This window comes from Methanorbis rubei (assembly GCF_032714495.1).
In the GTDB taxonomy this organism is placed as follows: domain Archaea; phylum Halobacteriota; class Methanomicrobia; order Methanomicrobiales; family Methanocorpusculaceae; genus Methanocorpusculum; species Methanocorpusculum rubei.
This window is the reverse complement of the sequence record NZ_JAWDKB010000004.1, coordinates 113,863-170,202: the sequence shown is the minus strand read 5'-3', so window position 1 is coordinate 170,202 and position 56,340 is coordinate 113,863. Positions and strand designations below refer to the sequence as shown.

The following is a 56,340-nucleotide window of genomic DNA, read 5'->3' as shown; positions in this document are numbered from 1 at the left end:
GGCTTGCACGGCGGTACATCATCTACTCATTTCCCTATCATGGAAATATGTGCTACTACACCAGCAGACAGGAACCAGGCTCGGTTGAGTACTGCATATTTTCTCTGATTACAAGAGAGCGGTTATTTTTCTTTTTCCAGACACTGTATGATCATCCAAACGCTACGAGAAACGAGCTTGCAGTGTTGATGCAGGTGACAACAATGACGGTCCAGTGGTATCTCTCCTGGTTTTCTGATGATAGGATTCTTGCAGAAACCTTCGAAGAAAAATCCAAACGGTATGCCCTGACAAGTGAAGCCTGTTTAGTCTACGAACGAATCACTGCCGAACCGTAAACTCCAGCATCAACCTTATCCCCTTTCTTCACCAAATTATCTCACATGGTCAGACCGGTTTTGCAGGTCGCACTGGATCTCACGGAGCTTTCCCGCGCAGAAAAAATTGCCGAGGAAGCGGTTGCCGGAGGAGCCGACTGGATAGAGATAGGAACTCCGCTCATCAAAAGCGAGGGAATGGAAAGTGTCAGAAAACTTCGGAGCATATTTCCCCATAAAACCCTTGTCGCGGATCTGAAAACTTCAGATACCGGATCTCTTGAAGTGGAGATGGCGGCAAAAGCCGGAGCAAATGTTGTCTGCGTGCTTGCCGCAGCAGACAACGCCGTAATCTCAGACGCACTTCGCGGCGCAGCACTCTACGGCGTAGAAATAATGGCAGACATGATGAACGTGAAGGACCCGGGCGCCCGGGCCGAAGAGCTCGCAGGCCTTGGCGTTCAGATCATCAACGCTCACGTAGGAATTGATCAGCAGATGGAAGGAAAAGATCCGCTTGACCTTCTTGATGCCCTCGGAAAACTTCCGGTAAAAATTGCAGTCGCGGGCGGACTGAATGCAAAGACTGCGGCAGCCGCAGCAGCTCGCGGAGCAGACATTGTGATTGTTGGAGGAACGATCATCAAAGCTGCCGAAGTACAAGCCGCAGCTGCAGAAGTCCGAGCAGCGCTCGACAACCCGAACATCGAAGTTGCGGAGAAAAAATCCCTTGATGATCAGATTCGTGAACTGCTGAAGACGGTCTCTGCCCCAAACGTCACCGACGCTCTTTACCGGAAAGGTGCAATGATCGGACTTTCCGAGCGGCATGTTCCGCACAAAATGATCGGCAAGGCCGTAACCGTGCAGACATTTGGCGGCGACTGGTCAAAGCCGGTGCAGGCAATTGACTTCTGCGAGAGAGGAGATATTCTTGTCATCAACAATGACGGAAAAACCGACATCGCCCCCTGGGGAGAACTTGCCACGCGGTCGGCAATCAACCGCGGTGTCGGAGGCATCGTCATTGACGGCGCGGTTCGCGACTGGGATGATATCCTAACACTCGACATCCCGGTTTTCGCAACTGCGGTCCAGCCCAATGCAGGCGAGCCAAAAGGGTTCGGCGAGATCAATGCAGAGATCACCTGCTGCGGCCAGACCGTTCGGGCAGGCGACTGGCTGATCGGTGATCAGTCAGGCGTCGTAGTAATCCCAAGAGAGCGGGCTTATGAAGTTGCCAGACGTGCGGTTGAGGTGTTCAAAAACGAGGTCCGCGTCCGCGAAGAGATTCGCCGCGGCGGAACACTCGGCAGTCTCGCACAACTGCTGCGCTGGGAGAAAAAATAATGGCGAGGAAACCAACCGTCACAAACCCGACCGACCCGGTACTCTGGTGTAAAGAAGCGGTCGCAAGAATTGAACAAAAAGATCCGAAGGGAGCAATCTACTGCTATCAGGAGTCGCTGAAGATCAGGCCGACCGTTCCTGATGTCTGGTATAATCTCGGAGTTCTGCTCGAACAGACCGGAGAGCAGACGGCGGCGTTCGGTTGCTACACAAAGTCTGCCGAGATGTTTCCGCAGGACTACCGGTTCCCGGCCGAGCGTGCAAGACTTTTTGCTGCGGGCGGAAAATATCTGGACGCAGTGATTGCCGTGAGTGATGCTCTGGCGATCAATCCGCACTCTTCACAGCTGCATGCAAACAAAGCCGGATATCTCATTCCTGCGGGAGACGCCGCAGGAGCAATCATCGCAGCAGACGCGGCCCTTGTAATTGATCCGATCAATGCTGCGGCATTTGCCAACAAGGCAAATGCGCTGATCGTTCTCGGAAAAATTTCCGAGGCAGAGGTTGTTCTTCGCGAAGGAAGAACAGCACAACCGACGGATGAGCGGATTGCAAAACTGCTTGCAAATCTTTTGGTGAGATCAGAAAAGTTCGAGGAAGCACTCGCCCTCACGGATGCTGTGCTGGAAGTTTTGCCAAACGATGATGCGGTCTGGAGCATACGAGGGGCGGCATGTGCGTACCTCGGACGAAAGGATGACGCGGTTTCTGCATTTGAGCGGGCGATGAAGATCAATCCGAAAGAAAAATCCTATCGCAGTAATCGCGATGCGATCAAAAATTCCTGAAAAAATTATCAGACCTTGAGTTGTGTGGAAGGCACGAGCACAAGGCCTGACGCAAGAATTTTTTCAACAGCCGCGTCAAGAGAGATGTCAGTGTTGGAGATGTAGACGACAAGCGTCGGCGTCTCCGCACTCCGTGATGCATAGGCGTACTGAATGTTGAGGCCTGCGGCACCGAATTTGGACGCAACTTCATACAGCCCGCCCGGGACGTCAACCATTTTCACTGCAACGACGTCGGTGAACTTGAGCAGATAATTTTTCTTTTCAAACGCTTCGTATGCGGCGTCCGGCTTGTCCACAACCGCCCGCACCACACCGAAGTTGTTCGCCTCAGCAATGCAGAATGCGGAAATGTTCACGGAATTGTCCTGAAAAATTCTGGCAATTTCGGCAAGTGTTCCCGGAGTATTCGGAGCAAAGATGGAAAGCTGCTTGATAATATACTGGTTTTTCATCGGAGATCACTACTACGTATCTCCCACGAGAGAACGTATTAAACTTTGGATGGTTTCTTTATGATCTTCTGCCGCCCACGGAAAAGCGGAACACACAGAAATTTTACAGAAAAAAAAACATCACGGAGCAGACGTGAACATCACGGAATTTTAAAAAAATGTGACGCTGAAAAAATTAATTCATTTTCTTTTGAAAAAAAATCGTGAAGAAAAATTATCGTCACGAAATTTAAAAAAATGTGACGCCAATAAAAAATTAATTTTCTTTTGAAAATATTTTCAGAATAGGACTTACGCGGTATGAAATAACATAAGGAAAAGGGATTCTCTGTCCTTGGTTTTATTTGGGGCAACCACGGAACACACTGAACACACGGAATTCCACGGAAAAAAACACAGAATACCGCTTCGCTTACGGAAAACACGGAAAGACTAAGAGTACTGGTATGCGTATAGGTCTCCATTTTGAGATGCCGACTTCCTTAGGCTTTCCGTGTTTTTCGTAAGCGAAGCGGTATTCTGTGTTTTTTCCGTGGAATTCCGTGTGTTCAGTGTGTTCCGTGGTTACTCCAAGCGAGACCACTTACAGAAAAATCTCAAACGATGAAACTCATCACCGCGGAACTCCTATCAGAAAAAAATTGACGAAAAATTTCCGTGATGTTCACGTCTGCTCCGTGATGTTTTTTTCTGTAAAATTTCCGTGTGTTCCTGCGAAGCAGTGAGTACGACGGAACGGCGTGCGTCTTGTTTTTCCGTGGGAGACAGAACCTCGCGGACAAAGCCACTGCAAGAAAAAAAATTAAAAATTGTAATCCGTTGCCGGAACAAGTTCCAGTCCTGCGGCAAGAATTTTGTCCACAGCCTCTTCAGAGTTGGAGACCTTCACAATCAAAGTTCCAAACTCTCCGGTCCGGAATGCATATGCATACTCAATGTTGATGCCGATATTGCCAAGCGTGCTTGCAACCTCAAAGAGACCGCCTGGAACATCCGCCATCTTCACGCCTAAAACATCCGTGTACTGAAGAGCATAGTTTTCTTTTGAAAATGCCGCGAACGCAACATCCGGCTTGTCCACAATCGCCCGCACCACACCAAAACTGTTGGCCTCTGCGATGCTGAACGCATGGATATTCACCTGACTCTCGTGGAAAATCTTCGCGATTGCCGCAAGTTTTCCTGACTTGTTCTCCGAGAAAATGGAGAGCTGTTTGATGAAGTACTTACTGTTCGTCATGTTAGAACACCCGGGTGTCAATGACGCGTTTTGCTTTCCCCTCAAAACGCGGGAGGGAGTTCGGCGGGCAAAGTTCAACTTTCGCAGAAACATTCAGCGTATCGCGAAGAGTCCGCTCAACACGGGACTGCAGTCCGATCAGACCGTTGATACTGTCCGTCATTGCGTCAGGCTTCAGCTCCACTTTGACCAGCATGTCATCAAGCGGGCCGTTGCGGAAAACTTCAAGCATAAAGTGGCTTGTGAGTTCCGGAACACGGAGGAGAGCATGCTCAACAGCGGACGGGAACACATTGATGCCCCGGATAACCAGCATGTCGTCCACTCTTCCCTGAAGACGGTCGATACGCGGAGATGTTCTGCCGCACGGGCAGTCGCCCGGGAAGATGGAAGTGATGTCACCGATGCGGTAGCGAATCATAGGGATTGCTTCCTTGGTGAGGATGGTCATCGTGAGTTCGCCCTTCTCGCCTGCCGGAAGAGACTCGCCGGTTTCCGGATCAATGATCTCGGTGTAGGCGATGTCGCCTGAGATGTGCATGCCGTTCAGTTCCTGACAGTCAGTAAACATCGGTCCGGAAATTTCAGAAGTTCCAAAGATGTTGTGGGCGGTTACGCCTGACTGTTCATGAATGTAGCGGCGCATCGACTCAGACCATGGCTCAGCACCAAGAATTGCTGTCCGAAGCTTCGTGTCTTTTGCAATATCCACACCGATTTTTTTTGCGACATCAATTAAGTGAACAAAGTAGGAAGGAGTGCATGCAATTGCTGTCGTCTGAAGATCCTGAATCAGTTCAATCTGCCGCTCGGAGTTTCCGGTCGATGCAGGAATCACCGTTGCGCCAAGTTTTTCTCCGCCATAATGCAGACCGAGTCCTCCCGTGAAGAGACCGTAACCGTAAGCAACCTGTAAAACATCACCGCGGCCAAGACCACAGGAAACTAAAGATCGTGCGACGGCTTCAGACCATGTATCCAGATCATTTTTCGTGTAGGCGACAACTGTTGGCTTGCCGGTTGTTCCTGACGAAACATGGTATCTGACCAGATCCTCTTTGGAGCAGCAGACAAGTTTGTCAGGATAGTTGTCACGAAGATCAGTCTTTCGCATGAACGGCAGCTTCGTGATGTCAGAGATCGACTTGATGTCTGAAGGAAGAACGCCTGCGGCCTTCATCCTGTCATGATAGAACGCAGAGTTTGCGTAAAGCCGGTCGACGAGAACTTTCAATTCCTGATACTGAAGTTTTTCCAACTCAAGTTTCGGAAGCGTTTCAATTTTTTCATTATAGTATGCCATAATCAGATAACCCTCCGGTCAACCACACGTTTTGCCTTCCCTTCAAATCTGGGAAGTGATCCCGGCTCGACCAGACGAATGGTTGCGCGAAGCGTCAGCGTCTCGTGCAGGGCCTTGCCAATCTTGCTCTGAAGTCTTGTGAGATCGCTGAGTTCGCCAGAGAAGATGTTCTTGTTGATCTCAACATCGATCGTCATCTCGTCGAGATGGTTGACGCGGTCGATGTAGACCATAAACTGGTCGCCGACCTCAGGAATATTCTTGAGAACATGCTCAATCTGGGAGGGAAACACATTGATGCCGCGAACGGTCAGCATGTCATCGCTCCTTCCGAGCAGGCGGGCAATCTTCTGACCGCGTCCGCAGGGACAGTCATCCTCCATCAGCATGGTGATGTCTCCGGTCCGGTATCTGAGAAGCGGCATTGCTTCTTTGACGAGCGGGGTTACAACCATCTCGCCTTTTTCGCCTGGGCCAAGAGTTTCCTCGGTGACCGGGTCGATGATCTCGACAATATAACAGTCATGCCAGATATGCAGACCGTTTTGTTCCTGACACTCGAACGCAACTCCCGGGCCGAACAGTTCGCTCATGCCGTAACTGTCGTATGCTTTGATGTTGAGTCGTGTTTCGAGGTCCCGGCGCATATTTTCTGACCATGACTCAGCACCGAACACACCAATCTTCAGCGAGTCATGGTTTGCCTGCATCTCCTCGGCAACTTCGGTCAGATGCATGGCGTAACTTGGTGTGCAGTGAATTGCGTTGACGCCGAAGTCAGAAATCATTTCGATCTGGCGTTTGGTGTTGCCGACACCTGCCGGAACCACAGCGCATCCGATTTTTTCTGCGCCGTAATGGAAGCCGAGTCCTCCGGTAAAGAGCGAGTAGTTGGAAGCGTTCTGGAACATGTCTCCTTCGCGAAGGCCGACCATGGTGAGGTTTCGTGCGATTAACTCAGACCAGTAGTTGAGATCGTTTTTCGTGTAGGCGACAACAGTTGGTTTGCCGGTTGTTCCGGATGTGGTGTGAATCCGGTTGACTTTATTCATTGGAACAGCAAGAAATCCGAACGGGTACCCGGACCTGAGATCAGCTTTTCTGGTGAACGGAATCTTTGACAGATCGTCAAGAGACGTAATATCCTCAGGACGAAGACCTGCCTCAGCAAACATTTTCTTATAGAAACCGATATTTTGCGTCCTGGCTACAGTTTCTTTCAGCCGTTTCAGCTGAAGTTCCTGCAGCTCTTTTCCCCGCAGGGTTTCCATTTTCTCATTCCAAAACATAAACGGCAATCCTCGTTCGGTGCCCGGCATGATACTCTGATACAGTGTATCATGCTAGGACTTAGCATCCTACTTGGTATGTTTTCTGCAATGATAAGGGTTATCATCAGAGTTCCGTTTCGTCCCTGAAAAGTAAAATTATTAGGGTTTGCGGATAATATGCATGTATGGATAAAACAGGCCTTGCAACGTTACTTGTTGGTATCGTGCTTTTAATTGTGGGAATTATTCTGATGTGGTACTGGCTGCCTGAGGTTATTGCAGTAGTTCTCGGTGCTATTGGTATCATTCTTGCACTCGCCGGAGTTGCCGGAATTGTGCTCGGCTACCTGATGATAAAGGAATAATTTTCTTTTTTATGCAGACATTTTCTCTCGACGACATCAAATTCAATCTTGATTTAACGGTCTCCTGCGGTCAGGCGTTTCGCTGGAGAGATCAGAATGGTACCTGGTGTGCCCCGTCTCCATACGGAGAGGACGAGGTCTGGAAAGTTCAGCAGAAAGGGGATGTGATCTTTTTTGACGGGATGGAGGAAAAAGATCTGATTCACTATTTTTCTCTGGATCATGATCTCGATACGATTCTCGAAAACATCGACTGCGACCCCGTAATTCATGATGCGATCGAAAGATGTCAGGGCCTTCGGATTCTACGGCAGGACCCTTGGGAGTGTTTGATCTCGTACATTTGTTCGAGTTGTGCAAACATTCCCGGCATTCAGATGCGGATAGAAAATCTTGCAGAAAAATATGGTGATGAAATTTTTTGTGATGGAGAAAAATATTATTCGTTCCCGTCTCCTGAAAAAATTGCAGAAGCAGAGGTCTGTGATATTCGTTCCTGCAAAGTTGGCTATCGTGATGCATACATCTGCGGGGCTGCTGAAATGGTGATCGCTAACCCTGACTGGTCAGAAAAAATTCAGTCACTTCCCTACATGGACGCACAGAAAAAACTTCGCGAGCTGAACGGTGTCGGGCCAAAAGTTGCGGACTGCGTGCTGTTGTTTGCCTTTGAAAAGTTTGAGGCGGTTCCAATTGATGTATGGATTGAGAGAATTCTCCGCACAAAATATGTGGGCGGAGAAAAAAAGCTGGACTACATCAAAGCAGGTGACTATGCAAGAGATCACTTCGGCCCTTATGCCGGATACGCCCAGGAGTATCTTTTTGCGTCCCGGGAAATCATCAGCAGAAAAGGCGAATGAAAAGAGAGATGTAACCATTAAAACAAAACAGATGAGTATGGCATGGATGCCGGTCCCGCGTGAATCATTTGTTTCAGGCAATCAGACGAGTCAGGAAGAGAATTTGGAAACAAAATCAACAGGTCAGAAAGTTTCAGACTTCATCCATCAGGAACATGTTCCGAAAAAAACTACATGGAAAGAGTTCCTGATTCTGACCCTCATCGTCCTTGGCATCTGTTGGGGAACAGCACTGCTTTGGCATCTTTTTTGAATAGGAGTTACGCGGTGTGGTTCTGTGACGTATGGTTTTGCCTGAAATAACCACGGAATGTACGGAAAGATTTCCGAGATAATTTATTCTCTTAAAATATGAAAAATATATTCCGTGCATTCCGGCGCCGCAGGCGTTCTCCGTGCATTTTTGCGAAGCTGCGAAACAGTGAGCAAGACGGAACTGCGTGCGAAGCAATGAGCAGGCCAAAGGTATGTGACTCATTTTTCCGTGAAGCTCTGTGTGGTCTGTGCATTCCGTGGTTACTCTAAGTGAGGTCAAGGACGAAAAAATCTCAAACGATGAAGCTCATCACCGCGTAACTCCTATTGAATATTTTTCATGTGAAGAACTGCCTGAACCAAAACGAAAAAAGTCGGCTGCGATTTCAGCAGGCCTGCCCAAGTATAATGTGATAACGGATCAATTGATCTCAATCAGCAGACAAGCCAGCGTGACTCCCCGTCACGACTCATCAAAGGAAGTATTGCCATCTTCGTTTGGGCAGACTTAGTTCTGTCACAGTACAAACTGCGTATTTTCAGATTTCTCTCTGGCAGGCAATTATTCAGCGTAAATTTGCAATAGAGAAAATGTCAAACGACAGTTCTTTGACTATGCAAATCATAATCTATTGACTATCCATATACTTATACCTATCCATCAGGATATTTGTACTCCAATGGAGAGCACAACCCGGAAAAAAGATCTGCCTGATCAAATGAATATCCGTCTTGGCTCCAACTATATCGCCAAGTTCAATGAATATATGAAAAACCGCGACGGAAAGAAAATAGATTTTATTCGGGACGCCTTAGACTACTGGATGCAGGTTGACGGAGACGCCGAAAACATCCTGAACAAATTAGATCAGGCGCAGCAAACTATCAGTATGCTGGAGGAAAGGGTCAGTGATCTGCAGAGTTCGCGGGATAAGCAGGTTGAAGTTTATGAAAAACTTCTTGCAGAAAAAGATAAACGAATTTCTCTTCTTACATCTCAACTCAATCAATCGCAGGACCCACACTATATTCGTTCGGTTCGGGAGTCAGTGATCAGTGTCGGCGAGTCAAAACCAAAATATCAAAAAGAGAAAGGGAAAAAATAATTCTGATTTTTTTAATCACATCGGCCCCATACCGCCGAAGTCCCCGCCGCCCTTACTCATCTGCTTCATCATCTTGTTCATTGCCATCCGGTTGCCGCGGAATCCTTTCAGAGTTTTTTGCATCATCTTGTAGTATTTGATCAACTCGCGGACTTCGTCGATGGTTGCGCCCGCTCCTTTTGCAACACGGGTCATGCGGGAAGTGTTGATGAGAGAAGGATCGTCCAGCTCCTCGGGCGTCATTGAGTCCATGATGATCCGGAACTTTTTCATCCGGTCAGCAGTCCCGTCAAGCGCCTCGGAAGGAACATTCATTCCGCCGAGCGGCAGCATGGACAGGACCTGCTTTAACGGACCCATCTTCTGCACTGCTTCAAGCTGCTTATACATATCATTCAGCGTGAACTTGCCGCGAAGCATCGCGTTGACATCCACATCCTCAGGCTTGATCGCTTCTTCGGCTTTCTCGACAAGTGCCTTCAGATCTCCCATGCCAAGCAGGCGGGAGATGAAACCATTCGCATCAAATCTTTCCAGATCCTCAATCGTTTCACCGTTACCGATAAAAACAATGCCCGAACCCGTCTCAGCGACCGCAGACATTGCGCCTCCGCCTTTTGCCGTACCATCCATCTTGGTGACGATCACGCCGTCGATCCCAATCGCTTCATGGAATCGTTTTGCCTGATCGCGTGCAGCCTGACCAAGAGCCGCGTCGATAACCAGCCAGCGATGATCTGGTTGCAGGAGTTCATTGATCTGCGAAATCTCTTCGATCAGATCATCCTCAAGAGCGTGGCGGCCAGCCGTGTCGACGATGATGACTTCAACATCCTTCAGCGCCGCAAGGCCGTCACGGGTGATCTTTACGGCATCCTTTTCTTTCGGATCTCCGTAACAGGGCACATTGATCTTTTTACACAGCGTCTCAAGCTGGGCATACGCTCCGGGCCGGAAGTTGTCAGCACCAATTGCTCCAACCTTCAGACCTTTGCGTTGGAAGTATCGGCAGAGTTTACCGGTCGTTGTCGTCTTACCGGAACCTTGGAGACCTGCCATCAGAATTTTCTGCGGGCGAAGAGACAGCTCGGCCTCTTTGCCGACAAGGTTGACCAGTTCCTGATACACAATCCGCAGAACATGCTCGCGGACGTTGATGCCTTTCGGAAGATCCTCGTCCAGTGCCCGGGCCTTAATCGACTGGGACAGCTGCATGACCAGCTTCACGTTCACATCCGCGGAAAGCAGGGCACGCTGCAAGTCGCGGACAAGTTCATCCACTGCCGCACGGTCGATGACCGTTTTTCCGGCAAGTTTTTTCATTGCATCCTTTAAGGAGTTGGAAAGATTGTCAAGTCCCATTACTTCTCATCTCCAAAAATTTCATCGATAATCAACGAGGGGGTGAACGGTTTCATGTCAGAGTACTCCTGACCGACACCAAGAAACACGAGTGGCTTGCCGATAGTGTATGCGATTGATATTGCGGCACCGCCTTTTGGATCCATATCCACTTTGGTCAGGATCACACCGTTCGTGGAAACGGTTTTTTCAAACTCTTCAGCGCGAACCACAGCATCATTTCCTGCAACAGCCTCGTCAACATAGAAGACAAGGTCAGGCTTCATCACGCGTTTGATCTTCTCGAGCTGATTCATCAGATTCACGCGATTGTGGAAACGACCCGCAGAGTCGGCAAGAACCACATCAATATTGTGGGCTTTTGCATATTCCACTGTATCATAGAGAACTGCTGAAGGGTCAGCTCCTTCCTGATGAGAAATAAGTTTGATGCCAAGCCGGTCGCAGTGTACGCGGATTTGTTCTATTGCGCCTGCACGGAATGTGTCGCCTGCCCCGACAACCACAGAGAGTCCCTGGCTTCTGAGATAGTAGGCAATTTTTGCGACTGACGTGGTCTTGCCGGTACCGTTTACTCCGGTGAAAAGAATCTTCACCGGTTTATCGTGGGCCTTAATGTAGGCAACCAGATCAAATCCTTCGCCAAGAACATCCTCGATCGCATGCCTGAGAGCGTTCGTCACCACTTCTTCAGGGGACTCACGAATTTTTCGATGCGTTCCAACCAGTTCCTTTTTCATGTGGTCGGTGATTGCTTCAGCGACCGGAAAGGCAACGTCAGACTCAAGAAGAACCATCTGCAGTTCAAACAGCGTCTCGTCAATATCCTTTTCCGAGAGAACGAACTCGCGTTCAACGACAAGTGTCTTCAGCTTGCCGAAAAATCCGGGCTTTTTGGATTCATCCTCATGAACCGGCACGGATTTTGTGACGGCAGGCGTGGGTGATGACGGCTGAGCTGCCGCAGCATCAGGAGTGCTGACTTTCTTCTCCGGAGCCACAGGAGTACTGGGTAGAGCAGGAGCTTCAAGTGCAGGCAGTTCAGCCTCAACCTCGGTGGTCACCGAGGCGGCCTCAACGCTGCTGCCCAGTTTCTGGGTAATCCCGCCGAGTTTTTTCTTCAGCCCTTCAAACATTATCTATTCATTCCCCTTAAGAGTATAAATTGCCTCTGTTATCAGATTCATCGCAGGATAACTTTCGTATTTTGTGCTGAATTGTAAAAATGCGAGAAAACAAATCAGAAAAATTTCACCGGAAAAAATCCGGATACAAATATATAGAAAAACAAAAAAAAAATACCAATATAATGAGCTCCCAAAATTTCTCCAAACTTCATCTGCTGTGCGGTCTTTTGCTAATACTTTGTTCAGCAGCAGTGCCGGCAGCCGCAGCAGCAGATGAAAATTATCTGGTGATGTATGTGGTTGGATCTGATCTGGAGTCAGAAGGGGATCAGGCAACAGATAATCTCATAGATCTGGTAAACAGCTGGGATCCTTCAATGGGAGATGTACTCATCATCTATGGCGGAGCAAAAAAAGCCGGATGGGATGACGGTGTCACAATAACCAATCTGGATCTCCTTACAAAAGATCTCGAAGACGGCGTTATTGGTGTGGATACAGACAACGATGGAAATCCGACAGTACATGTACTCGATCGATTCCCAGACGTTGACATCTCGGATGCCAGTACACTGGCGAATTCTCTTTCTTATGCAGAAGAGTACCGGAAAAACTCGGGACTGTCCGGTGCCAGAAACTATCTGCTGTTCTGGAACCACGGCGGCGGATATACAGGATTTGGGCAAAACGAGATATCCAAAGAAATCTTGTCTCTTGGTGAACTGCAGACCGGGTTGTCCGGGGCAGGAACACGCTATGATCTCATCGCTTTTGATGCCTGTTTGATGGGATCTCTTGAGGTGGCGGACGCTCTCAGCCCGTACGGCTTCTACCTTCTTGCCTCCGAAGAAAATGTTCCCGGATGCGGATATGATTATCGAGCGTTCTCGGCACTTTCCTCAACGCCCAATATGAGTCCTGAAAAACTTGGTACCACCATCATCGAGTACTATATGGCCCAACCTGATCAGTCGAAGACGTTGTCTCTTGTGCGAATGTCTGAAGCACCAAAAGTAGTCGCAGCGCTGAACGCCTTCGGAGAAGATCTTCAGGAGATTTTGAGTGACGAGGAGTCACTCAATGTACTTGGATCCATTTACATCAATACTCAGGGCTACGGAGCAGACTCCGGCTCCACCAATACTATGTCCATGGACCTCTACGACTTCACGTACAAAATTTACGAACAAACCAGTGAGGACTCAGAGCTTCATGCTTCAGCGGAAAATCTTCTCAATGTGCTGAATGATTTTGTTGTCGTTTGCAGTGATGACGGACATTTCACTGCGGCGAACGGTGTATCTGTCGCTGCACCTACAAGTGATCTGACTGAAGGCATTCCTAATGCAGCGGCATTTGGAAGGAGCGGCTGGTACAATTATCTGTCCACCTATCTGAATCAGGCAGGTGCCTCTGCACAGCCGCACGCAGCATACGAAGACAACATAGGTACTCGTTCCACAATTGTTGTCAACGACACAACAGGAACGGCAAAAGTTCTTGCCAACTACCTCTACGTCAATGAAGCGGGACAGTATGTCATTATCGGCGAAGTTCCACTCAAGGAAAAAACGAGACCGGTAAACAACAGTGTCTGGACAACTGTTCCGACCGGACTCTACGAGGAACCTGACTGGGATGGAAGCTGGTATGTTTTCCAGAATGCTGACGGAACTCTTGTGCCTGCCACACTCACCTTCAAGAACCCTGCGGTGATTGATAACCGCCCTCATGTCATCTATACAATTGAAGGAAACCTTACCCGGGTGGTGAACACAACTTCGGTCACGCGTCCGTCAATCATTACCGTAGTCATCGATGATGATGCGAACAGTGTATCAGATATCTATGTCACCGAAAAATCTGATGACATCTGGGGCAGCAGATCAAATGCATGGGGAAACACCACCATTCTTTCCGGTGATGTGTTCGTACCGAATCTGGAAATTTACGATCCTGAGAGCGATGAAATATCCGTGATTGCTTCATCGCAGAAGATCATCTTCGGCGACAATCCTCAGAAGAATCTGATCTATACTGAACTGAATCCTGACAACTGTTACTGGATGGTTGAGCTAGATGACTTCATCGATGATGACGCATTCTATCTCGAAGGACCGGGGATGGCTTCATCATCTCCGACTCAGACACAAACTCCGTTATGCATTGCAGGAGTTTTCACAGGACTTCTACTTGCCGGAATTATTTGCAGAAGAACATAAATTCTTTTTTTTAAATTCAGAAGAAAAGAGAAAGGAAAAATCAGCGGATCTGCTGCTGTGCAGAAGCATAAATCTCCTGCATGCGCTGCTCAACCGCTGACATCTGACTCTCCAGTTTTCCCAGAGATTCGGAAAGCCGTTTGCCGGATGCATCCATCTCGGTAATCCGGTCACGCAGGAAGGAAAGTGCTTCCTCGGTTGACTTCTCAACCGTAACTCCTGCGCCAATCCCAACAAGCATCTTCTTCGTGTCCGTAACAGTTGCACGAACCGACACGCCGCCGCCAAGACTGAGAAGTGTAGAAACTTCACCATCTGCTGCGGCAAGAGCCTCAAGTGCCTCAACTGACGCAAGAGCCTCAGCACGTGCCGTCTCGATGAAACGCAGCTGCTGGGAAAGAAGATCAAACTGCTGGGAATACTCTGCGGCATAGGAACGGAGGGCTTGTACCTCCTGTTCCAGATTTGCCTGATTTACATTACTCGCCATTGATAGCCTTTACAGAATCAACAGTAATATATTTTCGCTCGAGTCGGTGCTTGCTGCCAATCGTTGCAAGAGTGAACTCTCCTGCAAGACGCTCGCTTGGTGCATCGACTGTCTTAGTGTAGGGCTTCATCTGTCCATCGTTTCTGAACGTACCCTTAACCTCAAATTTCGGCATATTTTTTCACCTCACAGAAATCCAAATACATCTTCAATTCTACCGAGTTCAAAACCCGTGGTAGCGTTTCCTGCCAGATAACCCTTGCTGTTCACGAGCAAACCAGTTCCGATCAGATTGGATCCCATATTTACGGAACCCGTTCCAACCGAAATGTCCGCTGTCGGAAGACTGCTCTCAAGATGTTCCAGCTCTGATGGTGCGCTTCGGGCCGGCAGCAGCACACCTGCATTCGTGCAGGCGCCTACCATACCAACCGTTCCGACACCGCCAAAAGACATGGGAACAGTCTCAACTTTCAGGAACTCACCGACCATCTTGCGCATCGCTGACGACATGTCAGGATGCACAACTGCGAATGAATCATTGGTAAGAATTACGTTCCCTGCCGCATTCATCTCTTCGCCGAGGAGTAAGACATCGCCGTACTCCTGCAGAAGTTCAAGTTCTGAATCGTGAATGAGACCGGAAACAACAAATCCGCGGGAATTGCCGGTGAGAAGAAGACCGATAACAGAAGACCCTTGAATAAAGGTTGGAATAACCTCAACATCAAGAGCTTCCGCTATTTTTGATCCGAACTCCTCAGGGGAGTCAACGGGAACAAACGCAATGTCTTCAAAGACACGGGCAAAGACGCCGATGTTCGGGTCGCCATTCAGTGACAGGGTGCGGTCCATTTATTCCTCAGCAAGTTCTGCCTGGACCTGTCCGTCTTCGAACTTCATAGCACGAACACGAATGCGTCTTGGCGGTTTCTGGGATCCGCGTGCCCAGACTGCTTCGTTAATGCTCTTGTCGAGCTTAACGTCATCACTTTTCATGTGATGCTCAAGGTAGCCGCGGATGTCTTTGATTGCTGCGTTTGCACGCTTGTAGCATGGCACGCGCTTGACATCACGGAGCGGAATTACATATACCTGTTCCTTTTGTGCTTCTACCATTTTTTTACACCTTCAGAGTGCTGCGTCTCCAGTTGCGTCTGCACGGGTGCGACACAACGTTGCGCTTGGTTTTGATCATGACCCATGCAGGAACACGGCGGTTCTGCTGGGTTGCCTTTGCAAGACGAATCTTACGGCTTTTGGTAAGTTTGCTCATGGTTAATCACCAGTCTTTTTTCGAATTATCAGAGACTGTTCATGGTTTTTCGGGAAGAGCGGCACAAAGTCAATCTCTCTCCGAGCCATTTCTGCTCTGATCTCACTTTCGAAATCTCCGTTTTGAATTGATCCTGTTTCGCCATAGACGACGTCAAAGGATTTCTCACACAATCGGATGATCTCTTTTTTTCCTATGCCAAGCAGAGGCCGCATGTAGCTGACCCCGTACTTCATCTCAAGACTCTGCACTTCGGACTGTGTCCGCATCGGGACACGGTCATCACGACGGGTTCCGTCGGCGACCACCTCATATTCCTGCGCAATTGCACAGAGGGACCGTCGGTGGATTTCGTTGATGGCATTTGCAGGATGCCCGTCATCAACAATCATGTTGATAACTTCGTCAAGGAAACCTGGCGCAAAGACACATTTTTTCCAGGGAAATCCTGTTGCCTTTGCCGCCGCCTCTATGGATGGAACAGCATGGGAGGAATCAAACACGAATGTTATCAGCTCTACATCATAGTCCCGCGCAAGCAGAACCGCGGCAAGAGTGCTGTCTTTGCCGCCGCTGTAGAGCACACCCGTTTTCATCCGACCCTGCGGATATTGAATTCCTTTTTCTGCGGAACGATCTGCGTGAGCAGCTGCTTGAGTTGTGCATCGGTTATTTTCTGACGCAGGCGGCCTGACTGGGCGAGAGCGACGATCTGCTGCTCGATTGAAGCGGCAAACTCGGGTTTGGCGAGTCTGATTGTGTTGAGCCGTTCGCGGGCTTCAGGTTCCATTGCCTGCATGAGAACATTCTGAATCTGCGCCTGCATTGCCTGCTGACGCTGTACTTGTTCCTGTTCTGCCATCTGCTGCTGCTGGAGCTGCATCATGCGCTGCCGGCGGATATCTGCGAGTTCATCGTCTCCCATTTCTGGTCACCATTATGTTTGTCAGATGTTCGTTAGTACTTCTCAAGGCCGGGTGCTACCTTGACTGCGTCTTCCTTTAAGGAGTGGGCGATGTTGTCAAGGAACTTGCGACCTTTTGCGGAAACGTTGCGGCCGCCGGTAACTTTCTCAATGAAACCTGCAGTCTCAAGCTGCTGCATTACTTTGCGTGCAATGCTGCCGCTTCCCTTTCTGAAGTGGGACGGTTTGGAACCATTGTCCTGCATACCACCGTAGACGGAGCGCATGCGTTCAACACCAATCGGGCCGTCAACATAGATACGACGCAGCACAGCTGCGGAACGGATATACCACCAGTCCGGGTTTTCCGGCGGCATCTGTTTGTGTACTCCCGTCTTTACGTACTCGGACCACTCGGGTGCCTTGATTGCGGACTCGTTCTTGAGTTCGTCGGCGACCTTTGCAATGAGATCGTTGGCCGGGATATCAAATACTGTAGTCATAGACTTTTCCTCACTGTAAGCCCATGCCTTTCGGCATGATTTGGTTGCGAGAGTTCCTCTCTGCAACACATGACATTAACAGTCTGTATCAATTAGAGTTGGAACAATAAATATGTTCGTGAAAAAAGAAAAAAATTATTTTTTCTCAAGATAGAAGGATTTGATTCTGTCGCGGGCTGACTGCTTTTTCGCAGGTTTCTTTCCTCTTGCAGGAGTTACGATCGGAAGTCTACCGCGATTTTTTGCTCCGAGCACCACCATGCGGCCGCGAGAGTCTAAGACTTCCGCAGAAGTTCTCGCAGCAAGTTCAAGAATTTCCGCTTCATCCAGATCGCAGCTCTGAAGCCATTTGATCTTGATAACTTTGCGCGCATCAAGCTGGCGGCGGGTCTCTTCGACGAGATCGTCAGTACAGCCGTTTTTGCCGACCCAGATGGTGGGTTTTAATGTTTGAATATAGGATTCGGTATCTGATGGATTGGGCACGTGTAGTATTCCCTCGTGCCGTATATATTAGTGAGATGTGGGGATAAGAGTTACCCTCGAAAGATAATTTTCTGCATTCGGTTCCGACAGATCATTTGCTGCTTTTTCAAGACTATGAAGGCAGATCATTTCAGATAACAGAACAGAGGATTGATCGGAAAAAAACTATTTCAAACACATAAAAAATACAGGACCACATCGCGATAAAAAAAATATTTTCGAATAAAAAAATTAGGATGGCACGATCGAATGCATATCCAAAGCGATCGTTCCCGCGATCAACCATTCGTCATCGACCGGTTCAACGTAAGCGAGAGATATCAAAAAATCATTGACATCCGAATTAGCGTCTCGCGCCTCCACATACCCAAATCCTCCTCCCTGTTTTGCGATCAGAACAAGATCGCGGATAACAGATGTACCATGAGGATCAGTGAGTGAAAACAGATCATCTCCAATTGAATACGGGTATGAGAAGTCGGAGGAAAGATATTTTCCATCATAACTGATCGCAACGAGCCGAACATCAGGAGTGTGTAGTCCCGAGGAAGGATCGGTCAGTGCTGCCAGTGTTTCTTCTTTTCCATGGACGGCAACATACTCCTGTACAGGCTGAATTGCCCGGATCAACTTCGACCGGACCTCCACCCGATTAAAGGAATGGGGAGGGTCAAGCACTGATTCCCGAGATCCGACAAACCAAGTTTCATCCACCGGAAGCACATATGCGAGACCAAAGATCGTCTGATTTTCCGAGTAAGGCAAATTTAAATAGTAATGCAAATATCCTCCGCCTTGACTGGCACGGTTGATCATTGTAGCTATTTGACGTATACCGTAAGCATCCTGGAAATTGATCCGATCCAATCCCACAATCTTGTCTTTCGACGGCATGGCGAGAATAATACCATCAGTTGAGATGGCAAAAATCTCGATATCTGTATTTGAAAACGGACCGGAAGGATCATTCATCGCTGCAAGAGTAGCCCCTTTACCGTACTTTTTCGCATACAGGAAGAGAGTCTGAGTAATGTCAGTCACTACTGTCGGATCGATGGCGTCAGGAAACGACACTTCTGTTGCTTCATAGGGAGAGTCCACCAGTACCAGACGCAGGTCCTGACCGCCGAACGACAGGGTTTTCCAGATACACACCTTTTCAACAATATCAGAGTTGCTTATATCATAATACTGATATCCGGTAGTTCCTTCGCCGGTTTCAATGATTGGGCGAATGCCGGTGAAGGCCTTTCCAGGTCCACGATAAAACGCGTTCGTGTAGTAATTATATCCGATAGTTGATATGTCAGGATGACAGAATATCGTGCCTTCAGAGTTGGAAATCCATAGTTCATATTTGGTGTTTTTGTAGTATGGCGTGTCCGGTGTCTCGTTTAGTAACGTAATCGGCAAATGGGCAAAACAGAGATATCCATTGTAACTGCCGTCAGCTGCATAGACCGGAACGACAAAGCACACGACCATGCCGTAGGCATTTGACATGACAGGATCGATTAAGATAACATCGCGTCCAGCAAACGACTCTTCCGTAATATTTCGAAGTTCAGGAGAGTTCAGAACGCTCGCCATGCTGTATATGGGAACACTGACTACGGTATTATCAGCAGATACCCATGCAATTCCGGCAGGGTCCAGATAATCGTTAAATAGATCGCGCAGAATTATCTCGGTTTCCTTGTCGCCTGGAGTAAGCGTGGACAGCTCCTTTGCAGTGTCATGCATCGCGGTGGCAATATCATCGGTTATCGCATCGATGCTTTGATAGAACTCCTCAGACATCTGTATCATGTCATCAGAAACAGAAACATTTGTCGGTTCAGGCGAAGAAGTCGAGGCTATCGAAACCATCACTATAGCACCCACACACACCACAGCAATAAGAGCGACGAGAGAGAGAGAGAAGAAGCTGGCGATTCATCGAATATATCGTCTTATTAATTGCAGTTTTGAGATTATTAAGATTGTGAACATGCATCAGAATGGAGGAAATAGAGAATATCGGCAACTCTGCCTCGATAAAAAAAATAAATGAAAATTAGGAGAGTACGATCGGATGTGAACTCAACTCGATCGAACCTGCAATAAACCATTCGTCATCTACCGACTCGACATACGTGAGAGATAGCATGAAGTTATCGGCATCCCTTGTCTCCACATACTCAAATCCTCCTCCCTGTTTTGCGATCAGAACAAGATCGCGGGTAATGGATGTCCCGTGAGGACCAACAAGGGAAAACACATCGTCCCCGATCATATCAGGTTTGGAGGCATCGGCAAGAAGTTTCCCATCATAACTTATCGCAACGAATGAAATATCAGGATTTATCAGTTCCCCGGAAGGATCATTCAGCGCTGCCAGTGTCTGTTCTTTGCCATGAACATTGACATACTCCTGCAGAGGCTGCACTGCCCGAACCAGTTTCGATCGCATATCGGGATTAAAGGAGACAGTGTGGTTCAGTACTGATTTCTCGGATCCGACAAACCAGGTTTCATCAACCGGAAGCACATATGCAAGACCTAAGATTGTCTGATTTTTCGAGGAAAGCGGATCAGAATAGTAATGCACGTATCCTCCGCCCTGACTAACGCGGTTGATCATCGTAGCTACCTGACGTATGCCGTACGCATCCTGATAGTTGATCCGGTTCAATCCCACAATCTTGTCTTTCGACGGCATGGAAAGAACAACACCATCAGTTGAGATCGCAAAAATTTTGGTCCCAGTGTTTGAAAACGGACCGGAAGGATCATTCATCGCTGCAAGAGTAGCCCCTTTGCCGTATTTTTTCGCATACAGATAGAGAGCCTGAGTGACGTCAGTTATCTCTGCCAGATTGACGGTGTCCGGGAGCGACACCTCCGGTACCTTGTAGGGATAGTTCAGTAGTACCAGACGCAGGTCCTGACCACCGAACGACAGGGTTTTCCAGATAGATACCTTCTCAACAACATCAGTGTTGCTTAGATCATAGAACTCATAACTGGTGGTTCCCTCATTGTTTTCAATAATAGCACGTATGCCGGAGAAAGACTTTCCTGGCCCACGGTAAAACGCGTTCGTATAGTAATTATATCCAATCGTTGAAAGATCAGGATGGCAGAACACCGTACCGTCAGAATTGGCAATCCATAACTCATATTTGGTGTCTTTGTAGTACGGCGTATCCGGCGTCTCGTTCAGCAACGTAATCGGCAGATGAGCAAAGCAGAGATATCCGTTGTAGCTGCCGTCAGCTGCATAGACTGGAACGATAAAACATACGACCATACCGTAGACATTTGACATAACAGGATCGGTTAAGATCACATCACGTCCGGTAAATGACTTTTCCGTAATGTCTGTAAATCCACGGGAGGTCAGAACATGATCCATGCTGTATACAGGAACACTGATTATGGTATTGTCAGCAGATACCCAGGCAATTCCGGCAGAGTTCGGATACTTGTCAAACAGATCGCGCAGAATCTCTTTGGCTTCCGGGTCGTCAGGCGTACATGTGGACAGTTCCTCTGCAACATCATGCATCGCGTCAGCAATTTCGTCGGTTATCACGTCGATGCTTTGATAGAACTCCTCAGACATCTGCACCATATCATCAGAAACAGAAACATGTGTCGGTTCAGGCGAAGGGGCCGAAGCTATCGAAATAAGTACTATGGCACCCGCACACACCACGACAACAATAATGACAAGAGAGAGAAGGAGTTGGCGATTCATCGAATATATCGTCTTATTAATTACAGTTTTGAGGTTATTAAGATTGTGCACCATATATATTTGTGTTATTTTTGAGTCTTCCACAAAACACAGAACATATACCTGCGACCTGATTGTTGTCTCGCGGGAAAGCACAAAAATGTCACTGCAAAGCCCGGCAGAGTGAGGTTGTCCTGATGACTGCCGAAATGTTACCGCAGTATGCGGTAACAAATTCAGATAGTTTTCACGCACAAATTTGAAAAAATAGTTCGTATCTAACGAGTTACATTTTTTGTTACCGATGTTGTGTACTGTTGTATTCAGCTGCATGGTTTGGTAAGAATAACATTGGTTTTGCCGGTAACAGAGGTAACAAATTTTGTAAAAATCATTTTTTCAACTTTATTTTTCGTTTGAAGAATAATTCAGAGAATTTTTTGTTACCGCATACAAGGTAACATCCCTCACCTATCTCAGGAGAGAGGATATCTGGTAACCGTCCCGCAGACAAGGCAGGTGCAGATAACTTTTCCATGCTGAACGCGTACACGGAAATTTTCTCCGGGCACAAAGTATGCGTGGCAGACCGGACAAAAAGATCTGCGAAACTGTTTTGGCATCCGCAGTCGCTGACGCATGGCAATCTCGCGGGCAAGCGAAACATACCGATTCGCAAGAGCAGGGTTTGAGCGATTCAAATACGCCTGATCAAATAAAATTTCGATCCGTTCGGATGCAATTTTTTTGGGCGACTGCCCTTTGTTGTGCTGGGCCATAAAATTATTTTTTCTCCAGAATTTTTACATGACGACCCGACACCACAAGCCGGTCATCACAAAAAAGTGCGATCGCTTCGGGAAATGCAATATGTTCCTGCGTTAAAATTCGATCATCAAGAGCCTCTTCATCATCATCATCCAGAACAGGGACCGCTTTTTGTAAAATGATCGGACCCGAGTCAAGGCCTTCGTCCACGAAGTGTACTGTGCATCCGGCAATCTTCACGCCGTACTCAAGAGCCTGCCTCTGTCCATGAAGACCGGAGAATGCAGGAAGAAGGGCCGGATGAATATTGATCATTTTTCCGGCAAACTCACGGATAATTTCCGCACCGATTATTCGCATATATCCTGCACACACAAACAGATCCGCATTTGCCGACTTCATCGCCGAGAGAAGATCAGTTTCATACGCCGCTTTAGAGGAGTAGTCTTTGAAGTTAATCACATGCGCCGGAACGCCTGCGGCTTTCGCCCGCTCAATTGCGTAGGCATCTTTGTTATCGGTAAAGAGGGCAATGCACTCTCCGTTAATCTCCCCATGGGAGAGTGCGTCCAGTATCGCCTGAAAATTTGAGCCGCGTCCGGATGCAAGCACTGCAATTCGCTTCATGATACAGATATATTGGACATAAATGGATTATTACATTTCGGCAGGAGTCACAGAGTCCAGCTTCTGCGGCCGAGGTACGGATACGCAATTCCGAAAAATATCAGCGCAACTCCGATCCACTGCATCCATGAGACCGCCTCGGCAAGAATAATCACCGCACAAATGATTGAGGCCGGAAGCTCAGACGAACTCAGGATGGTTGCAGCTCCCGTAGATATTTTCGGTGCTCCAATCGAGAAGAGAAACATCGGCAGAGCACAGCCGATGAATCCGAGAACTATTCCATATATCCAGATGCCGGAAAACGCCGTCCCGTTCAGTACATAGGCTGGAGAGAAGATGCAGATCAAAAGTGCAAGAGAGCATGACATGATGACAAAACTTCGTGTCAGAGGATGCATCTCGGTCTCGGTGCGGCCAAGCAGGAACATGTAGACTGCATAGAACAGAGCTGAGAGCATTCCAAAGACAACTCCCGAGACCGTCAGCTGGGCATCGGTTCCGATAAATCCTGTAGCAAGGATTGTCCCCACAATCAGAATGGCAACGGCAGTAAGCGTCCGCCGAGACGGCAGGCGGCGTTCAACCAGAGCCTGGATGATTACCCCCATCCAGGTAAACTGGAACAACAAAATTACCGAGACATATGCTGGAACGGTCTGCAAAGAAAAGCAGTAACACATGCTCACGAGAGCAATGGATGCCCCCGTCGCAATCAGCCGAAGAACGCGTTTCGCAGTCCAGGGTGCGGCATTCTTCGGACGACGAAGAAATCCAAAGGCAAATCCTGCGGCGACCAGAACCAGAAGAATCATCCAGCCGTAAAAATACTGGGTCATTACCACGTCGTTGACCGAAAAACCCGCGGCATAGGCAAGTTTCACCGTTGGTGATGACGGACCGTAGCAGCATCCGCCAAGAAAAACCAGAAAGGGAAACAGAAGCCAGCGGCCGTTCATAGAAATATATTTTTATGAGGTTTGTATCCTCATAAGCGCTGTCTTTTTTTCAACGGAAAAAGTACGGCATGATGATTGGAATAATAATGACCACAATCAGAAGATTCGTGATCATGCTGCAGAAGGCTTGCGTGTAGTCTCCTTTGCCGCGTTTCGTAAGGAAACTCTTCACTCCCTCGCGAAGCATCTGACCTCCATCGAGCGGACCAAGCGGCAGGGCATTGAACGTGCCAAGCAGAATGTTTACCCAGGCACACCAGTAGAAGATGTGGACAACTTCCCAGAATCCTTCGAATGGTGCGGAAAGATATGCAGGGTCCGGAGTGTCGGTAACCAGCATGCTGAAGGCATTGTTACCGGTAATGGATGAGAACGGCAGGACCAGGAAGTTCAGGAACGAAACAACTGCCCCAGCCGGAGATGTCGGATGCGTCCATGCCTGCAGCGTGTCTGTGACGGCTTTTGGATCACCATAGAACACACCCATAAATCCTGAGCTGAGATTGCCGGCAACAGAGCCTGCGGCCTCGGAAGGAATGGAGGTGAGAGTGATGTCATATATCTGTTGTTCCCCTTTGTACTCGCCCAGCACCTCAATGGTCTGGCCGGGAACGGTTGTGGAAAGAATTTTTGCAACATCGGTGGTATTGGAAACCGGCATTCCGTCAATCGAAAGAATCACGGTGCCCGGCTGCATTCCTGCAAGGTCAGCAGGGTATCCTTCGTAAATTCCCTGCACGAACGGCAGGGTTCCTGGAACGATCATGCCAACCAGTACGACAAGAACGAGAATGCACAAGGCTCCCACCACCATATTGTTGGTGACTCCTGCGGCAAACATCCGTAGTTTTGTTGGAAGCGGAGACTTTTCGATCTCTTCCTCGTCAGGCTCAACGAACGCTCCAATGGGTATCACAAGAGCAAGGATGCCAGTATACTTCACCCGAATTTTTTCCACACGTGCCAGAAGACCGTGCCCGAACTCATGGATTACAACCGCAAAGACTAACGCAAACCATACCGCAAACGTGGACGGAACAAAATCATTGATGCCGGGAATCAGAAGAAGATTCTGCGGTTGAATAACCGGCGACGGATCAGGCTGGAGAAGCATCGTCAGGTACGCGGTGACAATGATGAGAGCTGTCATCACCACTCCGCAGATCGCAGTCACCACAACGCCGAGCGTTCCATACACGAGAAACGTTCTGCGAAACCGCGCGAAGATGTCAAAGATGCCTGTGCGGGATGTGCGAATCATCAGGCAGGGGCCCATGAATGCAAAAATTTCAGGCCGGTAGTTGTGTTTTTTGATCGTCCAGCAGACAAGAGCATAGACGATCACACAAATAAGTACCGGGACTACCCAACCAAACTCCATTTCTCTGTAATGGTCTGATGTGAAAGGATAAGATGTTGATGTTCGGGATGGCGTTGAATCCAAATTCATTTGCTGACAAACATCGCTCATCACTCATTATAGCTCCGCCCACGGAAAAACCGAACACACTGAAATAAAAAACATCACGGAGCAGACGTGAACAACACGGAATTTGAAAATAATTCGTTTGGAATGAACATCAAATACCAATTCCATTTTCATTCTGGAGTTTGATATGATGTATCAGAAATATTTCCGTGGGCTGTTCAGAAAAAATCCGAAAGACTCTGCTGAGAACATCTGGCAATGACTTCATCAACAGTCTTCCATGTCCGGCGGGCACACGAGGGCGGCGTGCCGGTCCTGCGGACATACTCTTCAAGAAAAGCAATCGTTGCCGGGTCTGACGGATATCCGCTGCCGACACTACCAAACTCATTCGAAAGCTCTTCTATCAACCGGTCACGAGTGACCTTTGCAACAATACTTGCCGCCCCCACAATCAGAAATTTATCATCTGCCTTGTGCTCGGAAACGATCTCAAGATTTGATAACCCTGAGAAACTCTTCACGATTGTGCCAAATCTCGCCGCATTCACATCACATGCATCCAGATACGCCTTGGCCGGCGTAAGTCGCTGAATCACCTCTGCATGACAGGACGCAGTGAATGTGTTCATTGTTCCGGGTCGCGAATCAATGTCAGCAGGGCTCTTCACCACTGCCGCGGTTTTCCATCGTTTGACAATAATCTCATACAACTCTTCACGCCGTCCCGGAGAAAGCTGTTTGGAATCCTTCATGCCGAGACCGTCAAGCTCTGACGGATCCACAACAAGAACACCTGCGGTCACCATGGGTCCCAGAACCGAACCTTTTCCTGCCTCATCAACCCCGCAGACACTCATCTGATCAGTATTATCACAGGGAATAGGTATAATACCCCATGATGGCATACGATTCAGCATGTATCTCATCGTCGTCGGGCTCGGAGGTATCGGCAGAAGTCTTGCAGGCATCGCATCCGAAAACGGACACAGTGTGGTGGTGATCGATCGCGATGAGGAGCGGTGTGCAGACATTCTTGCCCAGTACGATCTTCTGGCAATTGCCGGAAATGCCACGGACAAAGCAGTGCTCGAGGACGCAGGAATTGATCGCGCTCATGCACTTGTTGCAACAACAAGCGATGACGCTCTCAATCTTATGGCCTGCTGGCTTGCAAAACGCTACAATGTCAGGACTCTCGTCTCAATCGTAAACCAGAAGGAACATGCCGAGCTGTTCAAAGAAGTGGGCGTCCGCATCAGCGAAAATCCTGACGAAATTGTCGCACGAAGTCTGTATGTCTGGGCAGAAAATCCGGAGACGCAATTACTTGCATCCATTGAGGGAGGAAGCATCTTTGAGATAACCGTCAGAGACGGAGCTGAAGGCGTCAACAAAACCGTTCGGGAAACATCAGACGTCAAGGATATGCTCTATATTGCAATCAGACGCGGAGGCAAACTGATTATTCCTTCAGGAAATGTAACATTTCAGCCAAACGATGTTATAACAGTGTTCACCAAAAAGGAATCTGAAGGCAGATCAGTTGAGTATATGGACAGTTTGTTCCATTAACTTTTTTTTTGAAAAATTGTAAAAAAACAGGTGTCAGGAAAAATCCTCGAAAGGATTATCCAAGTTCGTCCCAGTCGTCATCGCCTCTGCGGCGAAGAACAATAACCGCACCAACAACCACAATAATTGCAACAACAGCGATTACAATGTAGACTAAGTACGGACCAATTGCAGCAACCGGAGACTTCTGTGCCTCTTCCCAGAGTGTATTTGACTCAGTCAGAGTGTTGGCAGAGTTCTTCAGGGCATCTAGGGCCTGGGTTTTGGTTGAAGCAGACACGGAAGTTGTCGATGAATCATATGCATTCTTGGCAGTGTTGTACTGATTTTGTGCGGTCTGTTTGGAGGTTGACAGAAGAATTACCCTGCTGTCAGTGTTCCAGCCTTTTGCATTCAGGTTTGCAATGTTCTGCTCAATGAGATCCAGATTATTCTTGGTCTTCGTCAGAGCCGAGTTTACCATCAGTTTTTCTGCATCTACAAGAGCAGCACTTGCCGAAACGATCTCCTTTGTTGCGGTAGGGATATCACTCTTGTAGCTATCGGCAGCTTTCACAGCAGTTCTTGCTGTATCCAGTTTCGCAAGAGCTGCAGATACATCAGCACCCTGTTTGGACATCTCAGTTATCTCGGCGTCAAGTTTGGTGATAGCATCGTTGATCTCAGTGATCTGTTTTGGGATGTCATCAGGATTGTAAACAGTCTGTTTCGGGGAGGAGTAGGTTGATATAACACTCTCAGAACTGCTGACCTCTTCAACGGTCATGACCGTAATTTCACTGCCTGCTTTGCTGTCCGGAACTTTTCCATCAAGATAGATGGTCAGAACAGTATCCTGCGGAAGTTTTGTCAGCGGATAACCATCGATGTATCTTTTTCCTGCGGGGAACTCGGTAATCGGAGATCCGTCAGCAGAGGCAAGAGATCCCGTCCATACAGCGGAAGTCAGATCCGTGTACATATTGATCCGGTAGACACTGCTGTCTTTCAGAATTTTGATGGTCATCGTTGCAGAAACAGAATCTCCCGGCATCAGACTGCCGGACGGATTGATGTTTGCATCCGTATTACTGTTCCACGCACTTGCTGTGCCTGCGAGCGCAGCACAAAGCAGAAGAGCAATCAAAAAATATGTGACTTTTTTCATCATCTACCTCATTCAAAGAGCGGGTCAACGCCTCCGTCATCAAACATTGCCGTGTGAGATCTCTCACGTGACTTGACAACTTCTTCCTTTGCTTCTTTCGCAAGCTCCATCAGTTCACGGATACGTGGGGCGTCACCGATCGTTGCGAGCAGAACAACTGCTGCAACATAACCGCTGTCAACCGGGTAGTCACCACCGCGGACCTCAACACCCGCGATGTTTTCCTCAACCCAGCTCTTGGATTTTTCAACACCCTTACGGTCAAGCTCGCTCGGCGGTCCTGCAACAAGAACAAGAGCACGCTCTGCAGTCGAGTAGTCGCACGGAAGTGTAAGTCGGCCAAGCATTGCACGGCGGACGAGACCAATGATCTTTGCAGACTTGTCTTCCCCTGATGCGATATCCACATGCGGCTCCACCCTCTTTTCCTTCTTTCCAAGGATGCCGGAAAGGAGACCTCCGCTGTCCTTCTTTGAGACCGGTTTTCCTCCCTTCATCGTTGGGATTGCTTCGCTGATGGCGTAACCCACAGAGGAGATACCTCCGCCGCGGAGTGTGTTGATGATTTCACTGGAGTCAACAACCATTTCACCAACACCGTACTTGCTGACCTCTCCTGCACGGAACAGGACGCCAAAGCGGCGGACAATTTCCTCATTGAGGCGCTCGTACGCACTCTTGACGCTTTCGCCGTCATTTTTCCATGCGCTGTTGTCAAACACAATGACGTTGTCAGCCTCGTTGACCAGAGTCGAAAGACTGCGTGCAGCGTTCAAGGAGTAGAGGCGACCCTCTTCAGGGGCCGGAATAACACCGACTGCGTAGACCGGTTCACGGTAAATACGTTTCAGATGGCGACAAAGCACCGGAGATCCTCCGGAACCTGTTCCTCCGCCAAGACCTGCGCAAACAACGAATGCATCGACGTCATGTGTTCCGCGGCGGTCGATTGCGCTAATAATAGTGTCAATCTCATCTGCTGCTACTTTTGCACCGGTCACGTTGTCGGTACCGACACCATGACCTTTTACCATTGTCTGACCGATCAGGAGACGATCTTCCATGGGAATGTGTTTAATTCCCATCAGATCGGTTCGGGCAGTATTGATAACAATACCGCGGAAACTTGCGGAACCGAGTTTTCTGTCCTGTGCAAGGAACATATCCACAAGTTTGCCTCCTGCCTGTCCGAATCCTATAAAAAATACCCGCATTTACACTGACACCTTTTTGTTGAGTGTATGTATGTCATTTCTTGGATATATATGACTGCATTAGTTATACGGCCACTTTAGTCAAAAACTTTCTTATGAAGCAGGTAATATCTAATAGAGTAATGAAGATTGGTATTCTCGGTGCAGGCCTGACCGGACTTGCTGCAGCCCTTCGTCTGGCAAAGGTCGGAGAGGTCATTGTCTTTGAGAAAAATGCAATGGCCGGTGGCTGCCTTGCATCGAAGAATTACGGTACATATACGCTGGAAACATTATATCATCACTGTTTTTCAGGAGATACGGAACTGTTTGCTCTGCTGGAAGAACTGGGACTCAAAGAGGATCTCATCTGGTTGAAAGGCTCGACCGGTTACTACATGGACGGCACGCTCTATCCACTTACAACACCGATGGAGATTTTACGCTATCCGTGTCTGAGTTTCTTCCAGAAGGTGCGGCTCGGAAAGTTTGTCCTCAGCTCAAGAAAGATCGATATGGCGGCTCTTGACAATATCACCGCAAAGGAGTATCTGTACGAGAAAGTTGGGGAGGACATCTATGATGCATTTTTTGCGCCGCTTCTTGTCGGAAAGTTCGGGTCGATGAAGGACGAGGTCTCGGCAGCCTGGCTGATGAGCAGGATTGCAATTCGGTCTGACCGCGGGGCACAGGGAGAGCGGCTCGGATATCTGAAAGGCGGATGGCATCCGCTTATTGATGCGATGGAGAAGAAACTCGTCGAGAGCGGTGTTGAACTTCGGCTGAACACCGCCGCAAAAGATCTTCGGTTCAAAGAAAAATGGATCATCGATGGCGAGGAGTTTGATGCGGTCATCACGACTCTGCCGCCGCAGGTTACGGCGTCCCTGATGGACGAAGAAACGAGAGAAAAATGCAGTCTTGCAGAGCTGCCCTACCAGGGAGCGGCATGCATGACGCTCGGCCTTGATGCTGATCCGGCGAAAGGAATCTACTGGACAAACATGGGAGACCCGGCACCTTACGGAGCGGTCGTCGTTCACACAAACTTTGTTCCCTACGACTGGTACGGGGAACATGTGGTCTATCTCGCCTCATACTTCAGGGGCGAGCCCGGCGAAAATCTGAAAGAAAAAATGATCGATGACTTCTGCGAGAGGTTTGGAATCGGCAAAGAGATAATCCATCACGCCGACCTGTACATCGATACATTCGCAGGCCCTGTTTACACGACCGGATACCGGAACAAAATTCCGAATGCAGACGCCGGATGTAACCTGTTCCTTGCCGGAATGTTTTCTGAAGAAAACTATCCGGAACGGAGCATGGAAGGATCAGTTCGTGCAGGACACCGCGTTGCTGCCCTGCTTGAGGAGAAAAATTTGTGAATACCATACAAGTCACCGTAGTACTGCCGGTCTACAATGATGTGGAGGCACTCAAAGTCGCGATCCCGAGATCTCTTGAGGTTCTCACCGAGTTTGGAAGAACATTCGAGCTGATTGTTGCAGAAGACGGAAGTACTGACGGCAGCCGCGAGTGCGTGGAAGAGTGGGAGAAAAAAGATTCCCGGGTTCGTCTTCTTCACAGCGATGAGCGGCAGGGGCGGGGAAAAGCACTGAACCGTGCGCTCGCAGAGTCGCGCGGCGAGATATTCTGCTACTATGATGTGGATCTTGCAACCGACATCAACCATCTGCCTGAACTCATAACACGAATCGAGAACGGCGCTGATGTGGCGACAGGTTCACGGCTGATGCCGGAGAGTAACATCATCCGCAGCGGGGACCGCGAGGTTGCAAGCAGAAGTTACAACATGCTGGTCAGACTGTTTCTTGGAAGCAAACTGCATGATCATCAGTGCGGATTCAAAGCTTACCGGTCGGATGTTTTGAAGGAACTTGTTCCAAAGATTCGTGCTTCTCACTGGTTCTGGGACACCGAGTCGCTGGTGCTCGCCCAGCATGCAGGACTTCGGGTGGATGAGTTTCCGGTCGTCTGGACTCAGGGTCCCGGAACGACCGTTCGGTTCAAAGATGTGTACGGAATGGGCAGTGATATTCTGAAGATGTGGTGGCGGCTGCATGTGGAAAAAAATTAGTGCCATTCTCATCCCGACTCTGATCGCAGCCGCTTTGATTGTGTTTATGCTTTATCGGGTATGGGACGATCTGCTGGAAGCAATCCAGCACATTGTTCCGGTTTACTTAGTAGCTGCGATTCTCATCTGTTTTGGCGCATGGTATCTTCGGGGCTGGCGGTACCAGTATATTATAGAGAGACTTGGAACAACAATCAGTCTGTCATTTTCCACAGCCTGTATTTATCTCTCCCAAACGGCGAATCTGATACTTCCGGCACGTCTCGGAGACTTTGTCAGACTGTTCATTCTCAAGCATGAAAAAGGAACGCCTTACACAAACGGCTTTACCTCCATTGTCGCAGAGCGTGTGTATGATGTGGTAATCATCGCCGTGCTTGGTCTTCTCGCACTGCCGCTTCTTATCAGCATCGTTCCGGAATGGTTTGTCTGGACAATTTTTATCGTGCTCGCTGCAGGAGCAGCGTTCTGTGCATTTTTGATCTTTTCCAAACGACTGCATGCGGAAAATAAAATTCTCAAAAAAATTCTGGAAATATTTGATCAGCTCAGACAGGTCTCCTCAACACCAAAATCTCTTGCGGCACTTTCGTTTTCATCAGCAGTAATCTGGATGATGGATATTGTCATTTGCTATCTCGTCTCGCTGATGTTTGGCGTGACACTCTCGTTCATGCTTGTGTTGCTGGCAATTGTTATCGGCAACCTCGTCAAAGCAGTTCCCATCACACCGGGCGGTATCGGAACCTATGAGCTGGCACTCGTGGTAACGTTTGAGCTCGGCGGCGTCCCCGCGGCGACAGCGACGCTGATCGCAGTCGTTGATCATCTCGTGAAAAATCTGATCACGCTTACGGGCGGTGTTGTCTCCCTATACTACTTTGGTGACTGGGCGGTCTCGCTGCTGAAGAGATTGTTCCGCGAGGATGCGAAGAAGATCAAAGAGGAAGGAGGCGTATGATCTCCCCTGAGATGCAGATAGTAACGGTCGTCCTCTGGCTGATAGTAATCAAGTTCTGTCAGATGACCGTCTACCCGTATCTGAAATTGGCAGTTGCTGATCTTTCGTACGGTCTTTCCTATCCATTTTCAATTCTTATACTCACATTTATCTCCTGGTATCTCGGTGTTATCGGTCTTCCAATTCAGCTTGCCCTGCTGCCGTTTGCGGTCGCAGGAGGGTATGCACTTCGTCGCAGGATGTACGACATCCAGGAGATCAAACAAAATTTCCGCTGGGACTTAGTATTCCTTGGAGCGTTTGCGCTGATGCTCATCTCGCGCTTCCTGACTCCCGGAATTATTCCAAGCGGTGAGAAGTTTATGGACGCGGCGTTTCTTGGAAGCATCATGCTCGACCCTTCCGTAACACCGCTCGATCCCTGGTATGCGGGAGGAGAACTCTCCATCTACTACTATCTCGGCCACTGGATGTGCGGAGTTCTGGGAGTTCTTACTGGCGGGGCATCAACCGTTATCTTCAATCTGATGCTGCCGACAGTCTTTGCGCTCGCCGCAATCTCTGCGTACGCAGTTGGTGTTCTGCTGTTGAAGCGGCATCAGTGGATTCCGATGCTCGTTCTGGTCATCCCGAACGCAGCCCTCATCTGGCACATCTTTGTAGGTGGTGGAGCGGTTGGCATCTGGTGGGCGTCAACCAGAGTGATTGAAAATACGATCAACGAGTATCCACTGTTCTCCTATTTGTGGGGCGACCCGCACGCACATGTGCTCGGCAGTTTCAATCAGCTGTTCTTCCTCTGTCTTCTGGCAGTGATGCTGGTGCGGTGGAAGATGCTGCCGAAAGCGGGAAAGTATCTGCTTGCGGTCATGCTTGCCCTGTCGCTTGGAACGATGCCTGCGATGAACTCGTGGGATGTGATGGTGTACGCGGCAGTCTACATTGCGGTAGCCGCAGTTGTATGGATCAAAGAGGGACACACGCTCAGAGACGCAGTTCCTTTGGCCCTGACTCCCGTCCTTGCTCTTGCCTCGTACGCCCCATTCCTCTACACAATGATCTCCGAAGGAGGGTCCAGCGTGCAGGGATTTTTCCTCGTAACAACACCGACCGCGATCAATGAGTTTCTCGGCGTCTATCTGTTCTTTGTCGCAGTTTTCATCATCTACGGATTTTCTGTGCTGAAAAAGTATCCATGGCTGATTGCCGTGCCGATTGTTTTCGCAGTCGTCGGGTATGCTGCGGCGGGAGTTGCGCTGTTCTGCATTCTGCTACTGCTTGGGAAGAAAAGCAGCAGACCTGAGATTGTGTTCGGTATTCTTGGCATGGCAATTGTGTTCCTGATGGAGTTTGTGTATCTGAAGGATTACATGGGCGATGTCTACTACCGGATGAATACGGTGTTCAAGTTCGGATTTTGTGCATGGTTCATGCTTGGAGTCTCAGCACTTCTGATGATCGGGAGTTGGGCGGACCGCGTCGAAGAAATATCCAAAAAACGTGCCCTTGCAGTTGCAGTCGTGGTCTTCATCGTTCTTGCGAGCATGATCGGATTCTTCGGCATTCATCTCGGGTACCCGGGAGGAACACTGGACGGTGCTGCATGGCTTGAGACCTCTCACCCCGCAGACGCTGCAGGAATTTCCTTCCTGACTGGTGTCGCCATGCCCGGTGATGTGATTGTGGAAGCGGCTGACGGTTCGTACGAGTACAACGGCCGCGTGTCTGCAATGACAGGACTTCCGACTATTGTCGGCTGGGTCGGTCATGAGATGGGATGGAGGAGCGGTGTCGGAGATGCCGGAACACGCATGAGTGAGGTGCGGGCGATTTATGAAGACTCGTCTCAGACGCTATCTCTCATGGACAAGTACGGCGCGAAGTATCTGTTTGTGGGAGAAGTTGAACAACAGAAGTACAACCTGAACCTGCCAGGGGAAGGCCTCGTCGAGATCTTTACCGCGGACGGTGTGAGTATTTATCAGCGCGGTGACTAACGTGTTAGACAGAATGGAGAGTCCAGTACTGAGTGTCGTCATCCCGGTCTACAATGATGCAGCTTCGCTCAACCTTGCGGTTCCCGCGTCAATAGAAGTACTGGAAGGTCTGGGCCTGCAATTTGAACTGATCCTCTGTGAGGATGCGAGTTCTGACGGAAGTCTTGAGGCGGCGAATGCATTCGCAGCAGCAGACAAACGAATCATTGTCAATCACAGCGATGTGAGACGAGGAAAGGGCGGAGCGCTATCTGAGGCACTGGTAATATCGCGCGGCGATATTTTTTGTTTTTACGACGTCGACCTCTCAACTGATCTCGCGGCTCTTGGAACACTGATTCAAAAAGTTCAGGAGGGAACTGACATTGTGGTAGGGTCGCGGTTTCTCGACGAAAGTGCAGTCACCAGAACAGGCGAGCGTGAGGCAACAAGTGTCGGCTTCAATCGGATGGTACGGGTGCTGCTTGCAAGCAGCATCCGCGATCATCAGTGCGGGTTCAAAGCATTCCGCCGCGACCGATTGATGCAGCTGATGCCGTACGTCCGCTCGCGTGGATGGACCTGGGACACCGAGGTCCTCGCGCTCGCGCAGGCCTGCGGCTACACCGTAGAAGAGATCCCTATCGTCTGGAAACAGGGTGATAAGACCAATGTGCGGACCGGAGATATATTTTCCATGGGATGGTCGGTGGTGCGCCTTGCCTGGCGTATCCGCATCGCCAGAGATTATCCAAAAAATATCTGAGTGCGAGAGGCATGTTCGTCCAAACCTTTATGCCGAACTCTTGCCCATATATAGAGTTACGCCAGCAACGGTCTGTTACATAACCAGTAAAGCCCGCTGATGAGCGATGACGGATGGTCTTAGAACCGTCCCGAGTGAAGTGAGTATTATGGCAAAGATTTACCAGATGTTTGAAGTCCCAGAAGAACTTCAGAACAAAGCTCTCGAGGCTCTCGAGCTTGCACGCGATACCGGAAAGATCAAGAAAGGCGCAAACGAGGCAACCAAGGCCGTCGAGCGCGGAACCGCAGCACTCGTCCTTATTGGTGCAGATGTCGCACCAGAAGAGATCGTTATGCACATCCCCGGAATTGCAGACGAGAAAGAGATCCCGTTCGTTTTTATCAACAAGCAGGCAGACATTGGTGCTGCATGCGGTCTGGATGTCGGCTGCACTGCAGTTGCAATTGTAAAGGTCGGCAAAGGCAAGGAAATCGTCGAGGACCTTGCAAACCAGATTAAGGCACTCAGAGGATAAATACCATGCCTGATGATGCAACGCCAGCAGAAGTCATCGAGGTTATCGGCCTTACGGGTATGCACGGAGAGGCATCCCAGATTAAGTGCCGCGTACTTGATGGCCCGAACAAGGGGCGGATTATCACCCGCAACACCTTCGGTCCGATCCGCGAGGGTGATATCCTGATGCTCCTTGAGACAGAACGTGAAGCAAAGAAGCTCTCAAGACGGTGAAGAGAAATGGTTGATACGTACACCTGCAGTTACTGCGGCAAACAGCTTGAACCGGGAACCGGTAAACTGTTCGTCAGAAAGGATGGCGCAGTCTTCTACTTCTGTTCCTCCAAATGTCAGAGCAACTACAAACTTGGCCGTATTCCGCGCCGTGTTGCATGGACTGCAGCAGGACGCAAGGCACGCGGTAAGGAGTAAACCATGGAACGCACCTTTGTCATGATTAAGCCGGACGGCGTCCAGCGTGGTCTGGTCGGTGAGATTCTTTCCCGCTTCGAGAAGAAGGGGTTCAAGATCGTTGCCGCAAAGTTCGGTGTTCTGCCGGAAGCAATTGTGGACAAGCATTACGAGGAGCACCTCGCAAAGCCGTTCTACCCAGGGATGAAGGCATACATTACTTCAGGCCCAGTGTTCAGATTCGTGCTTGAGGGCGACAATGTTATTGCAACTGTCCGCAAGATGAACGGCGCAACCAATCCGACAGAGGCCGCACCCGGCACTGTCCGCGGTGACTTTGCCCTCTCGATTGGCAAGAATGTGATTCACGCATCCGATGCTCCCGAGAGCGCAGCCCGCGAGATTGGCATTCACTTTACCGCAACTGAGCTCGTCGCATACGTAAAGATCGACGAGACCCAGCTCTACGAGTAAAGTTCCCGGAAATATTTTTCCGATCAATTTTTTTTGAAAAGTTTTTTTTGAATAGGAGTTACGCGATGATGAATTTCATCGTTTGAGATTTTTTGTCCCTGACCTCACTGTGATTATTCTAAACAAAATCACATGTCGAAAAATCACATCGTGTAACTCCCATGAAAAAAATTTAAAAAAAAATTTTGAAAAATTATTTTCTCAGATTTTTCTCAGATAATCGTACGCTGACAACAGTGCCTTCACGCCTTCGCCGACAGATGATGCGATCTGTTTTGCCGAGATTGAAGTCGAGTCGCCTGCCGCAAAAAATCCTTTGACATTTGTCTTGCAGTTGATGTCAACGAGGATCTCTTTCTCCGTATTCATGGAAACAAATCCTTCGAACATTGCGGTGTTGGGATCAAGACCGACGCCGAGGAATGCACCGTCAACTTTGAGTTTCTTTTCAGGAGATGAAGGAATAATGTTTGCGAGGAATCCTTTCTTCTGCTCTGGCCCGGCATTGATTGGCACCATTTTCACATACTCAAGAAGTTTTCCGCCGCCGAACTCGGTGATGGTGAATCCTGTGTGGAAGGTGACGTTCTTCATCTCAGTCAGCCGACCGATAAGAATCGCATCGGCATCCAGCGGAGTTGCGGAGATGACATGGACCTGAGACGCAATGCCTGCCATCTCAATTGCCATGTCCATTGCCGTGTTGCCGCCGCCAAGAATCGCAACGGTTTTTCCCCGGTACAAGGGACCATCACAGGTCGTGCAGACGGCAATACCTCTGCCAAGATACTCAGCCTCGCCGTCAGCCCCGCTGAGACGCGGAGATCTACCGGTAGCGGCGATGACGGACTTTGCGGTGTACTCTTTTTCTGAAAGTGTTCCGATAATGAACCTGCTGTTTTCAAATCTGATGAAAAGTCCGACATCCTCGGCAAGGGTCACGCCTGAGGCGCGGGCATGCTCGGCAAACTTCTGCATCAGATCATCACCCGGGATGTCAGGAAATCCCGGATAATTTTCAACCGAGCTGCTTTTTGTTGCCATGCCGCCGACAGCTCCGCCAATCACGAGTGTCTCAAGGCCTTTACGGCCTGCATACATCGCAGCCGAAAGGCCGGCGGCGCCTGAACCGATAATGATCAGTTCATGATCTTTTGGAATCTCTTTTGTTTCAGCAGCTGGGGATGGCGCGTCAAGAAGTACGGCGACCTTCATCAGATCATCACCAATCACAATCTGACCATCGATGATGGTAACCGGAACACCACGCTGACCGGTAAGTTCGATCATTCTGTTTGCCGCGGCCTCATCTTTGCCGACATCAAAGTTCGTATAGGAAACATTCTGTTTTGCGAGAAACGCCTTGAGGTTGCGGCAGTGGGGACAGCCCTCAAGCGAGTACACAGTTATCTCATGAGTCATGAGGAATGATTTCTCGCGAATACCATTAATACCCTATGATAGAGGAATAAAAAGAGTTAGTATTTTTTTATGCGAACCGGTTCTGTTGGTTCAGTTTCGGTTTCATCCTCGAAAGGAGTAAGGTTCTCCACCTTTTTGATTCCGATCGCATGAATCATCACATCGCCGAAGATCGTAAACCTGCGAACAACCATGCCGACAACCTCGACATTGTCACCAACCGCGATCTCGATCTCAAGAGGCACGGATTTTTTTGCGGTGATAGCAGCTGAGCCGTCAAAGATCGTGACCGCAGGGCGGCAGAGCCACTCGCCTTTCTTTGCCTGAACAACTCCTTCAACACGTACCGGTTTTCCAAGAGTCCGGAGATTGATGTTTTTGATCCTGACGAATTTGGACTCTTCTTCATACTGCGGAAGAAGACGCACATACTGGGTGCCGACACTGTAGCTGTTGTAAATCGGGATGATAAACAGTGCGAGGGACAGAGGAATACCCCAGTACAGATAGGCAGGATCAGTTGTCACAAAGTAGGACACAATGAAGAGTGCCAGGAAAAATATCACCACAGCGATATGCAGCGGGGAGATGCCGATTGTTATACCACGAATTTTCATAATAATTCACACAAAGCCCCGGGATACCGGAATTCTTACTCTAGATATATTCCGATCCCATAAATATATGTATAGTCTGTAAGTTTGAGAAAATCAAAAAGAGGTGGATTGAAAAACCGACGAGTCTGTCGGTTTCCAATCTCATCGTATGTGATTATTTGGCTTCACAGAGTGCGCAGATCTCAGTCTTGTAGCAGTAATAGTAGATAACTGCCATGAAGATGACTGCACCAACAATGTTTCCAATGGTGGACCAGATGATGTTACTTGTCCACATTGTACCCCAATTCAGGATTTCTGTGTTTGCAGAACCGTTACCAATTGCATTGGTGATGATACCTGCCGGAATGAAGTACATGTTTGCGACACAGTGTTCGTATCCGCTGGCAACGAAGGCCATGATCGGGAACCAGATTGCAACGATCTTGCTGATTACTTCATCGGCTGCGAGTGCAAGGAAGATTGCGAGACAGACGAGCCAGTTACAAAGGATACCTTTGAAGAAGACTGACAAGATACCCATCGGGCCGAAGTAAGATACTTTTGCTGTTGCAATTGCTATTGCCCTTGTTCCAAACGCAGTAATGGTTGCAACACCTGCTGCATCCCAGACGGTGTAGGGACCATAGCTGACGAGAACTGCCATGAAGAGAGAACCAATCAGGTTACCGATGTAGACAACAACCCAGAGATAAACCAGATGTTTCAGTGTGCTCTGACCCTGAAGAATTGCCATCGGGGCAAACATTGCGTCACCGGTGAAAAGTTCTGCACCAGTAAGAACGACGAGGACTAAACCCACCGGGAAGAGAGCACCCGTAATGAGCTGGCCGAATCCTGGACCAAGGAAATCTGCAACGCCGGTTGAACCAACTGTTGCGAGAGCCGCACCCATTGCGATGTAAACACCCGCAAGGAAGGCACGGACAAACATGTTGCCTGCAGGAAGACAGCACTTGGACTTTCCTGCTGTACCAATTTTGACGCAAACCTGCGCCGGGCTGAATGTTACCATAAATACACACCTCACACCTCTTCCGCCAGACAAGCGTACAGAGTTGTGTTATTTGAAAATTGTCAGAGGGCATATTTATAATCTGTCTATTGATTTGTCAGGTTCGAAGTCTTTATTGGGGAGATTTGAACACGAGTAGAGTTAATATATTTAACATAATCGAAAAATTAATGTAAAAACGAATTTGCTTTGGCTTTTACATACTGCGCGTAGTTCGTTGAATCACGAAATGCAGAATGAGGGGACAGTTATCAAGAAAAAATGAGTGTTGGGGTATGAAGAGAAAAATATTCACGAATACCTCCGGCAACAACAGATTTTATAGGGTAAAAAACGTAGAGTATCTCACAGTGAAAGAGGCAATTCTCACTGAACGGCAGAAGACTGTTCTGCAGTGCAGGAAAATGGGCATGACCCAACAGCAGATAGCAGATATGCTCAACACAAACAAATCCAATATTAGTCTCATCGAAAAATCTGCGCTGAAAAATGTCCGCATGGCAAAGGATGTTCTGGAGTTTGTCTACTCTATGGACGCTGCACACATCTGTGTGCTGGCACGGGGAACGAATATCAACCGTGCGCCGCAAATTCTCTACGAGGCGGTCCAGCCTCTCGGCATCAAAATACAATATGATATCGGTGCTCTGGTTACTCATATCAGAACGGCAGTTCCTGAAAAACTGCGGGAGAACGAGGTAAGGACTGACATTCACATCTACCTCAACGACACCGGTATACTCTACATAGGATAGCAGCAATGAACCTGAAGTACGTTCCCACCACCTGCCCATACTGCGGGACAGGATGCAGTTTCTTTCTGGTTGTGCGAGATGATCGGATCGTCGGGGTCGCGCCAAAGACCCGCTCGCCGGTCAACGAGGGAAAACTCTGTCCAAGGGGAATGGCTGCATGGGAGTTTGTGGCAAGTCCTGAGCGGCTGACGCAACCGCTCATCCGAAAAAACGGTGAACTTGTTCCCGCAACATGGAGTGAAGCAATCACGCTGATTGCAGAAAAGTTCAGACAGTACCAGCCGTCAGAGTGCTGTGTTCTCTCATCGCCAAGGACGTCCAACGAGGACAACTATGTGATGATGAAGTTCGCGAGAGGTGTGTTGAAAACAAATCACATCGATCACTGCGAGAGATTGTGTCATGCATCGATCGTTGATCCGCTCGCTGACTCGTTCGGTTATCCGGCAATGACCGGCAGCATCCCGGATCTTGCGAAAGCAAAGTGCATCTTTGTTATCGGGTCGAATGCATTTGCCCAGCATCCACTGGTCGGTCGGAAAATTATTGAGGCACAAAGATCGGGCGCGACCTACATCTGTGCGGACCCGAGAAAAACATTCACTGGTTCGCAGGCAGACCTGCATCTCCAGTTCCATGCAGGAACCGACATCATGCTTCTGAACGGCATCATGCATGAAATTCTGATCCAAAAACGCGAGAACACCGAGTTCATTGCCGCACGAACAAAAGGCTTTGACGAGTTCAGAGAAAAAATTTTGCAACCTGAGTATTCCGCGAATACAGTTGCAGAAGCTACCGGAGTTTCAGCAGAAGATATCAGAACCGCAGCAGAACTGATGGCAGCGCCCGGATGTTCGATCATCTACTCGTCCGGCATCACCAAGCAGGGAAGCAGTGCGGAAAATATTCACAGTCTTGCAAACCTGCAGCTTCTGACCGGAAACATCGGCAGGCCCGGCACCGGAGTGCATCCTCTTCGCGGCCAGAATAATATTCAGGGAGCCTGCGATATGGGAGCGCAGCCATTTTACTTCACCGGCTATCAACGTGTTGACGACGCTGCGGTCCACAAAAAATTTGAAACCGCCTGGAACTTTTCCGACGGCATTGCACCGGCAAAGATCGGTTACGAAATCACCGAGATGATGGAGTCGTTGATCTCGGGAGAAGGCGAGCTGAAGGCAATGTACATCATGGGGGAAAATCCGGTTCTCTCTGATCTTGACATCAATCATGCGAAGGCCGCCTTGGAACAACTGGAGTTTCTGGTAGTGCAGGATATTTTTCTGAACGAGACCGCGGGTTTTGCCGATGTTGTGTTGCCTGCGGTCTGCTTTGCCGAGCGTGACGGAACCCAGACCAACACCGAACGACGAGTTCAGCGCTGGCATAAAGCCTGCGAACCTCCGGGGGAGGCAAAAGCAGACTGGGAGATCATTGCATCCATCGCATCAGCAATCGGATATCAGAATCAGTTTGCCTGGAAATCCTATGCAGAAATATTTGATGAGATTGCGAGCCTCACGCCGTCGTATGCAGGAATCAGCTACGACCGCCTTGCCTCACCCGACGGTGTCCAGTGGCCCTGCCCATCCATGAATCATCCCGGAACACCAACCCTCTACACCGAAAATTTCGCAACAGACGATGGGCTTGCAGTATTTCTGCCGGCAGAGCGACAGACCGAAAACGAAAAAACCGATCAAGAGTACCCGTTCCTGTTCACTACCGGCAGATGCATCTTCCACTGGGATACCGGCTCGATGACACGAAAGAGCAGTGCGAATACCGGAAACTGGCTTGAGATAAACGCAGCTGACGCGAAAAGGTTGGAGATAGTCACAGGGGACGCGGTCCGCCTCATCACACGAGATGCAGAAATTTCAGCAACCGCCCGCATCACCGAGGAAATTCTGCCCGGAACCTTGTTCATGCCCTCGCACTACGTTGAGTTCACCACAAAAGAGCTCGTGCAAAATACGATGCCTGGGACTGGGTGCGGCGGAAGATCGGCAAAAATTGAAAAAATTATTTGAAGCAGCCAAACATACAGCGGCGGATTTTGATGTGCATACTGCTGCAGTATACACCAAGCGATGAAGGATCAATATCATATTTTTTACAGATTCCTTGGGCCTTCGCGCAGGTGATCTCATTTTCAATCCCCTCAGCTGCAAGAGCCGCGCGGATACTTTCATCAGAACTGTTCGACATACACATATCGTTAGAGGTTTTCCGGTATAATTATTCGCAGTTTTCGCGCCGCGAAGATATCCGGCGTAATTTCATACTGAAAATAAAATTATATGAACAAAGAGGAAAATGAAATCAAACATGATTGTCTCGTGTTCATACAGTTCATTTAATCAACTATACCTATTTTATCCAAGGAGCAACAAACGACTTAGTTCGATGAAGAAATTATTACCTGTGTTTGGTATGGTTCTTCTGCTTGTCGCAGTAATTTTCGCTGCCGGGTGTGTGGGCACCGGCGACGAAAGCGGCAACCAGACCGCAACCCCTACTACATCTGTTCCGACCGCAACGCCGGACCAGCTGAAGATCGCAACGACCACGTCCCTGTACGACACCGGACTTCTTGACTCTGTTCAGGATTATTACCTCACGACCTACAATGTTGATCTTCTGATCACATCCCAGGGCACTGGTAAAGCAATCCAGTCCGCAAAGAACGGCGATGTTGATGTACTCTTAGTCCACGCTCCGGCGCAGGAAGCAGAGTTCATGGACTCAGGCTTCGGTGTCAACCACCGCGGTGTTGCCTACAACTACTTCGTAATTGTCGGCCCTGAGTCTGATCCTGCAGGAATCAAAAACATGACTCCTGAAGAAGGTCTTACCACCCTCAAGAACCTTGGCGAGGCTGGCAACGAGTCCATCATCTTTGTCTCCCGCGGCGACAACTCCGGAACCCACTCCGCTGAGAAGGCCATCTGGGCAGCAGCAGGATTCAACTACACCGCAGACATCAGCGGCAACCCAGGCAACTGGTACGTTGAGACCGGCTCTGGAATGGGTGACACCCTGACCGTTGCAGGCCAGAAACAGGCATACACTCTGACTGACGAAGCAACATTCCTGACCTACAAGAAGAACAACAACCTCCCGCTTGTTCCGATCATCGATGAAGGCGAGACACTTCTGAACCGCTACACCGTGATCACCATCAGCCCGGAGAAGTTCCCAGACACCAACGTTGACGCTGCAACCAACTTCACCAACTGGCTCATCTCTGCAGATGGTCAGAAGTTTATCGGCGACTACGGTAAAGAGGTCTACGGCAAATCCCTGTTCAGCCCGATGGTAACACTCGCTGACAGCACCCTTCCGCCGTTCAACATCGACAGCACCACGCCGGTAACTGTCCCGACTGTTGCAACCGCATAAAACCAAAATCAAATTTATTTTTTTCCCGAATTTTTCGGAGCAGCAATGGACGATATCATCGATGGTGTCACGCAAGCAATTCATCTGATTGTCACCATGGACCCAGAAGTCATGGAGATAGCACAGCGAAGCCTGACGGTGTCATCACAAGCCACGCTTATTGCTGCATTGATTGCAATTCCTCTCGGTGCTGCGATCTACTACTTTACCTTCCGGGGAAAACGTGCCGTTATTGGAACAATTCAGACGCTGTATGCACTGCCGACCGTTCTTGTGGGACTTCTCGTGTATCTGCTGGTTTCAAACTCGGGACCGTTAGGCGGACTCAGGTTTCTATACACAACGAACGCCATGGTTTTTGCACAAGTGCTTCTGGTCATTCCAATTATTGCCGGTCTCAGCATTGCCGGACTTTCCAGTCTTGACAAAGAGATGAAGTACACCATTCAGTCGCTGAACGCAAACACATTTCAGGCGATCATCACACTCTGCCGCGAGGCAAAGTTTGCGATTCTTTCAGGTGTCATGCTTGCGTTCGGCAGGGCGATTGCAGAAGTTGGTGCCGTGATGATGGTTGGTGGAAACATCCGCCACTTTACCAGAACGTTAACGACAGCGATCTCACTGAACACCTCGATGGGAGAGTTTTCCACATCGATTGCCCTTGGAATTATTCTTTTGTCGATCGCCTTGATCGTCAATTTTGCGATGAACATAATTCAGAACTGGCATTCGGGAGGAAAGAAGGATGTCTGAGGCAAAACCTGCCGTGGAACTAACAAACATCAGCCGCATCTACGGAGAAAAATATGCGCTGAATGATGTGAGTTTTTCGGTGCAGAAAGGAGAGATTGTCGCAGTAATCGGGCCGTCAGGTGCCGGCAAAAGTACGCTGATGCGTATCTGCGATATGCTTGAAGAGCCAAGCAGCGGAGATCTTACGCTCTTTCAGATCTCAGTTGAAAAGAAAACCAAAAAATCTCTTCGTGAGCGTGTGGGAATTTTGTTTCAGAAGACCGTACTGTTCGACCGCAGTGTTTCTGATAATGTGGCGCTCGGCCTGCAGTATCGCGGATACAAACGCGAGGAGATTCAACGGCTGACAACTGAGTGTCTCAAAAAACTGGGGATGGAAACCTATGCGGACCGCAATGCACGTACGCTGTCCGGCGGCGAAGGACAGAGAATTGCGTTTGCCCGCGTGCTGTTAACAGGCCCGGAACTTCTTCTTCTGGATGAACCGACGGCAAACCTTGATCCTCTGGCAACCAGAATGATCGAGGAGATGATCCGAACCGAGAATGCGGAACACAACACGACCATCATTCTCAACACGCATGATCAGAATCAGGGCATGAGACTGGCGAACCGGATCATTGTGTTGATGGATGGAAAAATAATGCAGATGGGGACGCCTGATGAGGTGTTCTATCATCCGGCAGCAGAGGAGGTTGCCGCGTTTGTCGGGTTCCAGAATCTGATCTCAGGAACCGTGACAAAAATTCAGAACGGAGTTGCAGAGATGACAACTGCTGCAGGAGTGTTCCTTGTTCAGGCTGATGACGTCCACGTCGGCGACGCAGGAACACTTGCCCTTCGCGGTGAGGAAATTCTCGTGCACAACGCCGACACACCCCGCGAAAAAAATGCAGAGAACCGTGTCTGCGGCGCCATTCTTTCATCACAGAAGATCGGGCCGGTAATGGAGCTTGTCGTTGACTGCAACATTCCGATCACCGTTGTTGTTCCGGCACGTCACCGGTTCGCCGAGCTGTTTGTGCCCGGCACTCCGGTGTGTCTCTCCTGGTTGACGGCAGCAGCCCACCTGATTCCCAAAACCGAATAGTCATCATCTCTTTTTTTATCTCGCAGATTTTTGCGCGTGCCCATAAAATATTATTAAATATGCGCCGGTTTCGCATACGGTTGACAAGTAAATAGAGATTAGTTTACGCACAACTTCGGAGGAGAAATGGTACACCATTAGTAATTAATTTTCAAATTCATCAAAAGAAAAATATGAACAAAACCCCGCCCGAAGCTATTTACGTAGACTGGCGCAACCTTGAATATGACTATACGCACAACCGCGTTAGTTATGTCTCCGTAAAGGAGTTGGAGCAGCATCAGCACAATCCAGAAACATCTCAACTTGGTACGTTGTCCATTTGGTAACCCGAATGGAGTCAGAAGTTTCTTGGACATGTTGATATGCGGGTCGATGGTAATCGTCGGAATGGTCAGCAGTTATGCAGAAGCCTCGAACGGGAAGTGAGTAATCTGTTTCTAATCGTTGAAAAATATATCGACACAACATCAAGCCCGACAGCAGAGATTGGTTCCGGCCTTCAGCCGGAAAAAAATCTCGCTCCTGTCAGAATGTCACGTTGATACCGCTGCAGTTGGTACCATTTACCTGGTGGTTCGTTTGCCGCTTCCCGATACTCAAAAGACAACGATTACGTGCCGCCGCCTGATGTCAGGAACCCTATCTTTTGCAGTTTTTCGTATCACTTGATCACATTTTGAACATATCTCTCATACAAGATCTCCGGAGAGGATGAGTTAACTTGACAAAAATAACCGTAAACCTGATTACCGGGCGGACAATCCAGCAGGGTGTCTCCATGGAAGCAGGAAAAGAAAAAGAGGATTACATGAAATCCTGCGGTATCATCGAACTGGACGCAGTCGATATTGCCAAACTTGGAATCTGGAAGAACAGCAATGTCCGAGTCACCAGTGACTTTGGTAGTGTTGTGGTCAAGGCAATTGAAGCCACCCAGGGACCACACCCGGGCCTTGCCTGGATCCCCATGGGACCATGGGCCAACATGGTGATTGACACCAACACCTACTCAACCGGTATGCCAACCTTCAAAGGCACACCAGTCACCGTTGAGCCGGCAGAAAAAGAGATTGTCCTCAGTTCCATCGACCTGGTTCTCAACGCATGTAAGGAGTAAATGATTCATGACACAACTGGTAACAGACATAATCTGCCCGTTCTGCGGAACATTATGCGACGACATTGAAGTCGAAGTCAGCGATGACGGAAAAAAGATCATCAAAGTCACAAACGCATGTGCGATCGGAGCAGAAAAATTCCTTCACGCACAGTCTCCCGACAGAATTGTCCGCCCCCGCATGAAGCAGGAGGACGGCAGCTGGAAAGAGGTAACCTACGACGAAGCAGCAAAGTACACGGCAAAGATTCTGTGCGACGCAAAGAAACCGCTGATGTACGGCTGGTCTTCGACTTCCTGTGAAGCACAGGCAACCGGCCACATGATCGCTGAACTTGTCGGCGGCGTTGTGGACAACACTGCTACTGTCTGCCATGGACCATCCCTTATTGCAGTTCACGATGTCGGTATTCCGTCCTGTACTCTTGGAGAAGTCAAGAACCGTGCAGACCGTGTGATCTTCTGGGGATGCAACCCGGCACACGCCCACCCGCGTCATATGTCCCGGTACTCCATCTTCTCCCGCGGTTACTTCACCACCAAAGGATCCAAGAGCAGAAAGATCATCGTCGTTGACCCACGTCCGACCGATACCGCATCGGTTGCTGACTATCACATCCAGATTCAGCAGGGACGCGACTATGAACTGATCGATGCACTCCGTGTCGCACTGCAGGAAGGACCACTGCCGGAAACGGTTGCGGGAGTTCCGAAAGAAAAGATCTACGATATTGCACGCCTTCTGAAGAGCGGTAGGTTTGTCACCATCTTCTTTGGAATGGGTGTCACCCACTCGCTTGGAAAGAATCACAACATCGACATCGCAATCGCCCTCACTTCAGACCTGAACAAGTACACCAAAGCTGCCATCATTCCGATGAGGGGCCACTACAATGTTACCGGTTCCGGACAGGTGCTTGGCTGGCAGTTTGGATTCCCGTTCTGTGTGGATCTCTCCCGCGGCTTTGCCCGCTACAACCCCGGGGAAAGCAGTGCAAATGATCTTCTCATGCGTGGAGAAGTCGACGCAAACTTTGTGATCGGCAGCGACCCGGGATCCCACTTCCCGTTCAAATCCGTCAAAGTCATCAACGAACTTCCGTCGGTATGTATCGACCCGCACATGACGCCAACCGTTGCCGTGTCCAAATGCCACGTACCGGTCGCACTTGTCGGCATTGAAGTAGGTGGCTCCTGCTACCGTATGGACAACGTGCCAATCGAGTCCAGAAAAGTCGTTGACCCGCCGGCAGGAATGCTCACTGACGGTGAGTTCCTCGAACTCGTTCTCACTGAAGTACAGCGCATCAAAGGAGTTGCAGCATGACCGAAATTCTGATCAAAAACGGATTCGTCTTCGACCCGGTATCGGGCATCAAAGGCGACAAGAAAGACATCGCTGTAAAAGACGGTGTGATTGTTGAGTCGGTATCTGGCTCTGCAAAAGTAATCGACGCATCCGGCATGACCGTTATGGCAGGCGGTGTGGACATTCACTCCCACGTTGCCGGAGCAAAGGTCAATGTCGGCAGAAACTTCCGTCCGGAAGACAAACTCCAGGCAGTCTACGAACCTGCCCGCGGTGTCCGCCACATGGCAGGAGGAAACTCTGTCCCAACCGTCTTCAAGACTGCATACAAGTATGCGGACATGGGATACACCACCGTCATTGAAGCGGCAATGCCGCCTCTCTATGCACGCCACACTCACGAAGAGATGCGTGACACACCAATCATTGATCAGGCAGCACTGCCACTGTTCGGCAACAACTGGTTCATCCTTGAGTACCTCAAGAATGGCGAGATCGACAACGCATCCGCCTACATCGCCTGGCTGCTCCGCAGTACCAAAGGCTATGGTATCAAGTGCGTGAACCCGGGAGGAACCGAAGCATGGGCATGGGGTCTGAACTGTATGACCGTCAACGATCAGGTTCCGTACTTCGAGATCACGCCAAAAGAGATCATCGCAGGCCTCATGACCGTCAACGAGTCGCTGCACCTGCCGCACTCTCTGCACCTGCACTCCAACAATCTCGGCAACCCAGGCAACTACCAGACCACGCTTGACTCGCTGAAGATCGCAGAAGGTTTCAAGGCAAACAACAACTTCGGTCGCGACCAGGTCATGCACCACACCCACATTCAGTTCCACTCCTATGGCGGAACCAGCTGGGGCGACTTCGAGTCCAAAGGTGCTGAGGTCATGGACTACATCAACAAAAATCCGAACATCACCTGTGATGTCGGATTTATTACACTTGATGAGACCACCACCATGACCGGTGACGGACCGTTCGAGTACCATCTCTCAGCGCTCAACCACCTCAAGTGGGCAAACACAGATGTGGAGATTGAGTGCGGCGCGGGAATTGTTCCCTACATCTACAGTAAAGACATCTATGTCTGTGGTGTTCAGTGGTCGATCGGTCTTGAGATGGCGCTTCTTGCAAAAGATCATATGCGCTGCTACCTCACCACCGATCATCCGAATGCAGGACCATTCACCCGCTATCCGCGTGTGATGAAATGGCTGATGAGCGAGAAGGCTCGCGACGAAGTTTTCGCATCCATGAAAGCAGAGGACAAGGTCCGCGACAGATCCACGCTTGGGTCCATCGACCGCGAACTGACTCTCTACGAGATTGCAATGATGACCCGTGCGGGAACCGCAAAGGCTCTTGGTATGGGCAAAAAACTCGGAGGCCTTGTGCCCGGCATGCAGGCAGACATTGCTGTGTATCCGTACAACCCTGAGACAGCATCCGACCCAGAACAGATCGAGTACGCATTCTCGAATGCAAAGTATCTGATCAAGTCCGGTGAGATCATCATCAACGACTCCGAGATTGTCAGCAACGGCAACAAGCAGACCTACTGGGTGGACGTCAAGACCAACCCGAGCAAACAGGTTGAGCATGACCTCAGAGAGATGTTCCTGAAGTACTACACGGTTACGGAGCGGAACTATGAGGTCGAAGAGCACGCGTTCATGAAAAACCCGAATGTCATCTCGATTGACGCAACCCAGTGAGGCAGAGTATGAATACTGTAACAATTACCATCAAAAAACAGCCTAACCTGTTCATCGAGGCCGAGTGCTTTACGCCGGATGCTCTGGCAGGTAAGAATGCCGAGAAGATCGCAGAACTGCCGGTCTATATCGGCAGAACAACCGAGAAGGTCGGCGACTACTTTGAGGTCTCAGGCTCTGCGGGCGCAACCGCAGCAGAGACAAAACTCGTGGTCGCTGGAGATCTCACCCGCGTGAAGTACATCGGATCCAAGATGACCGCAGGCGAGGTTGTCATCAATGGCGACACCGACATGTATGTCGGAGCCTGGATGACCGGCGGAAAAATTACTGCCAACGGTAACATCGGCCACTTCGCGGCAACCTCAATGGCAGGCGGCGAGATTGTGGTGAACGGCAATGCCGGCAACTATCTCGGAGCATCCTACCGCGGTGACTGGAGAGGTATGAGCGATGGAAAGATCGTTGTTTCCGGCAATGTTGGTTCTGACTGCGGAACCTTCATGCTCGGCGGCGAGATCTGCGTTGGCGGAAACATCGATGTACATGTCATGACGCATGCTGACGGCGGCAAAGTGGTTGTCTTTGGCAACGCAAAGAGCCGTCTCGGCGGCCAGGCATCCCGCGGCGAGATGTATGTCTTCGGTACAGTTGATGTAATGCTGCCGGGCTATGTCTACGCACGCGACGAAGAGGTCGAAGTCTGCGGCAAGAAGGCACTCTTTGCAGTCTATAACGGCGACATCGCTGACCGTCATCCAACACGCAAGGGCGAAACGATCTACGCAAAGCTGTACCTGAAGAAATAATTCTTCCAAATATTTTCTTTTTTTCCTGCATTTCACTTTGGCTGAAATGCGCATTCACAAAACTCTCTCTGCCGCATGCAGACATACAACCCACCGATAACATACAAAAATACATGTTTTTTTGCGCGTGTCATGATCCTCAAGAGAAATAATTCAGACCCAAAGAAATACAAAAAATATATACAAAAGGATTTCGTCATCTTAAAACACTAAACCATTGCCGATAAAAACATTTTAGTAAAATAAACCAATTAAACAATCAACGAAAAAGATTTACACTCACCAACCTTAATATGCCAAGTTTGAAACCTATATGTAGATGAGGTTATGAAAAACATGACGGACCTGAAATTTGTTCCAACTACCTGTCCCTACTGTGGTACAGGCTGTTCCTTCAACCTCGTTGTCAAAGACGGAAAAGTCGTGGGCACCGCCCCGGCTCAGCGTTCTCCTGTCAACGAAGGCAAACTCTGTCCGAAAGGCATGTACTCCTTCGAGTTCATCAACTCGCCGGACCGGCTTACTCAGCCGATGATCCGCAAGAACGGTGAACTTGTCCCGGTCTCCTGGGATGAAGCAACCACGTACATTGCTGAAAACTTGAAGAAATACAAGCCGTCAGAGCGGTGTGCTCTGTCTTCGGCACGTGTTTCCAATGAAGAAAACTATGTGATGATGAAGTTTGCCAGAGGTGTTCTGAAAACAAATCACCTTGACCACTGTGCACGTCTCTGCCACTCTTCAACGGTCGCAGGACTTGCAGGATCCTTTGGTTCCGGTGCAATGACCAACAGCATTACTGACATTTCAGAATCAAAATGTATCTTCATTATTGGCTCCAACACGTTTGAACAGCACCCGCTGATCGGACGTCGCGAAGTCATGGCAAAACAGAACGGCGCAAAATACATCTACGCTGACCCGCGCCGCACCCATACCTGCGGACCAGCAGATCTTTTCTTACAGTTCCACTCCGGAACCGACGTATCTCTCCTGAACGGAATGATGCAGATCATCATCAAGAACGGATGGGAAGACAAAGAGTTCATCGAAAAGCGTACCAAAGGCTACGAAGACCTCAAGAACATCGTCATGAAGGACGAGTACTCTGTCGAGAACGTCGCCAAAGTCACCGGTCTTGACCCCAAAGACATTGAGACCGCAGCTGACTGGATCGCAAACTCCGGTGCAACCGCACTCATCTACTCGATGGGTATCACTCAGCACACGGTTGGTGTTGACAACGTTCATGCCTGTGCAAACATCCAGCTGCTTACCGGCAACCTCGGCAAACGCGGAGCAGGTGTCAACCCGCTTCGTGGCCAGAACAATGTTCAGGGAGCCTGCGATATGGGTGCACTGCCGGTGAGCTTCACCGGATACCAGAAAGTCACCGACCCGGCAAGCCACAAAAAGTTCGAAGATGCATGGAAGTTCCCGGACGGAATTGCCCCGGCAGAAAACGGTTACGAAGTCACCATCATGATGAACGTCTTAACCGACAATCCCGGAGAACTGAAGGCAATGTACATCATGGGCGAGAACCCGCTTCTCTCTGACCCGGACATCAACCACGTCAAAGAAGCATTCGAGAACCTTGAGTTCGTTGTTGTGCAGGACATCTTCTACACCGAGACCTGCGAGTATGCTGACGTTATCTTACCGGCAGTCTGTTTCGCAGAGCGTGACGGAACCCAGACCAACACCGAACGCCGTGTCCAGCGCTGGCATAAGGCAGCTGACGGACCCGGAGAGACGATGGAAGACTGGAAGATCATCTCCATGGTTGCAGCCAAGATGGGCTACGCAGACCAGTTCGCATGGAATGATATCTCCGAAATCTTCGACGAAGTTGCTGAACTTACGCCGCAGTACCATGGTATGAGCTATGAACGGCTTTCCCACGCAGACGCCCTCCACTGGCCATGCAAGACCCCTGAGGACCCAGGAACCCCGATTCTCCACAAAGAAAAGTTCCTTACCCCTGACGGACTGGGCGTGTTCCTTCCGGCAGACTGGCAGCCGCCAGCAGAAGTACCAGACGCAGAGTACCCGCTCCAGTTCACGACCGGACGCTGTCTGTTCCACTGGCATACCGGTACCATGACCCGCAGAAGTGCAACGCTTGACAGTGAAGTTCCGACCGGCTGGATCGAGATCAATGCAGAAGATGCAAAAGAGATCGGTATCCGTGACGGAGAAATGGTTCGTGCAATCACCCGCCGTGACTCACTTACCGTCACCGCACGGGTTACCTCGACCATCAAGAAAGGAACCACCTTCATGCCGTTCCACTTCATCGAGTGTCCGGCAAACCTGCTGACCCACAACGCCTTAGACCCGGTCTGTAAGATTCCGGAGTTCAAGGCATGTGCAATGAAAGTTGAAAAGATTTCCAAGGAGGCTTAAGCGATGTCAGCAAAAGGCGATATGTACTATGCATGGGCAGACCAGAGCGCATGCCCGATTAAGGGTGAGTGCGGCGGTGCTGTTACTGCAATTCTGAAGTATATGCTGGACAACAAAGTTGTTGACGCAGTCCTGACCGTGAAGAAAGGCCGCGATGTCTACGAGGCAGTTCCGGTTCTCGTGCACAGCTCTGAAGAGCTGTCCAAGACTGCCGGATCCCTCCACTGCGGAACAGTCCTCCTGCCGAAAATCATCAAGAAGTACCTTGACGGCGCACGCGACATGAAGATCGCTGTGACCTGCAAGGGCTGCGATGCAAAGGCAATGTACGAACTGGCAAAACGCCAGCAGATCAACATGGACAACATCTTCATGATCGGTCTGAACTGCGGAGGATCCGTCACGCCAATGATGGCGCGGAACATGATCGCTGAGAAGTACGGTCTGAACCCGAACGACATCGTAAAGGAAGAGATCGACAAGGGACAGTTCATCGTAATTACCAAGGACGGCGAACACAAGGGCATCTCAATCGATGAGCTTGAAGAGCATGGTCTTGGCAGAAGAGCAAACTGTCAGCGCTGCGAAACAAAGATCCCGCGTCAGGCAGACATTGCCTGCGGTAACTGGGGAGTCATCGGCGAGAAGGCCGGTAAGACTACCTTTGTTGAGATCTGTTCCGAGAAAGGTGCAGCAGTCTTTGACGCAGCAGTGAAGAGCGGCGTTCTTCAGACGTCTGCACCCGAGGCAAAAGGCCTTGAGGTTCGCGGAAAGATAGAGAATGTCATGGTGAAGATGGGTAAGAAAAACCAGGAGAAGCAGTTTACTGCCATTGGTGAAGGTTCTACCCGCTTAAACTACATCATGGCAGAGTCCAGCCGCTGTATCAAATGCTACGGCTGTATCGAGAACTGCCCGATCTGTTACTGTGTCGAGTGTTCAACCAAGAAGCCGCATCTGGTTCGCCCGGGTGTAATTCCTCCGGACTTTATGTTCCAGATGATCCGTTTCGCCCACATTGCAGATTCCTGTGTGAACTGCGGTCAGTGCAGCGAACTTTGTCCGATGAACATTCCAAACTCGCTCTTCATGCATGCACAGCAGGTTGAGCTGGAAAAGATGTTCGGCCACAAGCCGGGTTACGATATGACGATGCCGGTCCTCTCCTTTGCGGAGGAGATGGAGGAACGCGAGCGTCTGCACTCAACCGGCTCGGACATGATCTTTGAAAACGTTTTCAAAGAGTAACCAGTCCTTTAGGGTAAACCTCACAGGGGTGTTCTCGGATAAACACACCCCTGAAATTTTTTTAATGGAGATGATTTTACATGACAAAAGAGTTTATAGAAGGAAACAAGATTTTTCTGGAAACTGATTTTGAACGCAAAAAAGATCGCTACATGACTCTGGTCGAGTCCCAGCATCCTACTGTTTTATGGATCGGTTGTTCTGATTCACGCGTGAATCCGGAACGAATTACGCACAGCCGTGCAGGCGAGCTGTTCACCCACCGAAATATCGGAAACATTGTGCCAACCCATGACTGGAACTTTGCAACGGTTCTTGAGTACGCGGTGAAGCATCTGAAGGTGAAGAAGATTGTAATCTGCGGTCACTCCGACTGCGGAGCGCTGAAGGCTCTCGACGCTGACATGAAGGATGATTCCTATATTCCGATGTGGATTAACAGTGCGAAAGAGGCACAAATAAGGGTTGATGCCAGACTTCCGGAACAACCGACGACACCTGAAGAGATGGCAGCACGCAAACGTGAGATCGAGATCGAGAACGTGCGTCTGCAAATTGAGCATCTGAAAACATATCCGCTGGTTTCCGAAGCTGAGAGGAAAGGAACCGTCGCGGTTCACGGTCTGTACTATGACCTGAAATCCGGCGTCCTCACAGAAATCGCCTGACCCCCCACTTTTTTCTTCGCCTCTATTATTCTATTATAATAGTGCGTCACGAGACACGATATTGTGTTTTTAATTCTGAGCGACTCAACAGGCGAATGATATGCCAAAAAAATGGTACCTATTTCACCGACGCCCGAATGCATCCGCCATCGCGTCAGCACTCCGTTTCTGCCGGCACGCAGGACACAAGAAGTCCGGGTCGCGTCCCCCGCGCTGGGCCGCGTAACGCACTTCCTTGTCAGTGCCAAGAAGTTCTCCGCACTCTTTGCAGAACGCGAATTTGAACTCTTTTCCCCAGATTGTTCTGCCGTCATCGGTCTCGGTAACCGTGATCTCCCCGGTCGGGCAGACATTTGCACAGCCGCCGCAGCCGATGCAGATCTCTGACGGTTCATCATATGGCGTTGAGACCGACTTGGTTGTTCCGCGGTTTACCATGGCGATGACTCCGGCTCCCGCAACCGGATAGGCACATCCCTGTCCGGCGAGTTTCTTCAGAAGCGTTCTGGTGGCAACCGAACCCGCACCGATAAGATCGCAGGCCCGAACACACAAGCCGCAAAGAATGCATTTGCCGCCGTCGAATGATGCGACCGGAAGGTCGGGAGCACCAAACGCCTCGCACATATGGGCGATCACATCGCTCTTTGGAGCACGTTTGCGAAGCAGAGCAAGGATCATTTTCCTGTGGGCAAGAATGCGTTCGCTGTTTGTGACGACTTCAATTTCTCCTCTGACCGGATAGAGACAGGAGACTACAACTTTGGTCCTACCGCTCTCGGTAACCTCGACCACACACAAGCGGCAGCTGCCCATGCCGGGCAATCCGTCATGATGACAGAGCGTTGGAATGAAAATATTGTTGCGTCTGGCAACCGCAAGAAGCTTCTCGCCTTTCTTACAGGTACAGGGAATTCCGTCGATGGTGATCTGAATCATACTCTGCCTCCTTTCACTGCCTCAATCGCATTGAATCTGCAAACGTCACGACAGCTCCCGCAGCCGTCGCAGGACTTCGTAATTATCGGGAACCCGCCATTCAGACGAACAATTGCCCGGGTCGGACAGACCGCATTGCATGCCATGCATCCTTTGCAGGTTGCATGGTTCACCGAAAATGCGGTCAGTGCCTTACAGACTCCGGCAGGACAGCGGTGCTCACGAATGTGCGCCTCATACTCGTCGCGGAAGTAACGGATCGTGGTCAGCACAGGATTTGGTGCGGACGAGCCGAGAGCACAAAGCGAACAGTCGATCATCGTTGAGCCGATCATCTCCAGCAGTTCGATGTCCCCTTCACGGCCGTAGCCGCTACAGATGTTGGTCAGGATGCTCTGCATATGCCGCAGTCCCTCACGGCACGGTGTACACTTGCCGCAGCTTTCGCCGCAGAGGAAATTCACATAATAGCGGGCGAACTCAACCATGCAGCTGTGATCATCCATCACAATCATGCCGCCGGACCCCATCATAGTCCCGTACTCTTTCAAGGTGTCAAAGTCCACCGGAATGTCCAGCAGGCTTGCAGGAATGCAGCCTCCGGAAGGACCGCCGGTCTGCACTGCCTTGAACTTGCGGTTGTTGGGGATACCTCCGCCGATCTCAAATATCAGTTTCCGCAGCGTGATTCCCATCGGAACTTCCACGAGACCGGTGTACTTCACCTTGCCAACGAGGGCGAACACTTTGGTTCCG

General features: G+C 49.6%; 61 protein-coding genes (2 of these 61 cut by a window edge). 31 read left to right on the top strand and 30 right to left on the bottom strand.

The window, feature by feature from the left end:
- The 3 genes in view from McpCs1_RS05805 to McpCs1_RS05795 are tightly spaced (at most 45 nt apart) and all read left to right on the top strand, a layout consistent with a single transcriptional unit that may run on beyond the window.
- Positions 1–338 carry the 3' portion of a winged helix-turn-helix transcriptional regulator gene (locus McpCs1_RS05805; protein ID WP_338096313.1) on the top strand. Its footprint begins 166 nt before the window's first position, so the window shows 338 of its 504 coding nt (coding positions 167–504); the start codon falls outside the window, past its left edge; the stop codon is at positions 336–338.
- Positions 339–383: 45 nt separating this feature from the next.
- Positions 384–1,667, top strand: coding sequence for an orotidine 5'-phosphate decarboxylase / HUMPS family protein (locus McpCs1_RS05800; protein ID WP_338096312.1), 1,284 nt, complete (start codon positions 384–386; stop codon positions 1,665–1,667).
- A complete protein-coding gene (locus McpCs1_RS05795) occupies positions 1,667–2,458 on the top strand; it encodes a tetratricopeptide repeat protein (RefSeq protein ID WP_338096311.1) in 792 nt (263 codons plus the stop codon). Before McpCs1_RS05800 ends, McpCs1_RS05795 begins: the two co-directional genes overlap by 1 nt.
- An 8-nt stretch (positions 2,459–2,466) precedes the next feature.
- Here McpCs1_RS05795 and McpCs1_RS05790 read toward each other — a convergent pair whose 3' ends face one another.
- From McpCs1_RS05790 to McpCs1_RS05775, 4 genes are all read right to left on the bottom strand, one after another.
- Entirely contained in the window at positions 2,467–2,913 is a 447-nt protein-coding gene (locus tag McpCs1_RS05790; RefSeq protein ID WP_338096310.1) for an acetolactate synthase, read from the bottom strand.
- Between the two features lie 802 nt (positions 2,914–3,715).
- Entirely contained in the window at positions 3,716–4,153 is a 438-nt protein-coding gene (locus McpCs1_RS05785) for an ACT domain-containing protein (protein ID WP_338096309.1), read from the bottom strand.
- A gap of 1 nt (position 4,154) precedes the next feature.
- Positions 4,155–5,456 carry a phenylacetate--CoA ligase family protein gene (locus tag McpCs1_RS05780; RefSeq protein ID WP_338096308.1) on the bottom strand — a complete coding sequence of 434 codons (1,302 nt, stop codon included), beginning with the start codon at positions 5,454–5,456 and terminating at the stop codon, positions 4,155–4,157.
- A 2-nt stretch (positions 5,457–5,458) separates the two neighbouring features.
- Positions 5,459–6,745: a phenylacetate--CoA ligase family protein gene (locus tag McpCs1_RS05775; RefSeq protein ID WP_338096307.1), complete on the bottom strand. Its 1,287-nt coding sequence runs from the start codon at positions 6,743–6,745 to the stop codon at positions 5,459–5,461.
- Between the two features lie 167 nt (positions 6,746–6,912).
- Between McpCs1_RS05775 and McpCs1_RS05770 the strand changes: the two genes are divergently transcribed.
- The 4 genes from McpCs1_RS05770 (at position 6,913) to McpCs1_RS05755 (ending at position 9,316) form a co-directional block, all read left to right on the top strand.
- Positions 6,913–7,092, top strand: a complete 180-nt coding sequence (locus McpCs1_RS05770) for a hypothetical protein (protein WP_338096306.1) — start codon at positions 6,913–6,915, stop codon at positions 7,090–7,092.
- Positions 7,093–7,103: 11 nt separating this feature from the next.
- Complete coding sequence (locus McpCs1_RS05765) at positions 7,104–7,955, top strand: DNA-3-methyladenine glycosylase family protein (protein WP_338096305.1); 852 nt, start codon at positions 7,104–7,106, stop codon at positions 7,953–7,955.
- A gap of 37 nt (positions 7,956–7,992) precedes the next feature.
- A complete protein-coding gene (locus McpCs1_RS05760; protein WP_338096304.1) occupies positions 7,993–8,208 on the top strand; it encodes a hypothetical protein in 216 nt (71 codons plus the stop codon).
- Between the two features lie 682 nt (positions 8,209–8,890).
- Positions 8,891–9,316, top strand: coding sequence for a hypothetical protein (locus McpCs1_RS05755; RefSeq protein WP_338096303.1), 426 nt, complete (start codon positions 8,891–8,893; stop codon positions 9,314–9,316).
- Positions 9,317–9,331: 15 nt separating this feature from the next.
- Here McpCs1_RS05755 and McpCs1_RS05750 read toward each other — a convergent pair whose 3' ends face one another.
- Together McpCs1_RS05750 and ftsY are read right to left on the bottom strand one after the other, a co-directional pair.
- Entirely contained in the window at positions 9,332–10,678 is a 1,347-nt protein-coding gene (locus tag McpCs1_RS05750; protein ID WP_338096302.1) for a signal recognition particle protein Srp54, read from the bottom strand.
- Positions 10,678–11,814 (bottom strand): signal recognition particle-docking protein FtsY, encoded by a 1,137-nt coding sequence (ftsY, locus tag McpCs1_RS05745; protein WP_338096301.1) that lies wholly within the window; start codon positions 11,812–11,814, stop codon positions 10,678–10,680. The genes McpCs1_RS05750 and ftsY overlap by 1 nt, the downstream gene beginning before the upstream one ends.
- A gap of 173 nt (positions 11,815–11,987) precedes the next feature.
- Between ftsY and McpCs1_RS05740 the strand changes: the two genes are divergently transcribed.
- On the top strand, positions 11,988–14,027 hold the full coding sequence (locus McpCs1_RS05740) for a clostripain-related cysteine peptidase (RefSeq protein WP_338096300.1): 2,040 nt from the start codon (positions 11,988–11,990) through the stop codon (positions 14,025–14,027).
- A gap of 40 nt (positions 14,028–14,067) precedes the next feature.
- Here the strand turns inward: McpCs1_RS05740 and pfdA are convergent, their stop codons facing one another.
- From pfdA to rnhB, 16 genes are all read right to left on the bottom strand, one after another.
- On the bottom strand, positions 14,068–14,517 hold the full coding sequence (gene pfdA, locus McpCs1_RS05735) for a prefoldin subunit alpha (RefSeq protein ID WP_338096299.1): 450 nt from the start codon (positions 14,515–14,517) through the stop codon (positions 14,068–14,070).
- A complete protein-coding gene (gene rpl18a, locus McpCs1_RS05730; protein WP_338096298.1) occupies positions 14,507–14,692 on the bottom strand; it encodes a 50S ribosomal protein L18Ae in 186 nt (61 codons plus the stop codon). The genes pfdA and rpl18a overlap by 11 nt, the downstream gene beginning before the upstream one ends.
- 11 nt (positions 14,693–14,703) lie before the next feature.
- Positions 14,704–15,372 carry a translation initiation factor IF-6 gene (locus tag McpCs1_RS05725; protein WP_338096297.1) on the bottom strand — a complete coding sequence of 223 codons (669 nt, stop codon included), beginning with the start codon at positions 15,370–15,372 and terminating at the stop codon, positions 14,704–14,706.
- On the bottom strand, positions 15,373–15,636 hold the full coding sequence (locus tag McpCs1_RS05720) for a 50S ribosomal protein L31e (protein ID WP_338094219.1): 264 nt from the start codon (positions 15,634–15,636) through the stop codon (positions 15,373–15,375).
- A gap of 4 nt (positions 15,637–15,640) precedes the next feature.
- Positions 15,641–15,793 (bottom strand): 50S ribosomal protein L39e, encoded by a 153-nt coding sequence (locus McpCs1_RS05715; RefSeq protein WP_338094220.1) that lies wholly within the window; start codon positions 15,791–15,793, stop codon positions 15,641–15,643.
- Between the two features lie 2 nt (positions 15,794–15,795).
- On the bottom strand, positions 15,796–16,389 hold the full coding sequence (locus McpCs1_RS05710; RefSeq protein ID WP_338096296.1) for a DUF7411 family protein: 594 nt from the start codon (positions 16,387–16,389) through the stop codon (positions 15,796–15,798).
- The gene (locus McpCs1_RS05705) at positions 16,386–16,718 is read right to left on the bottom strand and encodes a DNA-binding protein (RefSeq protein WP_338094222.1); all 333 of its coding nucleotides are present in this window, start codon (positions 16,716–16,718) and stop codon (positions 16,386–16,388) included. The genes McpCs1_RS05710 and McpCs1_RS05705 overlap by 4 nt, the downstream gene beginning before the upstream one ends.
- Positions 16,719–16,750: 32 nt before the next feature.
- Positions 16,751–17,200 carry a 30S ribosomal protein S19e gene (locus McpCs1_RS05700; RefSeq protein ID WP_338096295.1) on the bottom strand — a complete coding sequence of 150 codons (450 nt, stop codon included), beginning with the start codon at positions 17,198–17,200 and terminating at the stop codon, positions 16,751–16,753.
- Between the two features lie 135 nt (positions 17,201–17,335).
- Positions 17,336–17,686 (bottom strand): YhbY family RNA-binding protein, encoded by a 351-nt coding sequence (locus tag McpCs1_RS05695; protein WP_338096294.1) that lies wholly within the window; start codon positions 17,684–17,686, stop codon positions 17,336–17,338.
- A 231-nt stretch (positions 17,687–17,917) separates the two neighbouring features.
- On the bottom strand, positions 17,918–19,555 hold the full coding sequence (locus McpCs1_RS05690) for a cache domain-containing protein (protein WP_338096293.1): 1,638 nt from the start codon (positions 19,553–19,555) through the stop codon (positions 17,918–17,920).
- Positions 19,556–19,742: 187 nt separating this feature from the next.
- On the bottom strand, positions 19,743–21,428 hold the full coding sequence (locus McpCs1_RS05685; protein ID WP_338096292.1) for a cache domain-containing protein: 1,686 nt from the start codon (positions 21,426–21,428) through the stop codon (positions 19,743–19,745).
- A 455-nt stretch (positions 21,429–21,883) separates the two neighbouring features.
- On the bottom strand, positions 21,884–22,186 hold the full coding sequence (locus McpCs1_RS05680) for a ribonuclease P protein component 4 (protein WP_338096291.1): 303 nt from the start codon (positions 22,184–22,186) through the stop codon (positions 21,884–21,886).
- 4 nt (positions 22,187–22,190) lie between these two features.
- Positions 22,191–22,802 (bottom strand): phosphoribosylglycinamide formyltransferase, encoded by a 612-nt coding sequence (gene purN / locus McpCs1_RS05675; protein ID WP_338096290.1) that lies wholly within the window; start codon positions 22,800–22,802, stop codon positions 22,191–22,193.
- 47 nt (positions 22,803–22,849) lie between these two features.
- Entirely contained in the window at positions 22,850–23,761 is a 912-nt protein-coding gene (locus tag McpCs1_RS05670; protein ID WP_338096289.1) for an EamA family transporter, read from the bottom strand.
- Between the two features lie 49 nt (positions 23,762–23,810).
- Positions 23,811–25,142: a site-2 protease family protein gene (locus McpCs1_RS05665; protein WP_338096288.1), complete on the bottom strand. Its 1,332-nt coding sequence runs from the start codon at positions 25,140–25,142 to the stop codon at positions 23,811–23,813.
- Positions 25,143–25,408: 266 nt separating this feature from the next.
- Positions 25,409–26,110 (bottom strand): ribonuclease HII, encoded by a 702-nt coding sequence (gene rnhB, locus McpCs1_RS05660; protein WP_338096287.1) that lies wholly within the window; start codon positions 26,108–26,110, stop codon positions 25,409–25,411.
- Between rnhB and McpCs1_RS05655 the strand changes: the two genes are divergently transcribed.
- Complete coding sequence (locus McpCs1_RS05655; RefSeq protein WP_338096286.1) at positions 26,109–26,765, top strand: potassium channel family protein; 657 nt, start codon at positions 26,109–26,111, stop codon at positions 26,763–26,765. The two genes, rnhB and McpCs1_RS05655, sit on opposite strands and share 2 nt — an antisense overlap.
- A gap of 55 nt (positions 26,766–26,820) precedes the next feature.
- Here McpCs1_RS05655 and McpCs1_RS05650 read toward each other — a convergent pair whose 3' ends face one another.
- Together McpCs1_RS05650 and McpCs1_RS05645 are read right to left on the bottom strand one after the other, a co-directional pair.
- Positions 26,821–27,912 carry a hypothetical protein gene (locus McpCs1_RS05650; protein ID WP_338096285.1) on the bottom strand — a complete coding sequence of 364 codons (1,092 nt, stop codon included), beginning with the start codon at positions 27,910–27,912 and terminating at the stop codon, positions 26,821–26,823.
- A gap of 8 nt (positions 27,913–27,920) precedes the next feature.
- Positions 27,921–29,126 carry a tubulin/FtsZ family protein gene (locus McpCs1_RS05645; RefSeq protein ID WP_338096284.1) on the bottom strand — a complete coding sequence of 402 codons (1,206 nt, stop codon included), beginning with the start codon at positions 29,124–29,126 and terminating at the stop codon, positions 27,921–27,923.
- A 122-nt stretch (positions 29,127–29,248) separates the two neighbouring features.
- On the opposite strand from McpCs1_RS05645, the gene McpCs1_RS05640 reads away from it, so the two are divergent.
- From McpCs1_RS05640 to ndk, 9 genes are all read left to right on the top strand, one after another.
- Complete coding sequence (locus tag McpCs1_RS05640; protein ID WP_338096283.1) at positions 29,249–30,493, top strand: NAD(P)/FAD-dependent oxidoreductase; 1,245 nt, start codon at positions 29,249–29,251, stop codon at positions 30,491–30,493.
- Positions 30,490–31,206 (top strand): dolichyl-phosphate beta-glucosyltransferase, encoded by a 717-nt coding sequence (locus tag McpCs1_RS05635; protein WP_338096282.1) that lies wholly within the window; start codon positions 30,490–30,492, stop codon positions 31,204–31,206. The genes McpCs1_RS05640 and McpCs1_RS05635 overlap by 4 nt, the downstream gene beginning before the upstream one ends.
- A complete protein-coding gene (locus McpCs1_RS05630) occupies positions 31,190–32,167 on the top strand; it encodes a lysylphosphatidylglycerol synthase transmembrane domain-containing protein (RefSeq protein ID WP_338096281.1) in 978 nt (325 codons plus the stop codon). The genes McpCs1_RS05635 and McpCs1_RS05630 overlap by 17 nt, the downstream gene beginning before the upstream one ends.
- Positions 32,164–34,164, top strand: coding sequence for a DUF2298 domain-containing protein (locus tag McpCs1_RS05625; protein ID WP_338096280.1), 2,001 nt, complete (start codon positions 32,164–32,166; stop codon positions 34,162–34,164). The genes McpCs1_RS05630 and McpCs1_RS05625 overlap by 4 nt, the downstream gene beginning before the upstream one ends.
- A gap of 13 nt (positions 34,165–34,177) precedes the next feature.
- Complete coding sequence (locus McpCs1_RS05620; protein WP_338096279.1) at positions 34,178–34,909, top strand: glycosyltransferase; 732 nt, start codon at positions 34,178–34,180, stop codon at positions 34,907–34,909.
- Positions 34,910–35,057: 148 nt separating this feature from the next.
- Entirely contained in the window at positions 35,058–35,426 is a 369-nt protein-coding gene (gene rpl7ae / locus McpCs1_RS05615; protein ID WP_338096400.1) for a 50S ribosomal protein L7Ae, read from the top strand.
- Between the two features lie 5 nt (positions 35,427–35,431).
- Entirely contained in the window at positions 35,432–35,641 is a 210-nt protein-coding gene (locus McpCs1_RS05610; protein WP_268922260.1) for a 30S ribosomal protein S28e, read from the top strand.
- 6 nt (positions 35,642–35,647) lie between these two features.
- Positions 35,648–35,839, top strand: a complete 192-nt coding sequence (locus McpCs1_RS05605; RefSeq protein ID WP_042698067.1) for a 50S ribosomal protein L24e — start codon at positions 35,648–35,650, stop codon at positions 35,837–35,839.
- Between the two features lie 3 nt (positions 35,840–35,842).
- A complete protein-coding gene (gene ndk / locus McpCs1_RS05600; RefSeq protein WP_338096278.1) occupies positions 35,843–36,292 on the top strand; it encodes a nucleoside-diphosphate kinase in 450 nt (149 codons plus the stop codon).
- Positions 36,293–36,493: 201 nt separating this feature from the next.
- On the opposite strand, the gene McpCs1_RS05595 is transcribed toward ndk, so the two are convergent.
- From McpCs1_RS05595 to McpCs1_RS05585, 3 genes are all read right to left on the bottom strand, one after another.
- Positions 36,494–37,714: an FAD-dependent oxidoreductase gene (locus McpCs1_RS05595; protein ID WP_338096277.1), complete on the bottom strand. Its 1,221-nt coding sequence runs from the start codon at positions 37,712–37,714 to the stop codon at positions 36,494–36,496.
- Between the two features lie 56 nt (positions 37,715–37,770).
- Positions 37,771–38,331, bottom strand: a complete 561-nt coding sequence (locus tag McpCs1_RS05590; RefSeq protein ID WP_338096276.1) for a nucleotide-binding protein — start codon at positions 38,329–38,331, stop codon at positions 37,771–37,773.
- Between the two features lie 154 nt (positions 38,332–38,485).
- Positions 38,486–39,346 carry a formate/nitrite transporter family protein gene (locus tag McpCs1_RS05585; RefSeq protein WP_338096275.1) on the bottom strand — a complete coding sequence of 287 codons (861 nt, stop codon included), beginning with the start codon at positions 39,344–39,346 and terminating at the stop codon, positions 38,486–38,488.
- A 350-nt stretch (positions 39,347–39,696) separates the two neighbouring features.
- On the opposite strand from McpCs1_RS05585, the gene McpCs1_RS05580 reads away from it, so the two are divergent.
- Both McpCs1_RS05580 and fdhF (McpCs1_RS05575) read left to right on the top strand, forming a co-directional pair.
- A complete protein-coding gene (locus McpCs1_RS05580; protein WP_338096274.1) occupies positions 39,697–40,101 on the top strand; it encodes a Tfx family DNA-binding protein in 405 nt (134 codons plus the stop codon).
- A gap of 5 nt (positions 40,102–40,106) precedes the next feature.
- On the top strand, positions 40,107–42,140 hold the full coding sequence (gene fdhF / locus McpCs1_RS05575; protein WP_338096273.1) for a formate dehydrogenase subunit alpha: 2,034 nt from the start codon (positions 40,107–40,109) through the stop codon (positions 42,138–42,140).
- Here the strand turns inward: fdhF (McpCs1_RS05575) and McpCs1_RS05570 are convergent.
- A complete protein-coding gene (locus tag McpCs1_RS05570; protein WP_338096272.1) occupies positions 42,133–42,318 on the bottom strand; it encodes a hypothetical protein in 186 nt (61 codons plus the stop codon). The two genes, fdhF (McpCs1_RS05575) and McpCs1_RS05570, sit on opposite strands and share 8 nt — an antisense overlap.
- 198 nt (positions 42,319–42,516) lie before the next feature.
- On the opposite strand from McpCs1_RS05570, the gene McpCs1_RS05565 reads away from it, so the two are divergent.
- The 11 genes from McpCs1_RS05565 to McpCs1_RS05515 all read left to right on the top strand — a co-directional run bounded on the left by McpCs1_RS05565 (position 42,517) and on the right by McpCs1_RS05515 (position 54,645).
- On the top strand, positions 42,517–43,512 hold the full coding sequence (locus McpCs1_RS05565) for an ABC transporter substrate-binding protein (RefSeq protein WP_338096271.1): 996 nt from the start codon (positions 42,517–42,519) through the stop codon (positions 43,510–43,512).
- 45 nt (positions 43,513–43,557) lie between these two features.
- Positions 43,558–44,268 carry an ABC transporter permease gene (locus McpCs1_RS05560; protein WP_338096270.1) on the top strand — a complete coding sequence of 237 codons (711 nt, stop codon included), beginning with the start codon at positions 43,558–43,560 and terminating at the stop codon, positions 44,266–44,268.
- The gene (locus McpCs1_RS05555) at positions 44,261–45,358 is read left to right on the top strand and encodes an ABC transporter ATP-binding protein (protein ID WP_338096269.1); all 1,098 of its coding nucleotides are present in this window, start codon (positions 44,261–44,263) and stop codon (positions 45,356–45,358) included. The genes McpCs1_RS05560 and McpCs1_RS05555 overlap by 8 nt, the downstream gene beginning before the upstream one ends.
- A gap of 365 nt (positions 45,359–45,723) precedes the next feature.
- A complete protein-coding gene (locus McpCs1_RS05550) occupies positions 45,724–45,903 on the top strand; it encodes a hypothetical protein (protein WP_338096268.1) in 180 nt (59 codons plus the stop codon).
- 179 nt (positions 45,904–46,082) lie between these two features.
- Entirely contained in the window at positions 46,083–46,478 is a 396-nt protein-coding gene (locus tag McpCs1_RS05545) for a molybdopterin dinucleotide binding domain-containing protein (protein ID WP_338096267.1), read from the top strand.
- A gap of 7 nt (positions 46,479–46,485) precedes the next feature.
- Positions 46,486–47,805, top strand: coding sequence for a formylmethanofuran dehydrogenase subunit B (locus McpCs1_RS05540; protein ID WP_338096266.1), 1,320 nt, complete (start codon positions 46,486–46,488; stop codon positions 47,803–47,805).
- A complete protein-coding gene (locus McpCs1_RS05535; protein WP_338096265.1) occupies positions 47,802–49,511 on the top strand; it encodes a formylmethanofuran dehydrogenase subunit A in 1,710 nt (569 codons plus the stop codon). The genes McpCs1_RS05540 and McpCs1_RS05535 overlap by 4 nt, the downstream gene beginning before the upstream one ends.
- Before the next feature lie 8 nt (positions 49,512–49,519).
- Positions 49,520–50,320, top strand: coding sequence for a formylmethanofuran dehydrogenase subunit C (locus McpCs1_RS05530; RefSeq protein WP_338096264.1), 801 nt, complete (start codon positions 49,520–49,522; stop codon positions 50,318–50,320).
- A 336-nt stretch (positions 50,321–50,656) separates the two neighbouring features.
- Entirely contained in the window at positions 50,657–52,729 is a 2,073-nt protein-coding gene (gene fdhF / locus McpCs1_RS05525) for a formate dehydrogenase subunit alpha (RefSeq protein ID WP_338096263.1), read from the top strand.
- A 3-nt stretch (positions 52,730–52,732) separates the two neighbouring features.
- Positions 52,733–53,977, top strand: a complete 1,245-nt coding sequence (locus McpCs1_RS05520) for a Coenzyme F420 hydrogenase/dehydrogenase, beta subunit C-terminal domain (RefSeq protein ID WP_338096262.1) — start codon at positions 52,733–52,735, stop codon at positions 53,975–53,977.
- Positions 53,978–54,057: 80 nt separating this feature from the next.
- Positions 54,058–54,645 (top strand): carbonic anhydrase, encoded by a 588-nt coding sequence (locus tag McpCs1_RS05515; RefSeq protein ID WP_338096261.1) that lies wholly within the window; start codon positions 54,058–54,060, stop codon positions 54,643–54,645.
- Between the two features lie 123 nt (positions 54,646–54,768).
- On the opposite strand, the gene McpCs1_RS05510 is transcribed toward McpCs1_RS05515, so the two are convergent.
- Both McpCs1_RS05510 and McpCs1_RS05505 read right to left on the bottom strand, forming a co-directional pair.
- Positions 54,769–55,584 carry a 2Fe-2S iron-sulfur cluster-binding protein gene (locus McpCs1_RS05510; RefSeq protein WP_338096260.1) on the bottom strand — a complete coding sequence of 272 codons (816 nt, stop codon included), beginning with the start codon at positions 55,582–55,584 and terminating at the stop codon, positions 54,769–54,771.
- Positions 55,581–56,340, bottom strand: the final stretch of a protein-coding gene (locus McpCs1_RS05505; protein ID WP_338096259.1) for an NADH-ubiquinone oxidoreductase-F iron-sulfur binding region domain-containing protein. It continues 1,034 nt past the right edge of the window; only the last 760 of its 1,794 coding nucleotides appear in the window; the start codon falls outside the window, past its right edge — the gene reads right to left on this strand; its stop codon occupies positions 55,581–55,583. The genes McpCs1_RS05510 and McpCs1_RS05505 overlap by 4 nt, the downstream gene beginning before the upstream one ends.

Excerpts from the sequence above, each read along its gene's own strand:
- McpCs1_RS05800 (WP_338096312.1), top strand. The coding sequence starts at position 384 with ATGGTCAGACCGGTTTTGCAGGTCGCACTGGATCTCACGGAGCTTTCC.
- McpCs1_RS05795 (WP_338096311.1), top strand. The coding sequence starts at position 1,667 with ATGGCGAGGAAACCAACCGTCACAAACCCGACCGACCCGGTACTCTGG.
- McpCs1_RS05790 (WP_338096310.1), bottom strand. The coding sequence starts at position 2,913 with ATGAAAAACCAGTATATTATCAAGCAGCTTTCCATCTTTGCTCCGAAT.
- McpCs1_RS05785 (WP_338096309.1), bottom strand. The coding sequence starts at position 4,153 with ATGACGAACAGTAAGTACTTCATCAAACAGCTCTCCATTTTCTCGGAG.
- McpCs1_RS05780 (WP_338096308.1), bottom strand. The coding sequence starts at position 5,456 with ATGGCATACTATAATGAAAAAATTGAAACGCTTCCGAAACTTGAGTTG.
- McpCs1_RS05775 (WP_338096307.1), bottom strand. The coding sequence starts at position 6,745 with ATGTTTTGGAATGAGAAAATGGAAACCCTGCGGGGAAAAGAGCTGCAG.
- McpCs1_RS05770 (WP_338096306.1), top strand. The coding sequence starts at position 6,913 with ATGGATAAAACAGGCCTTGCAACGTTACTTGTTGGTATCGTGCTTTTA.
- McpCs1_RS05765 (WP_338096305.1), top strand. The coding sequence starts at position 7,104 with ATGCAGACATTTTCTCTCGACGACATCAAATTCAATCTTGATTTAACG.
- McpCs1_RS05760 (WP_338096304.1), top strand. The coding sequence starts at position 7,993 with ATGGCATGGATGCCGGTCCCGCGTGAATCATTTGTTTCAGGCAATCAG.
- McpCs1_RS05755 (WP_338096303.1), top strand. The coding sequence starts at position 8,891 with ATGGAGAGCACAACCCGGAAAAAAGATCTGCCTGATCAAATGAATATC.
- McpCs1_RS05750 (WP_338096302.1), bottom strand. The coding sequence starts at position 10,678 with ATGGGACTTGACAATCTTTCCAACTCCTTAAAGGATGCAATGAAAAAA.
- ftsY (WP_338096301.1), bottom strand. The coding sequence starts at position 11,814 with ATGTTTGAAGGGCTGAAGAAAAAACTCGGCGGGATTACCCAGAAACTG.
- McpCs1_RS05740 (WP_338096300.1), top strand. The coding sequence starts at position 11,988 with ATGAGCTCCCAAAATTTCTCCAAACTTCATCTGCTGTGCGGTCTTTTG.
- pfdA (WP_338096299.1), bottom strand. The coding sequence starts at position 14,517 with ATGGCGAGTAATGTAAATCAGGCAAATCTGGAACAGGAGGTACAAGCC.
- rpl18a (WP_338096298.1), bottom strand. The coding sequence starts at position 14,692 with ATGCCGAAATTTGAGGTTAAGGGTACGTTCAGAAACGATGGACAGATG.
- McpCs1_RS05725 (WP_338096297.1), bottom strand. The coding sequence starts at position 15,372 with ATGGACCGCACCCTGTCACTGAATGGCGACCCGAACATCGGCGTCTTT.
- McpCs1_RS05720 (WP_338094219.1), bottom strand. The coding sequence starts at position 15,636 with ATGGTAGAAGCACAAAAGGAACAGGTATATGTAATTCCGCTCCGTGAT.
- McpCs1_RS05715 (WP_338094220.1), bottom strand. The coding sequence starts at position 15,793 with ATGAGCAAACTTACCAAAAGCCGTAAGATTCGTCTTGCAAAGGCAACC.
- McpCs1_RS05710 (WP_338096296.1), bottom strand. The coding sequence starts at position 16,389 with ATGAAAACGGGTGTGCTCTACAGCGGCGGCAAAGACAGCACTCTTGCC.
- McpCs1_RS05705 (WP_338094222.1), bottom strand. The coding sequence starts at position 16,718 with ATGGGAGACGATGAACTCGCAGATATCCGCCGGCAGCGCATGATGCAG.
- McpCs1_RS05700 (WP_338096295.1), bottom strand. The coding sequence starts at position 17,200 with ATGACTACAGTATTTGATATCCCGGCCAACGATCTCATTGCAAAGGTC.
- McpCs1_RS05690 (WP_338096293.1), bottom strand. The coding sequence starts at position 19,555 with ATGGTTTCGATAGCCTCGACTTCTTCGCCTGAACCGACAAATGTTTCT.
- McpCs1_RS05685 (WP_338096292.1), bottom strand. The coding sequence starts at position 21,428 with ATGAATCGCCAACTCCTTCTCTCTCTTGTCATTATTGTTGTCGTGGTG.
- McpCs1_RS05680 (WP_338096291.1), bottom strand. The coding sequence starts at position 22,186 with ATGGCCCAGCACAACAAAGGGCAGTCGCCCAAAAAAATTGCATCCGAA.
- purN (WP_338096290.1), bottom strand. The coding sequence starts at position 22,802 with ATGAAGCGAATTGCAGTGCTTGCATCCGGACGCGGCTCAAATTTTCAG.
- McpCs1_RS05670 (WP_338096289.1), bottom strand. The coding sequence starts at position 23,761 with ATGAACGGCCGCTGGCTTCTGTTTCCCTTTCTGGTTTTTCTTGGCGGA.
- McpCs1_RS05665 (WP_338096288.1), bottom strand. The coding sequence starts at position 25,142 with ATGGAGTTTGGTTGGGTAGTCCCGGTACTTATTTGTGTGATCGTCTAT.
- McpCs1_RS05655 (WP_338096286.1), top strand. The coding sequence starts at position 26,109 with ATGTATCTCATCGTCGTCGGGCTCGGAGGTATCGGCAGAAGTCTTGCA.
- rnhB (WP_338096287.1), bottom strand. The coding sequence starts at position 26,110 with ATGCTGAATCGTATGCCATCATGGGGTATTATACCTATTCCCTGTGAT.
- McpCs1_RS05650 (WP_338096285.1), bottom strand. The coding sequence starts at position 27,912 with ATGAAAAAAGTCACATATTTTTTGATTGCTCTTCTGCTTTGTGCTGCG.
- McpCs1_RS05645 (WP_338096284.1), bottom strand. The coding sequence starts at position 29,126 with ATGCGGGTATTTTTTATAGGATTCGGACAGGCAGGAGGCAAACTTGTG.
- McpCs1_RS05640 (WP_338096283.1), top strand. The coding sequence starts at position 29,249 with ATGAAGATTGGTATTCTCGGTGCAGGCCTGACCGGACTTGCTGCAGCC.
- McpCs1_RS05630 (WP_338096281.1), top strand. The coding sequence starts at position 31,190 with ATGTGGAAAAAAATTAGTGCCATTCTCATCCCGACTCTGATCGCAGCC.
- McpCs1_RS05625 (WP_338096280.1), top strand. The coding sequence starts at position 32,164 with ATGATCTCCCCTGAGATGCAGATAGTAACGGTCGTCCTCTGGCTGATA.
- McpCs1_RS05620 (WP_338096279.1), top strand. The coding sequence starts at position 34,178 with ATGGAGAGTCCAGTACTGAGTGTCGTCATCCCGGTCTACAATGATGCA.
- rpl7ae (WP_338096400.1), top strand. The coding sequence starts at position 35,058 with ATGGCAAAGATTTACCAGATGTTTGAAGTCCCAGAAGAACTTCAGAAC.
- McpCs1_RS05610 (WP_268922260.1), top strand. The coding sequence starts at position 35,432 with ATGCCTGATGATGCAACGCCAGCAGAAGTCATCGAGGTTATCGGCCTT.
- McpCs1_RS05605 (WP_042698067.1), top strand. The coding sequence starts at position 35,648 with ATGGTTGATACGTACACCTGCAGTTACTGCGGCAAACAGCTTGAACCG.
- ndk (WP_338096278.1), top strand. The coding sequence starts at position 35,843 with ATGGAACGCACCTTTGTCATGATTAAGCCGGACGGCGTCCAGCGTGGT.
- McpCs1_RS05595 (WP_338096277.1), bottom strand. The coding sequence starts at position 37,714 with ATGACTCATGAGATAACTGTGTACTCGCTTGAGGGCTGTCCCCACTGC.
- McpCs1_RS05590 (WP_338096276.1), bottom strand. The coding sequence starts at position 38,331 with ATGAAAATTCGTGGTATAACAATCGGCATCTCCCCGCTGCATATCGCT.
- McpCs1_RS05585 (WP_338096275.1), bottom strand. The coding sequence starts at position 39,346 with ATGGTAACATTCAGCCCGGCGCAGGTTTGCGTCAAAATTGGTACAGCA.
- fdhF (WP_338096273.1), top strand. The coding sequence starts at position 40,107 with ATGAACCTGAAGTACGTTCCCACCACCTGCCCATACTGCGGGACAGGA.
- McpCs1_RS05570 (WP_338096272.1), bottom strand. The coding sequence starts at position 42,318 with ATGTCGAACAGTTCTGATGAAAGTATCCGCGCGGCTCTTGCAGCTGAG.
- McpCs1_RS05565 (WP_338096271.1), top strand. The coding sequence starts at position 42,517 with ATGAAGAAATTATTACCTGTGTTTGGTATGGTTCTTCTGCTTGTCGCA.
- McpCs1_RS05560 (WP_338096270.1), top strand. The coding sequence starts at position 43,558 with ATGGACGATATCATCGATGGTGTCACGCAAGCAATTCATCTGATTGTC.
- McpCs1_RS05555 (WP_338096269.1), top strand. The coding sequence starts at position 44,261 with ATGTCTGAGGCAAAACCTGCCGTGGAACTAACAAACATCAGCCGCATC.
- McpCs1_RS05550 (WP_338096268.1), top strand. The coding sequence starts at position 45,724 with ATGCGGGTCGATGGTAATCGTCGGAATGGTCAGCAGTTATGCAGAAGC.
- McpCs1_RS05540 (WP_338096266.1), top strand. The coding sequence starts at position 46,486 with ATGACACAACTGGTAACAGACATAATCTGCCCGTTCTGCGGAACATTA.
- McpCs1_RS05535 (WP_338096265.1), top strand. The coding sequence starts at position 47,802 with ATGACCGAAATTCTGATCAAAAACGGATTCGTCTTCGACCCGGTATCG.
- McpCs1_RS05530 (WP_338096264.1), top strand. The coding sequence starts at position 49,520 with ATGAATACTGTAACAATTACCATCAAAAAACAGCCTAACCTGTTCATC.
- fdhF (WP_338096263.1), top strand. The coding sequence starts at position 50,657 with ATGACGGACCTGAAATTTGTTCCAACTACCTGTCCCTACTGTGGTACA.
- McpCs1_RS05520 (WP_338096262.1), top strand. The coding sequence starts at position 52,733 with ATGTCAGCAAAAGGCGATATGTACTATGCATGGGCAGACCAGAGCGCA.
- McpCs1_RS05515 (WP_338096261.1), top strand. The coding sequence starts at position 54,058 with ATGACAAAAGAGTTTATAGAAGGAAACAAGATTTTTCTGGAAACTGAT.
- McpCs1_RS05510 (WP_338096260.1), bottom strand. The coding sequence starts at position 55,584 with ATGATTCAGATCACCATCGACGGAATTCCCTGTACCTGTAAGAAAGGC.